Source organism: Isoptericola sp. MSGPD8_1_ISO-PGPR-S23-394 (assembly GCF_058072785.1).
In genome coordinates this window covers 281,576-339,246 of the sequence record NZ_CM176517.1, presented here as the reverse complement: position 1 = coordinate 339,246, position 57,671 = coordinate 281,576, and the positions used below count along the sequence as shown (strand labels likewise).

The window sequence follows — 57,671 nt, the reverse complement described above, 5'->3', positions numbered from 1 at the left end:
GTGGAGCGACGTCGACGCCGACCGCACCCCGCACCTGTGGCGGCTCGCCGGCGGCGGCTCGGTCGCGTCCGTCGCGGTGCGGACGCTCACCCCGACCTGCCCCCTCGACGCCTGGCTCACGATGTCGGCCGGCCAGCGCGTCGGCTCGGACGCCGACGCCGGCGAGGTCGCCGGTGACGCCGCCGGCGCCGAGTGCACCGACCTGCCCGTCCCGGACGTCCACGAGGCCGAGGGGCCCGGTCCGGGCGCACCCGTCCCGGCGACCGTCCCCGGCGAGACCGACCGGACCACCACCGGGCGGACCGCGCCGACGACGGCCCCGCCGGGCGCGCTCGGCGACCTCGTCGACGACGCCGGGACGTGCGCGACGGCGGTCGGGCCCGGTGCTGCGGTCGCCCTCGCCGCCGGCGACGGCTCCGTCGCCCGCTACCTCCCCGACCTCGGCCGGCTCGACGCCGAGGAGGTGGCGCGCTGCCCCGCCACGGTCGTCGACCTGGGGACGCTGCCGGACCTCGCCGAGGACCGCCGCGCCGCCGTGGAGACCGTCGACGACCGGGTGGGTGAGCTGGTCGCGATGCTGCCCGACGGCGGCCGCCTCGTGATCACCGGCGTCGCCGACACCCCGCAGGGTCCCTCCGACCTGCAGGTCGTCGTCGACTGGACCGCGCCCGACGGCGGCGGGGCCACCTGGCTCACCTCGACGTCGTCGCGCTGGACGGGCGTGGTCGTCCTGGCGGACCTGAGCGCCACCGTCGCCGACACGGTGACCGGCGGCGCGCTCTCGGGCACGGCACCGGCACCCACGGGCGAGGACGAGGACGGCGACGACGCCGACCCGCTCGCCGAGGCGCTGGCCCCGTTCACCGGGTCGCCGCTCGAGCGGGGCGCCGACCGCCGCGTCCCCGTGGACACCACGGTGGAGAACCGGCAGTACCTCGGTGTCCTCACCGACACGGTGCCCCGGCTCGCCCCGGTGCTCCTCGGGCTGGTGACCGTGACGGGTCTGGTCGTCGTCGCCGCGCTGCTCGCCGGGCGCCGTCGGGCCTCCCGGGACGCGCCCGCCCGCACCGACCTCAGCACGTCGCCGCGGCCGTGGCGACGGGTGGCGCTCGCCGCCCTGATGGTCGCCACGAGCCTGCCCGTCGCGGCCTCGCTGGCGACCCTGACCCGCTGGTGGGCGTGGCCCTCGCCCGTGCTGGCGCTGCTGCTGGCCCTGACGGTCGCCGCCCTGGGCGCCGGTCTGGCGGCCTGGGCGGCACGCCGGCTCCTGCCCCCGTCGCCCTGGCGGGTCCCGACCTGCCTCGCCGCAGTCACGTGGCTGGTCCTCACGGTGGACGGGATCACGGGCACCACGCTGCAGCAGGGCTCGTTGCTGGGTTCGACCCCTGCCGTCGGCGCCCGCTTCTACGGGTTCTCCAACGCCGTCTTCGCCGTGTACGCCGTGGCCGGCCTGCTGCTGGCCGCGGGCCTCGCGGCCGTCGTCCGCACCCGTGGGGGCTCGCCGACCCGTGCCGCCGCGACGGCGGGTGCGGTCGGGGTGGTCACCCTCCTCGTGGACGGGCTGCCCGCCTTCGGCGCCGACCTCGGCGGGATCCTGGCCCTCGTGCCCGGCTTCGCGGTGCTGGTGCTCGGCATCGCGGGCGTCCGGACGACCTGGCGCCGGGCCGTCCTGGTGGGCGCCGCGACCGTGGCCGTGGTGGTGGTCGTCGCGGTGGCCGACTGGATGGTCGGCAGCAGCACCAGCCACCTGGGCGACTTCGTGCAGTCGGTGCTGGACGGCCGGGCCGTCGGCGTGGTCGCCGGCAAGGCCGCCGGCGCCTGGGCCACGATCGCCCACCCGGCCGGAGCGGCGGCGCTCGTGCTGTGCGCCGCGACGGGCTGGGCCGTCCTCCGCCCGCGCCAGGCACGCCTCGACGGCGTGGCCGCGGCCTACCGGCGGGACCCGCTGCTCCACCGGCTCGTCGTCGCGCTCGTCGTCACCGCCGTCGTCGGCACGCTGGTCAACGACTCGGGGATCCTCGTCGCGTTCCTCGTGCTGGTGCTCGCGACGCCGGCGCTGCTCGCCGGGCACCTCGAGCACACGGACGGCCCCGGTCGACCCGTCGGGACCGCCCGGCCGGCCGAGGGCGCCGTCGCCGCACCGGGCATCCACCGCCTGCCGACGGTGCTCGTGACCGTGAGCGGCGCGATGCTCGTGCTCCTGCTGCTCACGTCCGCCGCGCTCGGCTCCGCCGGGCTGCGGGCCGCCGCCGAGGAGGCCGACGCGGGCGGTCAGGTGGCGCCCGGCGTCGAGGACGTCGCCACCCCGGACCGGCCGGTCGTCCTCGTCGGGACGACGGGCGTCCGCTGGGACGACGTCGCCGAGGGACGCGCACCCGTCCTGAGCGCGCTGCTCGCCGACGGCGCCGGCGCCGGCGGGACCGCGCAGCCGACGGGCGCGTCGAGCCGGTGCGTCGTCGGCGGGTGGCTCGCGCTCTCGGCGGGCACCCTGCCGGAGGTGTCCACCGAGCGTGCGGACGACGACACCTGGCGCTGCCCCGCGCCCCGACCCGTGCCGGCGGACGACGGCGCCGTGGTCGAGGGGTGGGACGAGCTCGTCGCGCTCCAGCGCGGCTCGACGTACCAGGCCGCGCTCGGGACGCTCGCGGACCAGCTCGCCGCGGGCGGGTGCGCCACCGCCGTCGGCCCCGGCGCCGCCCTCGCGCTGGCCGACCCCGAGGGCGACGTCGCGCGGTACCGCGAGCTCGGCGCGGCGACGACACCGGGCACGGACGCCTTCGGCTGCCCCGCGACGGTCGTGGACGCCGGGGATGCGACAGCATCGCCCGTGGACCCGGACGCCACGGCCGAGGAACGCGTCGCCCAGGAGGCGGAGCACGCGGCCGCGGTGCGCGCCGTCGACGCCACCGTGGGCGAGGTCCTGGCCGCCGCGCCGCCGGACGCCACCGTCCTGGTCGCGGACCTCGCGGGGACCCCCGGGAGCCGGCCGGTGCTCGGCGTCGCGCTCGTCCGGCCGGGCGCCGACGCGCCGCCGGAGCCGCGGTTCCTCACCAGCGCCGCGACCCGGACCGACGGCGTCGTCCGGGTGCTCGACGTCCCGTCCACCATCCTCGGAGCGGCGGGCCTGACGCCCACGGCCCCGGTGGACGACACCCCGCTGGCGTGGGGGTCGCCGCGGCCGCAGAAGGCCGCCGAGGCCGCGGAGGGCCTGGCCGACCTCACGACGCTCGACCACTCGCGGCGCGCCGTCTACACGGCGTTCGTCGACCTCCCGCTGTACGCGGGCCTGGCGCTCGCCGTGGCCTGCCTGCTCCTCGGCCCACGGCTCGCACGCGCGACCGGGCCCCGCGCACCGGCACGACGGCGAGCAGCCTGGGGCTGGGCCCGGGGCGCCGCCCTGGTCCTCGCGGCGCTCCCGGCCGGTGCCTACCTCGGCTCGTCGACCGGCTGGTGGCGCTTCGAGCAGCCCACGCTCGCGCTCGTCGCGTCCGCCCTGGGCACGACGGCGGTCGTCGCGGCCGTCGGCGCACTCGCACCGCGGCGGCCGGTCTGGCTCGGGCCGGGGATCGTCGCCGGGATCACCTTCGCCGTGCTCACGCTCGACGCGCTGATCGGCACTCCTCTGAACCGGGCGAGCCCGTTGGGCTCAGCCCCGACGTTCGGCGCGCGCTTCTACGGCTTCAGCAACCCGACCTTCTCCGTCTACGCCGTCGCCGCGCTGGTGACCGCCGGAGCCCTCGCCCAGCTGCTCGTCGAGCGAGGCCGGCGGGCCGCGGCGACGGTGGTGGTGGCAGCGACCGGTGTCGTCACGATGGCGGTCGTCGTGTGGCCCACCCTCGGCGCCGACCTCGGCGGCGCCCTCGTGGTCGTCCCCGCCTTCGCCGTGCTCGGGCTCGCCACCTCCGGGGCACGGCTGACCTGGCAGCGGTTCGTCGTCGTCAGCGCGGCCGGGGTCGGCGCCGTCGCGGTCGTCGGCGTGCTCGACCGGCTGCGGCCGCCCGAGGACCGCTCGCACCTCGGCCGGTTCGTCGGGCAGGTCGTCGACGGCGAGGCCTGGGAGACGCTGGCCCGGAAGGCCGGCTACGCCGCCCGGTCCGTCCTCGACGGCGCACCGGTCTGGCTCACGCTGGCCGTACTGGTGGCCGGGGGCCTCCTGCTGTTCGCTCCCGGGCGGTTCACCCCGCGCTGGTTCGCCCGCACGGAGGCCGCGTGGCCGCTCCTGCGCCCGACGGTCCTGGCGATCTGGGTCACCTGCATGGCCGGTTCCGTCGTGAACGACTTCGGGGCCCGGATCGCGATGATCGCCCTGGTGCCGGCCGTCCCGCTGCTCACGGTGGCCGCGCTGCACGCGCTGTGGTCCGGCGGGACGGCGGACCCCGTGGCGACCCGCCCCCAGGACCGCCTCGTAGGCTGACCCGGTGCGCCCGACCCTCCGTCCCGTCGCCGTCATGGTCGGCCTGCTCTGCGCCCTCGCGCTGAGCCTGGCGCCGACGGCGCACGCCGACGACCTCGACCGACCCACCGGCAGTCCCGTGGTGCTGGCAGGGGTCGCAGGGCTGCAGTGGACCGACGTCGACGCCGTCCGGACGCCGAACCTCTGGCGGCTCGTGGGCGGCGGGTCCGTCGCGTCGGTCTCCGTGCGCACGCTCACGCCGACCTGCCCCGTCGACGCCTGGCTCTCGCTGTCCGCGGGCCACCGGGTCGTCGCCGAGCGGGACGACGGCACCGAGCACGACAGCAGCGGGGACGACGGCAGCGAGGACGACGAGGAGCTGGCGTCGCCCTGCCCCCCGATGCCCGTCCTGCCGGCCGCCGGCACACCACACCCCGTGCACGTGCCCGGCTGGGACGGTCTCGTCGCCGAGAAGGACGTCCCGGCCGCCGGGCCGGAGCTCGGCGCCCTGGGCGGCCTGGCGGAGACGGTCGGGCGGTGCACGACGGCGGTCGGCCCGGGAGCGGCCCTGGCCCTCGCCGACCCGGCCGGTGACGTCGAGCGCTACCTGACCGACCCCACGGACCTCACGAGCGCCTCCGACCTGTCCGCCTGCCCGGTGACCGTCGTCGACCTGGGCGTGCTGCCCGACGCGGCCACGGAACGCACCGAGGCCGTCGCGACCGTGGACGCCGCCGTGGGACGGCTCGCCGCCCTGCTGCCCGACGGCGGACGGCTCGTCGTCGCCGGCCTGGCCGACACGCCGCTGGGCCCGGAGGACCTGCAGGTCGTCGTGGACTGGACGGCGCCGGGCGCGGACGCGACCTGGCTCACGTCCACGTCGTCACGGTGGCCTGGCGTCGTCGTCTCCGGCGACCTGTCCGCCACGCTCGCGGACGCCCTGCTGATCGGCGCCGACCTCGAGGACGAGCAGGTCGCCGAGGCCGCGTCCCTGTTCACCGGGTCCCCGCTGCAGCACGGCGAGGACCGACGGCTGGCCGTCCCGCGCACGGTCGAGAACCGGCAGTACCTCTCCGTGCTCACCGAGACGCTGCCCCGCATGACGCCAGTCCTCGTCGGCACGATGGCGCTGGCCGTCGTGGGTGCCGTCACCGGCCTGCTCGTGTCCCGCCGCAGTCCTGCCCGGCTGGCGCCGGCGGTGCTCGTGGTCGCCTCCTGCCTGCCCGTCGCGGCGACCCTGGCCACTCTCTCCCGCTGGTGGGTGTCCCCGGTGCCGGTGACCGTCCTGTCCGTGGCGGTGACGCTCGGCGCGACGGCGGTGGCGCTCACGGCCTGGTGCGCGCGGCTGCTGCTCCCGCCGTCGCCGTGGCGACTGCCGACCGTGCTCGCGGCGCTGACGTGGCTCGTGCTGACCGTCGACGGCCTCACCGGCACCACCCTGCAGCAGGGATCGCTGCTCGGGCCGGCCCCATCGCTGGGCGCCCGGTTCTACGGGTTCTCCAACTCCGTGTTCGCGGTCTACGCCGTGGTGGGGCTCGTGCTGGCCGCAGGCGTCGCCGCGGTGCTGCGCCGGCGCGGCAGCTCCCGGCGGACGCAGGTGCTCGCCGTGGCGGCCGTGGCCACCGTCACGGTGCTCGTCGACGGGCTGCCGCCCTTCGGCGCCGACCTCGGCGGCATCCTCGCGCTGGTCCCGGCCTTCGCGGTGCTGCTGCTGGGGGTCGCCGGCATCCGGGTCACGTGGCGGCGCGCGCTGCTGGTCGCCGGCGCCACCCTGCTGGGCGCCGCCACCGTCGCCGTCCTGGACTGGGCGTTCCCGCCGGCCACCCACCTCGGCGGGTTCGTGCAGTCCTTGCTCGACGGCGACGCGGCCGCCGTCGTCGCGGCCAAGGCGAGCGGGGCGTGGGCCACCGTCGCGAACCTCGCCGGTGCCTTCGCCGCCGTGGTCTGCGGCGTGGCGGCCTGGGCGGTCCTCGACCCGTGCCGGTTCCGCCTCACCGGTGTCGCCGCCGCCTACGACCGCGACCCGCTGCTGCGCCGCACGGTCGGCGCGGTGGTCACGGTCGCCGTCGTCGGCACCCTGCTCAACGACTCCGGCGTCGTCGTCGCGATGTACGTGCTGCTCCTCGCGGTCCCGCTTCTGCTGGTCGGCGGCCTCGAGGCCGCCCTCTCCCCGGCGTCCGGCACCGGGGAGCCGTCCGCCCCCCGCTCCGGCGTCCCCCGCCTCCTGGCCGGGGTGGGCGCCGGACTGCTGGTCACCCTGCAGCTCGGCGGCGCCGCCCTGCCCGCCAGCGGCCTGTCGCACGCCGGCGACGTGTCCGACGGCGGGTCGCCCGTCCTGTCCGACGGCGAGCCCGTCGTCATCATCGGCACCGACGGGCTGCGCTGGCAGGACGTCTCCCCCACCGCCACCCCCACGCTGTGGCGCGCCCTCCGCGACGGCGCGGGCGCCGGCGGCGTCACCGCGTCCGTGACCGGCGCCTCGGCCGACTGCGTGGCCGCGGGCTGGCTCGGGATGTCGGCCGGGCGCAGCCCGGTGACCGGCGCGACCGTCGACGGCGCGTGGCGCTGCGCCGACTGGGACGTGACGCCGGCCGACGACGGCGGCACAGGCGCCGCGGTGGACGGCTGGGACGAGCTCACCGACCTGCAGACGGGCTCCGCGTTCGCGCCCCGCCTCGGCGTGCTCGGCGGTGCGCTCGCGGACGGCGGCGTGTGCAGCACCGCCGTCGGCCCCGCTGCGGCCTTGACCCTGGCGGGACCCGACGGCACCGTCGAGCGCTACCGGAGCGTGGCCGACGCCCTCGCCGACCCGGTCGACGCGTTCGGCTGCCCGGTGACCGTCGTCGACGCCGGTGCGGCGCCCTACCACCCCACGGGTGAGGGCAGCGTCTCCCGCCCGGTGCCGGACGAGGCCACCAGCCCCGGACCGACGCGTGACGCCGCGCTGCAAGAGGTCGACGCGACGGTCCGGGACGTGCTCGACGTCGTGCCCGACGACGCCACCGTGCTGGTGCTCGACGTCGGCAACCCGGCGCCGACCCGCCCGGCACTCGGCGTGGGGCTGGCGCGCACGGACACCGAGTCCGCGCCGTCGTACCTGACGTCGTCGGCGACCCGCTGGCTCGGCGTCGTGCGGCTGCTGGACGTGCCCGTGACCCTCGTGGAGGACTTCGGTCTGCCCCGGCCCGCGGAGCTCTCCGGTGCGGTGGTCGCGCTCGGCGCGGACCGGCCGAGCGGCAGCGGCGCCACCGTGCGCGACCTGGCCGCCGTCACCGACCGGGACCATGCGCTGCGGCAGGTGACCGACGCCACCACCGGCAGACCGACCCTCGTGGCGCTGGGCGCGTTCGCCCTGGTGGTGCTGGTGCTGCCCTGGCTCCGGCGGCGCGGGCACGTCCGCACCGCGCTGGTCTCCGCCCGCGTCCTGGAGACCGTCCTGCTGCTGTGCGCGGCGGTGCCCGCCGCGAGCTTCCTCATGACCAGCTGGACGTGGTGGCGCCTGCCCGACCCGGACGTCGGCCTGTGGGTGGCGCTCGGGGCCGGCACGGTGACGGTCGCCCTCGTGGGGTCGCTGGCGCCCCGGCGGCCCGCCTGGGCCGGGACGGTGGTGGTCGCGTCCGTGACGTTCGTCGTGCTCACCTTCGACGCGCTGCTCGGCACCCCGCTGCACCGCGGGAGCCCGCTCGGTGCCGCGCCGACGTTGGGAGGACGCTTCTACGGCTTCGGCAACCCCACGTACTCCGTCTACGCCGTCGTCGCCGTGCTCTGCGCCGCCGGCGTCGCCATGCTGGTGACGCGCCGCTGGAACCGCGTCGCAGGGGCGGTCGCGGCCGGCATGGTCGGTGTGGTCACCACCGTCGTCACCGTGTGGCCCACGTTCGGCGTCGACGTCGGCGGCGGGCTCGTGCTGGTGCCGGTGTTCGCCGTCGTCGTGCTCGGTGCCCTGGGGGCCCGGTCGACGTGGCCGCGGCTGCTGCTGGCCGGCGGCGCAGGGGTGCTGCTCGTGGCCGTCATCGGCGTCGTCGACTGGTTGCGCCCTCTCGACCAGCGGTCCCACCTGGGGGCGTTCGTGCAGGCCGTGCTCGACGGCGGGGCGTTCGAGACGGTGTGGCGCAAGGCCGGGTACGCGTGGAGCTCGCTGGGCGCGGGCTTCCCCGCCTGGCTGTCGCTCGGGGTGCTCGTCGCTCTCGCGCTCGTGCTGTGGGGCGGGCGCCGGCTGCGCGCCCGCTGGCTGGAGCAGTCCGAGGCGGCGTGGCCGCTGCTGCGGCCCGTCCTCGTGGCGCTGCTGATCGCCGGTGTGGGCGGGGCGCTCGTCAACGACTACGGGATCCGCGTCGTGACCCTCATGCTGTTCCCCGCCGTCCCGATGCTCGGGCTGCTCGCGCTGCGGGCGGCACCCGGCCTGCAGGCCGAGGGGCCGCCCGCGCGGGCCACCAGGCCCGCCGGGGCGGCCTCACGCTGAGGCACCGGGCTTGCTGAGGCACCGGGCTCAGAGAGCCCGAGCCGGGCTCCGCGAGACCGAGCTCAGCGCCGCGAGCGCGGCCCCGACCGCCCCACCGCGTCGACGACACGACGCATCTGCCGGGTACCGACGGCCGCCATGACGTCCCGGTACTGCCCGGCCCGGTGGAGCTGGCCGGCGAGGTCGTTCGACGACGCCCGGTGCCGCAGGTCGCACGGGACCTCGACCGCGACGTACCCCGCGCGCAGCAGGTCGACCGTCATGCCGGTCTCGACCCCCCAGCCGTGCGCGAGCGGGGTGGCGGCCTCGAACGCCTCGCGGGTGAGGCACCGCATGCCCGACAGCGGCTGGGTGGGGCTCCAGCCGGTGAGCCGCTGGATGGACCGGCGGGCGGCCCCGACGACGATGCCGCGTCCGCCGGCTCCCTTCTGGGCCGGGAGCAGCGCGATGGCGAGGTCGGCGACTCCTTCGCGCACCGGGCCGACCAGGGGCGCGGTGTTCACGGCGGTGTCGCCGAGGTCCCCGTCGACGAACAGCAGCAGGCGCGCCAGGCCGTCGACGTCCCGCATGGCGGCGACGGCGGCCCCGGTCTCCATGGCCGCGGCCTTGCCGCGGTTGTGGGAGTGCCGCACGACCACGGCCCCGGCGTCCCGCGCGACGTGCTGGGTCTCGTCCTCGGACCCGTCGTCGACCACCAGCACGAGGTCGACGTGCGGGATGGCGCGCGCGGACCTCACGGTCGCGGCGATCCGCTCGGCCTCGTCCTTCGCCGGGATGACGACCGCGACCCGCTGCACGCTGCGCCCGCCGCGGGCGGTGGGCGGGCGTGGGGTCTTGGCCACCGGCATGCTCGGACGGCGTGGTCCCGGGCTCGCCGGTACGTCTCCGGGCGCCACCTCACGGCTGGTCCGTGTTCCCCCGTGCTCCGCGTTCACAGCTCCCTGCCTGTGCGGCCGTCACAGCCACGGTCGTCGATGTGATCCTCGGCGTGACTCGCCGGGATCGGAAGTGCAAAGAACTTCCCTCAGAATCCTACTCCCCCGGTACGTGGGATGTTGTGCATCTGGGGGACTGGTCCGGGTCCAGGGGGTGAAGTTTCTGTGCGGGTCAGCGCAGGGTCACCTGGCGCGAGACAATTCCGGCCCGCGCGCGGCGCTCGTTCGCGTCCAGCGGCGCATCGACGGCGAGCGCCGCCTCGAACCGCTCGGACAGCTCCTGGACCGGTCCGGTCAGCTCGTCCGCCTCGGTGCCGCGCGGCAGCTCCCACACGGGCACCACGAGACCGCACGCCCGGAACATGCCGAGGAACTTGCCCCCCGCCAGACCGGAGTCCCGCTTCGCGTGCAGCCGGGCGATCGCGTCGACCACGCGGTCCTCGTCCTCGGTGCGTGCCCACCGCACGAACTCGCGGCTCATCCGGCACCAGTAGGCGGCGTCCACGCCCTCGATCTTGACGGTGGGGATCGTCTGCTCGGCGGCCTCCTCGAGGCCCTCCTTGATCTCGGCGGTCATCTCTGCCGAGGAGTCGATCCAGTAGTCGTAGCCCTCGTGGACCGTCACGTCGAACGGCACGGAGGTGTCCAGCACGTCCTGCAGGCGCGGCGTGTCGGACGTGACGTCGAGCTGCTCGGGCAGGATGCCGGTGCCCGGCTCCGCCTCGATCGCGGCGAGCAGCGCGGCCGCCAGGGATCTGCTGATGTCGTCCGAGCTGAGCACGCCCTGGACGGCCAGGAGGACGGTGCCGTCCTCCCGGTGCAGCGCGGACCAGCCGCCCGGCAGCACGGTGGCGACGACGACGTCACGGCCGCCGTGCGCGTCGACGGTGCGGGCCGGTGCGGTCGCCGAGGGCACGATCTCCCGCATCGAGACCCAGTCGGCCTCCCCCGGGAGACCCTCGAACGGACGCAGCACGAACTCAGCAGTCTTGGCCATGCGCCCGATCCTATCGGCCGCCGCGGTCAGGAGGTCATGGCGCCGAGGAGCTCCGCCCCCGGACCGTCCATGAGCCCGATCACGTTGCCGGCGGGGTCGGCGAACCAGGCGCCGTCACCACCCTCCATGAAGCCGCGGACGATCCCTCGGTCGTCGTGGTCGAAGGACTCGTAACGGAGCATCTCCACGCCCTGACGACCGAGCTCGTCCACGACCTCGTCGACGTCGTCGACCGCGAGGTGGAGCACCGTGAAGCTCGCGGGGACGTGGTCCTCCTTCGGGTACACCATGAACGTGGTCCCGCTGTCGAGGTGCAGGACGAGGAACCCGCGGTCACCGGTGACCCGCATCCCGAGCACGTCCTCGTAGAACCGCCGTGCGGCGTCCACGTCGTCGACCGCGAAACTGCCGAAACCTCGCCGCGTGCTGACCATGAGGCACTCCTTCGCGCCACGGCGGTCCCGGGGGCCGAGGGCCCGTACCGTGAGGGCACCGCCTCTTCCAGGATCCACCCCTCTCGCCCGCCGGGACGGGTGAAATCCTCGTGGCATACCGTCGGGGGCATGCCGTGGCTCGCCGCGACGCTGCCCGTCGCCGACCTCGCCCGCACCGCTGTCGAGGCGCTGCGCGTCGCCGCGCGCCGTGCCGGGGTGCACGGGCCGCTGGTCGAGGCCCCGCTCGACCCGGCACGGGTGGCGGCGGCGTTCACCTCCGACCGCCTGCTGCGGATCGGCGGCGAACCCTGGGCCGGCTTCGCACCCCACTCCGGGTTCTTCGCCACGGCGGACGGCTGGGTCCGTACGCACGCCAACTACCCGCACCACCGCGCCCGCCTGCTGCGGCTCCTCGACCTGCCCGACGGCGCCTCGCGCGACGACCTCGCGACCCGCCTCGCGCGGTCGTCCACCCAGGACGTCGAGGACGCGGCGGCCGACGCCGGCGCGGTCGCCGTCCGGGTGCGCACCGAGGACGAGTGGCGGGCGAGCGCGCCCGGCCGCGCCTCCGCCGTCGGCCCTCTCGTCGCGACGACCGTGCGGGCGGACGGCCGGACCGCCCGCCCCACGGGTGGGCCCCTGCAGGGCGCGCGGGTGCTGGACCTCACCCGGGTGATCGCCGGGCCCGTCGGGACGCGCACGCTCGCGCTGCTCGGCGCCGACGTCCTGCGCGTCGACCCGCCGGAGCCCGTCGAGATCGAGGCCCAGCACCTCGACACCGGGCAGGGGAAGCGGTCGACGGTCCTCGACCTGCGCCACCACGACGACCACGCCCGCGCGCAGGAGCTCCTCGACGCCGCGGACGTGCTGGTCACCGGCTACCGGCCGGGCGCGATCGAGGCACACGGTCTGCGGCTGCCGCCCGGCGTGGTGCACGCCCGCGTCTCGGCCTGGGGACCAGCCGGTCCGTGGGCGGGACGCCGCGGGTTCGACTCGATCGTGCAGGCGGCCAGCGGCATCGCCCTGCTGGAGTCCGCCGACGGCGCGACCCCGGGCGCGCTGCCCGCGCAGGCCCTCGACCACGCCACCGGGTACCTGCTCGCCGCGGGCGTGGTCGACGCCCTCGCCGAGCGGTCCCGGGACGGCGAGGGCCGGGACGTGGCGGTCGCCCTCGCCCGCACGGCCGCCTGGCTCCTGGACGCGCCCGGCCGGCAGCCGGACCACCCGCCGGCCGCGGTGCCGCCGTCGGACGCCACCGTCACCCACGGCCGCGTGCGGTCCGCGCGCCCTGCGCTGCCGGTCGCCGACTACCCGGCGCTGGCGCGGCCCTGGGGCGGCGACCCGCCGCACTGGTGAGTCAGAGGTGGTCGAGGCGCTGCAGGATGGCGCCCTCGCGCAGCGCCCACGGGCAGACCTCGACCTCGTCGACGCCCAGGGCGGCCATCGCCTCCTGCGCGACGACGGCACCCGCCACGATCTGCAGCGCCCGGCCCGGGCCGATGCCCGGCAGCACGGTGCGGTCCGCCGAGGACAGCTTCGCCAGGCGGGGCTCCCAGTCGGCCAGGTGATCGCGGCGCATCCGCCAGCGCTCCCCGGTGCCCATGACCTGACGCGGCATCCCGGCGAGCCGGGCCAGCGACCGGAACGTCTTGGAGGTGGCCACCGCGTGGTCGGGCGCGGGCGCCCCGGCGACGGGGCCGACGGCGTCGCGCAGCACCGACCGCGCGTGCTTGCGCAGCTTCTCCACGTCGTCGGGCTTCGGCGGGTCCGCGTCGAGCAGGAAGCGCCGGGTCATGCGCCCGGCGCCGAGGGGGAGGGACAGGGCGGCGTCGGGGGTCTCGTCCACCCCGGTGGCGATCTCGAGGGAGCCGCCCCCGATGTCCAGCAGCAGGAGGCGGCCGGCGCCCCAGCCGTACCAGCGCCGCGCCGCCAGGAACGTCAGCCGCGCCTCCTCGTCGCCCGCGAGCACCTCGATGGGCACGCCCGCACGCTTCTCCAGGTCGGCCAGCACCTCGGTCCCGTTGGCTGCCTCGCGCAGGGCGGACGTGGCCAGCGCCATCGTCTGCTCGATGCCGTGCTCGCGCCCGGCCGCCGCCGCGGCCTCGACGGCCCGGCGCAGCTCCTTGACGCCGGCCTTCGAGATCGAGCCGTCGGGCTCGAGGTAGCGCATCAGCCGCACCGTGGTCTTGTGGCTGGCCTGCGGCACCGGCCGCGCACCCGCCCGGGCGTCCATGACGAGCAGGTGGACGGTGTTGGAGCCGATGTCGATCACGCCGAGTCGCATGGCGTCACCCTAGGCCGAACGGTGCCGAACAGGAGCTGGGGCCCGCTATGGCTCTCCATAGCGGGCCCCAGCTCCTGTTCGGCACCGCGGGGTCAGGCGAGCGCCTTCGACTTCAGCGCCTCGAACTCCTCCGGCGTGATCGTGCCGTCGTCGAACAGCTTCTTCGCCGAGGCGATGTGGTCCGCCGGCGATCCCGCGACCGTCTTGATGTAGTCGTCGGTGGCTGCCTTGGCGTCCTGTGCCGCCGCGATGTTCCGCTCGGCCATGCCCCGGCCTCGTGCGATGAGGTACACGAGGGCTGTGATCATCGGCAGGAAGATCAGCAGGAGGACCCACAGGGCCTTCCACCACCCGTTCAGGTGCCGGTCCCTGAAGAGGTCCGAGAGGATCTGGAACAGGACGATGAGGTACGCCATGAACAGGAAGATCCAGAGGAGGAACCAGACATAACTCCAGAAATCATCCATCGTGCCCAACCTTTCGCGCCGGTGAGGAATGCTCCAGGCCGCATGAGCGGTGCCTGGATGCCCACGCTATCCACGAAAGCGCAGCTCGGCCCGATATAGACCGACAAAGAGTCAGTCGGTCACCGGAACAGCACGAAGGGCACGCTCCGCACCCGCGACGACGGCCGCCTCCGCCGCCCGCGCCTCGGCCAGCGCCGTCGACCGGACCGCGACGATGCGGTCGTGGAGCGCGGCGTGCACCCGGCGCCGGACCGCCCGGGCGATCTCGTCACGGTCCGCGTCGGTGGGCACCTGCCCGTGCGGCGCCAGCTCGGCCGACAGCCGCGCCAGGGCGTCACCGACCTCGACGGCGACCTCCCGCTCCGCCTCGTCCAGCAGCGCGACGACGGCGGCGTCCGCCGCCCGTCCCATCCGGGTCTCCTCGAAGAGCGCCGCGGCGTCCCGCACCATCGCCCGCGCCTGGTCGACCACGACCCGCTCCGTCGCCGGGGCGTGCGTGGTGAGCGAGGCCAGGTCGTAGAGCAGCACGCCCTCGACGTCCGCCACCGACGGCTCCACGTCGCGGTGCAGCGCCAGGTCCAGGATGACGAGGGCGTCGGGCTCGGGCTCGTCGCCCGCCCGCGCAGCGGCCCGGTCACGGGCCCGGGCCACGGAGGCCGCGTCGAGCACGTACGCGAGCGAGGCCTCCGCACCCGGCACGGCCTCCGCCGTCGTCGTCCCCCGGCGCCGCGCGCCCGAGCAGGACACCACCAGGTCGGTGTCACCGAGCGCCTCGACGAGCGACTCCGTGTCCACGCCGACCGCGCCCGTCCCGTGCGACGCCGCGAAGGCCTCGGCCCGCCCCGACCGGGAGTACACCCGGATGTCCTCGCAGCCGCGGGCCCGCAGCGCGGCGACCGCTGCGCCCGCGTAGGCACCGGTGCCGATGATGACGGCGCGCGACACGGGGAAGGGGCGCATCGAGCGGCCGGCGAGGTCGAGGCCGACCGCCACCAGCGAGCGCCCCGCGCCGCCCAGCGCTGTCGAGCGACCGACCCGCTTGGACGTGCGCGACGCCGTCTGGAAGAGCAGCTCGAGAGTCTTGGAGGTGGTGCCGTCCGCCCGCGACTCGGCCAGCGCCCGCTTCACCTGCCCGGCGATCTCCCGCTCTCCCACGACCATCGAGTCCAGGCCGGTCGCGACGGCGAACAGGTGCTCGGCGACCTCGGTGCCGGACCGCACCGTGAAGGAGGCCGCGGCCGCCTCCGGCGTCACGCCGGAGGACTCCGCGACCAGCTCGGCGACGTGCCGGGTCGCGTGCCGCACCGTGTCCCCGTCCAGGGGTGCGTCGACGTCCAGGTAGAGCTCGAACCGGTTGCAGGTCGAGATCACCACGGTGCCCTGCACCGGCAGGCAGGAGCCCACGACGGTGCGGCCCACGGACATCGAGCCGGTGGACAGGCGCTCGAGGGCGTCGAGGTCCAGCTCGTGGTGGGACGCGGTGAGGGAGAGGAGAACCACAGTGGCCCCACTTTATGATCTGTGCCCACTCGGGGCAGAATCGTGGACCGTGACATCCACCACGGCGAACGTCAGCAACCTGCCCGCCTCCCACCCCCTGGCCGACGGGCGCACGGCGACGTCCCCGCTGGTCACCGCGCTGCGGGGCAGCCGTCCCGCCCGCACCCCCGTCTGGTTCATGCGGCAGGCGGGCCGCTCGCTGCCCGAGTACCGCGAGCTGCGACAGGGTGTCGGGATGCTGGAGTCCTGCCTGCGCCCGGAGCTCGCCGCCGAGATCACGCTGCAGCCCGTGCGACGGCACGACGTCGACGCGGCCATCTACTTCAGCGACATCGTCGTGCCCCTCAAGCTGGCCGGGGTGGGCGTCGAGATCGCCTCCGGCGTCGGGCCGGTCATGGACCGCCCGTACCGCACCGCCGAGGACGTCGACGAGCTCGTCGCCCGCGGCCTCGACGACGACGCGCTGGCCCCGATCGCGGAGGCCGTGGAGCGGACCGTGGGCGAGCTGGGCACGACGCCGCTCATCGGGTTCGGCGGCGCACCGTTCACCCTGGCCGCCTACCTCGTCGAGGGTCGCCCGAGCCGCGACCACCTCGCCGCACGCACCCTCATGCACGCCGACCCGGAGACGTGGCGCCGCCTCACCGAGTGGACCGCGGACCTCACCGGACGCTTCCTGCGCACCCAGGTGCTCGCCGGGGCGAGTGCCGTCCAGCTCTTCGACTCCTGGGCGGGGTCGCTGTCGCTCGCCGACTACCTGCAGCACGTGGCGCCGTCGTCCACCCGCGCCCTGGGGCACGTCGCGGACCTGCCGGTGCCGGGCATCCACTTCGGCACGGGCACCGGCCACCTGCTGCCCGCGATGCGCGACGTGCTGCGCGACGCCGGCCTGACGCACCCCACGGTGGGGGTCGACTACCGCACGCCGCTCGACGAGGCGACGGCGCTGCTCGGCGCTGACGTCCCCGTGCAGGGCAACATCGACCCGGCGCTGCTCGGGGCCCCCTGGCCGGCCCTGGAGGCGCACGTGCGCGACGTCGTCGAGCGTGGCCGCGCGGCGCCCGGCCACGTGGTCAACCTGGGCCACGGCGTGCCGCCCAGCACCGATCCGACCGTGCTCACGCGGGTCGTCGAGCTCGTCCACTCGCTGTGAGCCAGCAGGTCGACGCCGTCGTGGTCGGCGGCGGGATCGGCGGGCTGGTCGCTGCCCGCACGCTCATCGAGCGCGGCCTGCGCACCGTGGTCCTCGAGGCCTCCACGCGGCTCGGCGGTCCCGTGCGCGGCGGCGCGTTCGAGTCCCTGCCGCGCGTGCCGATCGACCTGGGCGCCGAGTCCTTCGCGGCCCGCGGCACCGCCGTCGGCGAGCTGGCCGGAGAGCTGGGTCTCGACGTCGTCGAACCCGCTGCCCTGTCTGCCTGGGGGTACGCCGCCGAGCAGGCCTTCCCGCTGCCGAGGTCCGGTGTGCTCGGCATCCCCTCCGTGCCCTGGGCGCCCGACGTGCGCCGGGCGATCGGCTGGGCCGGCGTGGCCCGCGCGTCGCTCGACCGCGTGCTGCCCCGGTTCGTCGGCGCCTCCGCGGAGGACCTCGGCTCGCTGGCGCGTGCCCGGCTCGGGGTCCGCGCGACCGAGCGCCTCGTCGCACCCGTCGCCACGGGCGTGCACTCGGCCCCGCTCGACCGGCTCGCCGTCGCGGCCGTCGCCCCCGGCCTGCGAGACCGGCTCGCCGTGGAGGGGTCGCTCACCCGCGCCGTGGGCGCCCTGCGCGCGGCGGCACCGGCCGGTTCCGCCGTCCGCGGGATCGACGGCGGGATGCACGCCGTCGTCGAGGCCCTGGCCGGGCAGATCGCCGCGAGCGCCGAGTTCTGGACCGACACCCCGGTCACCGACGCGACCGGCCCCATCCACACCACGCTGCGGCTCGGCCAGGAGGTCGTGGGCGTCGAGCGGACCGACGACGGCGGCTGGCTCGTGCGCTCGCGGGCCACCGCCGCGGGGGTCGCCGGGGGGCGCGGGTCGCTGCACACGGTGTCCGCTCCGCGCCTGGTGGTGACCACCCCCGCCGTCGGGCCGCTGCTGGAGACGTGGACCGGCGTCGTCCCCGCACCGGAGCCCGGGGCCGACGTGTGGCTGGTGACGCTGCTGCTGGACGCCCCGGAGCTGGACCAGGCGCCGCGCGGGTCGGGACTGCTCGTGGGGCCGGGTGCGACCGCCGGCACCGGGGACGTCCGGGCCAAGGCGCTCACGCACTCGACCGCCAAGTGGCCGTGGCTGGCCGCCCGGGTGCGGGCCGCCGCCGGGGAGGGCATGCACGTGGTGCGGCTGTCGTACGGCCGGCTCGGGGAGGAGACCCGCCCGCCGGACGTCGCCGAGGCGGCCCGGGACGCCTCCGCCCTGCTGGGTGTGCCCGTCGGGGACCGCGTGCGCGACCACCTGCGGCAGCGGTGGGACGGCGCCCTGCCCCCGCCGACCCCCGCGTACCGGACGGACGTCACGGCGCTCAGCGCCGCCGTCGGGCAGATCCCGGGCCTCGCCGTCACCGGGGGCTGGGTCGCCGGCACCGGGCTGGCCTCGATCGTCGCGCACGCCCAGGCGGCGGTCGAGGGCCTGTAGCCGACCGCGTCGACGAGGACGACCTGACCGGTGCGACGACGCGCGGGCCGTCAGACGGGCTCGCTGCGGGCGTCGAAGCGGCGCCGGTACTCCGAGGGCGAGGTGGCGAAGGCGGCGGCGAAGCTCTGTCGCAGCGTGACGGCGTGACGGAAGCCGCAGGCCGCCGCGACCTGCTCCACGGGCAGGTCGGTGGTCTCGAGCAGGCGGCGCGCCTCGTCGAGCCGGCGGGAACGCACCCAGGCGGCCGGCGTGGATCCGGTCGTGGCCTGGAACGCCCGGATGAAGGTGCGGCGGCTCATGTGTGCCACGCCGGCCAGGCGGTCGACGGTCAAGGGCTCGTCCAGGTGCCGCAGCGCCCACTCCAGCACGCCGGAGACCGGGTCGCCGGCAGGGCTCGGTGGCAGGGGACGGTCGATGAACTGCGCCTGGCCGCCCTCGCGGTGCGGTGCCACGACGAGGTGCCGGGCGACCTGGTTGGCGACGGTCGCGCCGAGCCGGCTGCGGACCAGGTGCAGGCACGCGTCGATCCCCGAGGCGGTGCCCGCCGAGGTGAGCACGTCGCCGTGGTCGATGTACAGGACCGTGGGGTCGACGGTGACGTCGGGGCACCGCGCGTCGAGCGCGTCGACGGCCTGCCAGTGCGTCACGGCCGAGCGGCCGGACAGCAGCCCGGTGTCCACCACGGCCACGGCCCCCAGGCACAGACCGACGACGGTCGCGCCACGGGCGTGCGCACGGAGCAGGGACCGGCGCAGCGTCGGACCGACGGGCCGGGCGTCCTCGTGCCACGAGGGCACCACCACGACGTCGGCGTCCTCGGCAGCGCCGGGTCCGTCGACGCCCGACAGGCGGTAGCCCTCGGCGGTGCGGACCGCACCGGCACGGTCGGAGAACAGCGTCGTGCCCCAGTCACCGAGACCCTGGCGTGCGACCTCTCCGAACACGAGCTGGGGGACGGCGAGATGGAACATCGAGACGCCGTCGAAGGCGTGGACGGCGATGCGGACCGGCTCGGCAGGAGTTGGCACGGATCCATCGTAGATGCGCACGAGTGCCAGTGGCCCCGGTGGCCGTCAGCAGTGAGGATCAAGGTGGCGTCCGCACCGCGACGCCTCCGCCCCCCTGAGGAGTACTGACCCATGACCACCCCACGCCGCGCCCTCGTCCTCGTCGACGTCCAGCAGGAGTACTTCGGCGGGCCGCTGGAGATCCAGCACCCGCCGCACAGCGAGTCCCTGCCGCAGATCGCCCGTGCGATCGACGGCGCTGCCGCCGCCGGCATCCCCGTCGTCGCGGTGCAGCACGTCACGGCCGAGGGTGCGCCCGTCTTCGACCCCACGTCGGAGGGCTTCCGCCTGCACCCCGAGGTCGAGAGCCGGCGCACCACGGCCTGGAAGTCGGTCGTCAAGCAGTACGGCACCGTGTTCGCCGGCACCGATCTGCCCGCCTGGCTGCGCGAGCACGACGTCGACACCATCACCCTGGTCGGCTACATGACCAACAACTGCGTGATCTCCTCGGCCGCCGACGCCGAGACGCACGGACTGTCCGCCGAGGTGCTGTCCGACGCCACCGGCGCCATCGACATCGACAACGACGCAGGCTTCGCCGACGCCCGGTCCGTGCACACCACGCTCATGACGATCCTCCACTCGAACTGGGCGGCCGTCGCCGACACGTCTGCCTGGCTCGACGCCGTCACGGCCGGCCTGCCGCTGCCCCAGAGCGACCTCGGCACCTCCGCCGTGGCAGGCGCCGAGCGCGCCCGGCGCTGACCGCTCCTGGTCGATTCGACCGCCCCGGACGCAGAGGGGCGCGGTGCGGCTCCGTGACCGTCACGCCAGGGACGGTGCACGAGGGCGTCGTGGCAAGGACGTGAGAGACCTCTCATGGCCGCACGGCCGCACGGGTTGTCTTCGGCGGGTGCGTTCGCGAGAGACTGGGAGGGTGAGCACCCCCGGAACCGCACCGTTGCGCCTCGGCACCCGCGGCAGCGCCCTGGCGACCACCCAGTCCGGGCTGGTCGCGCGCCGACTGGAGGAGCTCCTGGACCGGCCGGTCGAGCTCGTCAGGATCAAGACGGAGGGTGACGTCAAGACGGGCTCCCTCGCATCGCTCGGCGGCACCGGTGTGTTCGTCACGGCCCTGCGCGACGCGCTCGGCACCGGCCGGTGCGACATCGCGGTGCACTCCCTCAAGGACCTGCCCACGACGCCCGCGCCCGGCCTGACGTTCGTCACCCCGGAGCGCGAGGACCCCCGCGACGCCCTGTGCGCCCGCGACGGACGCACCCTCGACACGCTGCCCCGCAACGGGCGGGTCGGCACCGGGTCGCCGCGCCGCGCCGCCCAGCTGCAGGCCGCCCGCCCCGACCTGGAGATCGTCGACATCCGCGGCAACGTCGAGACGCGGCTCGCCCGCGCGCTCGGCCCGGACCCCGACCTGGACGCCGTCGTGCTCGCGTTCGCGGGTCTCACCCGCCTGCACCGCACCGAGGTGGTCAGCGAGGTGCTCGACCCGCTGGTCGTCGCCCCGGCGCCCGGGCAGGGCGCGCTCGCCGTCGAGGCGCGCAGCAGCGACCTCGTGCCGGACGACGGCGCCGGGCTCAGCACCGCGCTCGCCGATGCCTTCGCCGCGCTCGACCACCGGCCCACGCGCCTCGCCACCACCGCCGAGCGCGCCGTCCTCGCCCGGCTCGAGGCCGGCTGCGCCGCCCCCATCGGGGCCTACGCACGGCTGGAGGAAGGAGCGCTGGCACTCTCCGCCGTCGTCGCCTCCCTGGACGGCACGGAGCAGCTCAAGCACACCGCACGCGTCGAGATCTCCCCCACCGTCGCGCTCGCCGCCGCCGACGACGCCGCCCGTGCCCTGGGGGTCCGGGTCGCCGAGCGGCTGCTCGCCGACGGTGCTGCTCGCCTCGCCCCCCTCTCCCCCGCCGAGCCCGCACCGCCGGAGCCCACCCGGGTGCCCACCGGGACGGACGACCCGGAGGGCGCGTGATCGACCTGACGGGGCGGACCGTCCTCCTGCCGCGCTCCCCCGAGCGCGCCGCCGGGCTCGCGGCCCTGCTGCGTGCCGCCGGTGCGGAGGTGGTGGTCGCTCCCGTCATCGAGCGAGCACCGGCCGAGGATCCCGCGGCCCTCGCGACCGCCGTCGCCGACGTCGTCGCGGGGCGGTACTCCTGGGTGGTCATCACGAGCGTGAACGCCGTCGGCGCCCTCGTCGGCACCGTCGGCACCGGGGACGGGTCCCTCACCGCCGCCCCCGTCCGGTGGGCCGCCGTCGGACCGGCGACCGTCCGGGCGCTGGAGGACGTGGGCCTCACCGCGGACCTCGTCCCCGACGAGGCCTCGGCCGACGGGCTCGTCGCGGCGTTCACGGCACCCTCCGGGCGGCCGGCCCGGGTCCTGCTCCCGCTCGGCGACCGCGCCCGGCCGACGCTGCACGACGGCCTCGCCGCCCTCGGCTGGCAGCCCGACGTCGTCACCGCGTACCGCACCGTGCGCTCCGACCTGCCGGACGACGTCGCCCGCCGCCGCTACGACGTCGTCGTCGTGACCTCCGGGTCCGTCGCCCGGGAGATCGCGGCGCAGCACGGCACCGTGACCCCGGTCGTCGCGATCGGACGGCCGTCCGCCGAGGCCGCCCACGCGGCCGGGCTCACGGTCGCCGCCTTGGCCGACCACCCCACCGACGCCGCGCTCGCGGCCGCCGTCACCACTGCTTGCGAAGGAGCGCCATGAGCACCTCCGGCATCGTCTACCGGCCGCGCCGGCTGCGGACCACACCACGGATGCGACGGCTCGTCGCCGAGCACCGCCTGCACGCGGCCGACCTCGTGCTGCCGCTGTTCGTCAAGGAGGGCATCGACGAACCCGTCCCGATCTCGTCCATGCCCGGGCAGGTGCAGCACACCGAGGCCACCCTGCACGACGCCGTCGCGGCGGCGGCGCGCGCCGGCGTCGGCGGCGTCATGCTCTTCGGCATCCCGGCCGTGCGCGACGCCCTCGGCACCCAGGCCGCGGACGCGGACGGCATCCTGCAGCGGGGCACCCGGATCGCCCGGGAGGCCGTCGCCACGGTCGAGGCCGAGGACCCGGCGGCCCGACGACCCGGTCCCGTCGTCATGGTCGACACGTGCCTGGACGAGTTCACCGACCACGGGCACTGCGGCGTCCTCGACACCGACGGGACGGTGGACAACGACGCCACGCTCGAGCGGTACGCGGCGATGGCCGTCGCCCAGGCGAAGGCCGGCGCGGACGTCGTCTCGCCGTCGGGCATGATGGACGGGCAGGTCGCCGTGATCCGCGACGCGCTCGACGACGCGGGCTTCGAGTCCGTGAGCATCCTCGCGTACAGCGCGAAGTACGCCAGCGCGTTCTACGGCCCGTTCCGCGAGGCCGTCGACTCGGCGCTGCAGGGCGACCGGCGCACTTACCAGATGGACGCCGCCAACGCCCGCGAGGGGCTGCGCGAGGCGGACCTGGACATCGCCGAGGGTGCGGACATGGTCATGGTCAAGCCCGCCGGCTCCTTCCTCGACGTGCTGCGCGGCGTCGCCGACCGCTCCGACGTGCCCGTGGCGGCCTACCAGGTCTCCGGGGAGTACGCGATGATCGAGGCGGCGGCCGCGAACGGCTGGATCGACCGGGAGACCGCGGTGCTGGAGTCGGTGCTCGGCATCAAGCGCGCGGGGGCCGACGTCATCCTCACCTACTGGGCGCTCGAGATCGCTGAGTGGCTGGACTGACTCGAGCCCCGGTCCACCACGCACGCCGCAGCAACCCCACGGAAGGACGACGATGACGGACACGGCAGGCTTCGGCCACATCGAGACGGCGCTGGTGACCAGCACGTCCCCGGCCGACAACCACGAGGCGTTCCTGCGCGCGCAGGGCGCCATCCCGGGCGGGGTCAACTCCCCGGTGCGGGCCTACGGGTCGGTCGGTGGCGACCCGCGCTTCCTCGCGTCGGCACGTGGCCCGTACGTCACCGACGTGGCGGGGCGCGAGTACGTCGACCTCGTGGGGTCCTGGGGTCCGGCCCTGCTGGGCCACGCGCACCCCGAGGTCATCGCCGCCGTGCAGGAGGCCGCCGCCCGGGGGCTGTCGTTCGGCGCGCCCACGGTGGGCGAGATCGAGCTCGCCGAGGAGGTTCGACGGCGGGTCCCCGCCGCGGAACGCGTCCGCCTGGTGTCCACCGGCACGGAGGCGACGATGACGGCGATCCGGCTCGCGCGCGGCGTGACCGGCCGGCCGCTGGTCGTCAAGTTCGCCGGGTGCTACCACGGGCACGTCGACGCGCTGCTCGCCGAGGCGGGCTCCGGCGTCGCGACGCTGTCGATGCCGGGCACCGCCGGCGTCACCGAGGCCTCCGCCGCCGAGACGCTCGTGCTCCCGTACAACGACCTGGGCGCCGTCGAGGCGGCCTTCGCCGAGCACGGCGACCGGATCGCCGCGGTCATCACCGAGGCCGCGCCCGCCAACATGGGGGTGGTGCCGCCGTCGGACGGCTTCAACGCCGGGCTGCGCCGGATCACCGCCGAGCACGGTGCGCTGCTGGTCCTCGACGAGGTGCTCACCGGGTTCCGCGTCAGCGAGGCCGGGTACTGGGGCTTCGAGAACGCCGGGCGGGCCGCCGAGGACGTCTGGACGCCGGACCTGTTCACGTTCGGCAAGGTCGTCGGCGGCGGGATGCCGGTGGCCGCGCTCGGGGGGCCGGCCGTGATCATGGACCAGCTCGCGCCGAGCGGTCCGGTGTACCAGGCGGGCACGCTGTCGGGGAACCCGGTGGCGGTGGCTGCCGGTCTGACGACGCTGCGACTCGCCGACGACGCCGTGTACGCGCGGGTGTCCGAGGTGGCCTCCGCCGTCTCCGGCGCGCTGCACGAGGCGCTGGACGCCGAGGGCGTGCCGCACCGGGTCCAGAGCGTCGGGTCGCTCTTCTCCGTGTTCTTCGGCGAGAGCGCCGCACGCGACGGCGTCGCCTCGTACGCGGACGCCCAGGCGCAGGATGTGTTCCGGCACGGGCCGTTCTTCCACGCCATGCTCGACGCCGGGGTCAACCTGCCGCCGTCGGTGTTCGAGGCCTGGTTCTGCTCGGCGGCGCACGACGACACCGCCGTGAACCGGATCCTCGACGCCCTACCGGCCGGCGCGCGGGCGGCAGCCGCAGCGAGCTCCTGAGCGTCCCGCGGTCCCAGCGACGAGGCGGACCGTCGGGCCGCGGCGTTCCGCGGCTCACCCGCCGAGGTCGGTGACGCAGGCCGGACTTCGCGCTTCAATGGGTCGGGCACTGGCACCGGTCGCATCGTCGATCGAGACAGGCCGGCAGGTGCCGACGACGACACCGGAGGTACGCATGAACAAGGCCGAGCTCGTCCACGCCGTCGCCGAGCGCGCGGGCAGCAGCCCCGCCGAGGCCAGGCGGCACGTCGACGCCGTGCTCGAGTCGATCGTCGACGGTGTCGCGGGAGGCGAGCGCGTCTCGCTCGTCGGGTTCGGCACGTTCGACAGCACGTCGCGCGCCGCCCGGACCGCCCGGAACCCGCGCACGGGCGCCACCGTCGACGTGCCGGCCGCCGTCGTGCCCCGGTTCCGGATCGGGGCGGGTTTCAAGGCCAAGGTCGCCGACGCCGAGGGTCCGACGGCTGCACGCACGCCGGGCACGGCGCGCCGGCCCGTCCCGGCGGCCACCGCCGAGGCGCAGAGCGCGCAGTCCACGAAGGTCGCCAAGGCCGCGAAGGCCACGGCCGACGGCACGTCCGGCGGGAAAAAGAAGAAGACGTCGAAGAAGGACTCCACGAAGGGCTCGAAGGGGAGCTCGAAGAGCGGGTCCACGAAGGACAAGAAGAAGTCGAAGAAGGGTAAGAAGGCCCGGAAGAAGTGAGGCCGGTCCGGGCTCGCGGCCCGGACCGGCTCTTCTCGTTCAGCGGTCTGCGCGCGCCTCGGTCAGCAGCCGGACGGCCTTCGGCCCGACGCCGTGCAGGGCCAGCAGCTCGTCGAGCGCGGCGGGCAGCTCGTCGAGCGTGCGGTATCCGGCATGCCGCAGAGCGCCTGTCGCCGGGCGTCCGATGCGCACACCGTCGAACACCGGGCCCGCGTCGTCGTCGGGCATCTCGTCCTCCGTCCTGCCCCAGCGTGGCCGGGTCGGCTCGTCCACTCCCAGGCTAGCTCCCGCCTCTTGACAATGTACCCCCCGGGGGTATGGTGGTGGCATGACCGAGACCGCAGAGCACGAGCACGTCGCGTCGCCCGGGCCGCACGACGGCCCGCACGGCTACGCCAGCGACAAGGCGGCGTACCTCAAGCGCATGCGTCGCATCGAGGGACAGGTGCGCGGGATCGCGCGCATGATCGACGAGGACGTCTACTGCATCGACATCCTCACGCAGGTGTCCGCCGTGACGAAGGCGCTGCAGTCGGTCAGCCTCGCGCTGGTCGAGGACCACCTCGGGCACTGCGTCGTCGATGCCGCCCGCGAGTCCGACGATGCCGGGGCCGCCAAGGTCAAGGAGGCGTCCGCCGCGATCGGCCGCCTCGTCCGCAGCTGACCACCACCACCGAACGAAGGAGCACCCCATGAGCACCGTCACCACGCTGGGCGTCACCGGCATGACTTGCGGCAACTGCGTCGCCCACGTCACCAGCGAGCTCGAGTCCGTGGACGGTGTCGAGCACGTGAGCATCGTGCTCGCGGCCGGCGGCGAGTCCGAGGCGACCGTCTTCTCCGACGAGCCCCTCGACGAGCAGGCCCTGCGCGACGCGGTCGACGAGGCCGGCTACGCCGTCGCGTCGCTCACGGTGCAGCCGAACGCGCTGCGGGAGCAGCACGCCGAGCAGGCCCCGGCCCGCCAGCAGGCCCACGACGACGCCGCGCGCCGCTTCGGCGCCGACGAGTAAAGCCCCTCCCCCGCGGACCGCCTGCCGACCCACGGGACCGACGCACCGCCGTCGGACCGTGCAGGCACTCCGCGCCGCGCCGGCCCCGACCGGCGCCCCGACCCCCGACGGCCGCCACCACGGCCCGTCGCCGGTGACCTCCGCCGTACCGCACCATCCTGGAGTCACCCATGAACACCACCCACAGCTCCTCCACCGCCCCGGCCGCGCCGCAGGCCGAGGTCGACCTCGCCATCCAGGGCATGACGTGCGCCTCGTGCGTCGCCCGGGTCGAGAAGAAGCTCACGCGGCTGCCCGGCGTCGAAGCCACCGTGAACCTGCCGCTCGAGAGCGCGCACGTGCGCCGTCCCGACGGTGTCACCGACGCCGACCTCGTGCAGGCCGTCGCCGCCGCCGGGTACACCGCGTCCGTCACCCGGTCGCGCGCCGCGGCACCCGTCGACCAGACCCCGTCCGCCCACGACGCCCACACGGGCACCGGCGAGCACACCGGCGGCCACGTCCACACCGAGTACAGCGGCGACGACCTGCGCCGACGGCTCCGCGTCGCGGCGGCCCTCACCGTGCCCGTCGTGCTGCTCTCGATGGTCCCGGCCTGGCAGTTCGCCGGCTGGCAGTGGGTCGTCGCCGCCCTGGCGCTGCCCGTGGTCACGTGGGGCGCCTGGCCGTTCCACACCGCGGCGGCACGTGCCGCCCGGCACGGGGCATCCACCATGGACACCCTCGTCTCGATCGGCGTGATCGCGGCGACCCTGTGGTCGCTGTGGGCCCTGCTGCTCGGCGGCGCCGGCGAGATCGGCATGACGATGCGCTTCTCGCTGCTGCCCTCTGGGGAGCACGGGGCCACCCCCGAGCTCTACTTCGAGGTCGCCGCCGTCGTGACGACGTTCCTGCTGGCCGGCCGCTACGCCGAGCACCGTTCCAAGCGGCGCGCGGGCGACGCGCTGCGCTCGCTGCTCGAGCTCGGCGCCAAGGAGGCCGAGCGGGTCCCCGCGGGGCCCGGCGGTGCCCCCACCCGCCGCGACGACGGCGCCCTGGTCACCGAGCGGGTGGCCGTCGCCGCGCTGCGCCCCGGCGACCTGTTCGCGGTGCGGCCGGGCGAGAAGATCGCCACCGACGGCGAGGTGGTCGAGGGCTCGTCCGCCGTCGACACCTCGCTGCTGACCGGCGAGCCGGTCCCCGTGGACGTCGCCCCCGGCGACCCTGTCACCGGCGCCACCGTCAACAGCTCCGGGCACCTGCTGGTCCGTGCCACCCGCGTCGGCGAGGAGACCACGCTCGCGCAGATCGGACGACTGGTGTCGCAGGCCCAGACGGGCAAGGCGCCGGTCCAGCGGCTCGCGGACCGCATCTCGGCGGTGTTCGTGCCGATCGTCCTGGTGCTCGCGGTCCTGACGCTCGCCGGCTGGCTGCTCGCCGGGGCGGACGTCCAGCTCGCGTTCACGGCGGCCGTGGCGGTGCTGATCATCGCCTGCCCGTGCGCGCTGGGGCTCGCGACCCCGACGGCGCTGCTGGTCGGCACCGGGCGCGGTGCCCAGCTCGGCGTGCTCATCAAGGGACCGGAGGTCCTGGAGTCCACCCGTCGCGTCGACACCGTGGTGCTCGACAAGACCGGCACGGTGACCCAGGGCGCGATGGCCCTGGAGAGCGTGGAGCCGACCGCGGGCGTGTCCGCGGACGAGGCGCTCCGGTACGCCGCCGTCGTCGAGGACCGCAGCGAGCACCCGATCGCCCAGGCGATCGCCTCCTCCGAGCTGTCAGAACCTCGTGGCGGTGTACAGCGTGCTGGTTCTGACAGCTCCACGGGGACCGGCGCCGACGGCGTCAGCATCGGCGCGCTGCAGGTGTTCGACTTCCGCTCCACGCCCGGCGGCGGTGTGGAGGCCGTCGTCCGGTCGGCCCACTCGGGGCTCGGCGCCGGCAGCACCGGGCTCGGTGCGCGGCGGGTCACGGTCGGGCGCCTGACCTGGCTCGACGACGCGGGCGTGCGCGTGCCGGACGACGTGCGCGACGCCGTCGGACGCGCCGAGGACGACGGGGCGACCGCCGTCGTCGTGGCCTGGGACGGGACGGCGCGCGCGGCGCTCGTGCTGCGCGACCCGGTCAAGCCGACCTCCGCCGAGGCCGTCGCCGAGCTGCGCGAGCTCGGGCTGCGCCCGGTGCTGCTCACGGGAGACTCCGAGGGAGCGGCCCGGGCCGCGGCCGCCGCGGTGGGCATCGACGAGGTGATCTCCCGCGTCCTGCCCGCCGACAAGGCGGACGTCGTGGCTCGGCTCCAGGCCGAGGGCCGGACGGTGGCGATGGTCGGCGACGGCGTGAACGACGCCGCGGCGCTGGCCACCGCGGACCTCGGGCTCGCGATGGGGACCGGCACGGACGTGGCCATCGAGGCGAGCGACATCACGCTGGTGCGGGGCGACCTGCGGGCGGCGGCGACCGCCGTCCGGCTGTCCCGGCGAACCCTGCGGGTCATCAAGCAGAACCTGTTCTGGGCGTTCGCGTACAACGTGGCGGCGATCCCGCTGGCGGCCGCCGGGCTGCTGAACCCGATGATCGCCGGGGCGGCGATGGCGGCCTCGTCGGTCATCGTGGTGACGAACTCGCTGCGGCTGCGCCGCGCCGGCTGACCCTCGCCCCGCTCTGCGCTGTGGGTATGAGATACCCACAGCGCAGAGCGAGCGGCCAGGAGGTCAGCGGAAGCGACGACCCTCGTCGCGGCGGTAGGCCCAGGCCGCCAGCACCGCGAAGACGACGGTCCACCCGAGGAGCACCGGCCACGCCCACGGGTTGGCTTCCATGCCCGTGAGCGCCTGCACCAGCAGGTCACGTCCGGCGCGCGTGGGCGTGAGTTGGGACAGGGTGTCCAGCCACGCCGGGAACATCATCGGCGGAAGGAACAGCCCGCCGGCGAACGCCAGCGGGAACAGGATCACCTGGACGACCGGCAGGGCCGCCTTGGCCGTCAGCGAGTAGCCGATCCCCATGCCCAGCAGCACGAACGGCACCGACGTCAGCAGGATCGTGCCGATCCCGGCCGCCAGCTCCGGCGCGGTGACCGCGGCGTCCGTGAACAGCCACGCCACCACGATCAGCGGGGCCAGGCCGAACAGCGTGAAGATCCCGCCGTTGCCCACGCGTGCCACCATGCGCGGTCCCGGCCCGGCCGGCAACGACCGCACGAACGGGTCGAACGGCAGCGCGCGGTCCTCCGCCACCCCGAGCCCGTACGTGAACAGGCTCGCGGAGCACACGCCGAACAGGGCGAGCCCCGCCACGGCCATCGTGGCGAATGCCGGGTTGCCCGCGACCTCCGGCTGCGGCACCACGAAGAACGCCATCGCCAGGGCGGGGAACAGCGCGTTGCCGATGACGGCCATCGGGATCCGCACCGTCTCGAGGAACTGGAACCTCAGGTGCAGCCACGCCAGGCGGACAGCGCTCACGGTCCGCGGCGCGGTCCCCGCCGACGTCGCCCCGGGTGAGGTGGTGTGCAGGGTGGTCATCGGGCCGCTCCTTCCATCGGTGCCGGCACGTCGGTGTCGACCATCTCCGCGAATGCCTCCTCGAGGCTGGCCCCCCGGATCTCCAGGTCGCGGAAGTCGACGTCGGCACGCACCAGGTCACGGACCAGGGCGTCGGCGTCCGGGGTGAACAGCGACTGCCGCGTCCCGTCGTCGGAGGCCGACGCCGGCCCGGCCGCTCCCTCGGTACGGACGACGCCGGGCCACGCGGACAGGTCGGCGGCGCAGGTGAGCACCACGCGCCGCAGCGCGACGCGGTCGAGGATCGCGTCGAGCGAGTCGTCGGCACGCACCACACCGTGGTCGATGACCACGACGCGTTCGGCGAGCGCCTGGACCTCCTCGAGGTAGTGGCTCGTCAGCAGCACGGTGCCGCCATCTGCGTGGTAGCGACGGATCGCGTCCCACAGCGCCTGGCGGGCCGAGACGTCCAGCCCGGTGGTCGGCTCGTCGAGCAGCACCACGCGCGGCCTGCCGACCAGCGACAGCGCGACGGCGAGCCGGCGCTTCTGCCCGCCGGAGAGCGCGCCGGTCTGCTTGCGGGCCATCTCGGTGAGCCCGAACTGCTCCAGCAGCTCCGCCGTCGGGACCGGGTGCGGGAAGTGCCCGCCGACGAAGTCGACGACCTCCCCCACCCGCAGGGTCGCGGGCAGGCCGGTCTCCTGCGGGGTGATGCCGAGGCCGATCCGGCTGGCCGCGTCGCGGGGGTCGCCGCCCAGCAGGCGCACGGTGCCGCGGTCGGGCTTGCGCTGGCCGCTGACCAGCGACAGCAGGGTGGACTTGCCGGCGCCGTTGGGGCCGAGGAGCCCCACGAGCTCGCCGGGGCCGACGTCGAGGGAGACGTCGTCGAGCGCGACCACGTCCCCGAATCTCCGGGTGACGCCGTCGACGGTGATGACGGTCATGCTCCTGGTCCCTTCAGCAGTGCGGTGAGGGTGGTCGTGTAGTCCTCGAAGGCGCGCTGGCCGTCCGTGGTCAGCGCGAGGTAGGTGACGGGCTTGCGCCCGGCGTGCGACTTGGAGACGCGGACGTAGCCGGCGTCCTCGAGCTTGCGCAGGTGGGTCGACAGGTTGCCCGCAGTCATGCCGAGCAGCTTCTGCAGCCGAGGGAAGACGATCTCGTCGCCCGCCGGCAGCGCGGCCAGCGTCGAGACGACCCGCAGCCGCGCCGGAGCGTGGATGACGGTGTCGAGCTCAGTCATCGCTGGTCCCCGGTCCGACGACGGAGGGGACGTCGGCCGCTCGGCCGCGGCGCCGTCGACGGGCGACGAGGACGGCCTCGACAGCGCACATGACCAGGAAACCGCCTCCACCGGCGCACGCCATGACGAGGTAGGTGGCGGGCATCCCGGCGACGGTGGCGATACCGCCGGTGAGCAGGATCCACAGGCCGAGCACGTAGAGGCGGTTGTCACCGAAGAACGTGCCGCCGGCAAGGTACATGAGGCCGACCACGACGCACGCGAGGGCGTTGGCCACCAGGCCGATCACCTCGTCGGACGCCCCGGCGCGGGCGATGCCGCTGATGACGAACGGGTAGGCGAGGAACCCGAGGCACCAGGACCAGCCGTACATCATGCCCACGCGGGCGCTGGGTCCGCGGGTGCCGGCACCGCGGGCGACGCTGTGCACGATCGTGATCGCGACAGCGGCGGCGAGCAGGGCGAAGAACGCGGTGAAGGCGAGACCGCTCGGCGAGCCGCCGCCCGGCGGGACGCTCCACCACAGCAGGAGGTAGCCGACGACCCACGCGACGCCCCACACGAGGTACAGCAGGCGCCCGTCGGGTTCGGTCGCCGACCGGGCATGCTGCTGGGACTCCTCGATGAGACGCAGCGACTCGGCAGGGTCGAGCGCCGGACCTCCGGCCGCGGGTGCGGCGCCGTCGTCGTGCTCGTGCGTCGCCATCAGGATGCCTCTCTCGGTGACTCGTACGGAACTGGGGTTTGTGTTGCAAACTTGTTTGTAGACTCCCACAGGCACGTCACAGGCACAACCCCCTGCGACCGGCGGGCAGCTCGCCTAGCGTGCGAGGACATCGACGGCCGTCCGACGCGAGGGGGAACCGGCATGGAGCTGCCGCTGCTGTACGCGACGATCGGTGTGGCGAGCGTCGTCCTGGCCCTGCTGAGCCGCCGGTTGCGGTCGCTGCCCGTGACCGAACCGCTCGTCGGGCTCGTGCTCGGGATCGTGTTGGCCCGGGCCGGGATCCTGGGCGGCTCCGGCGCCCTCGGCTGGACCGAGGCGCAGCGCGACACCCTCCTGCTCGAGTCGTCCCGCCTCCTGCTCGCCGCCTCCGTCATGGCCGCGGCGCTGCGCTTTCCCACCGGAACGCTCCGTGACCTGGTGCGGCCGGTCGACTGGATGCTGCTCGTCGTCATGCCCCTCGCCGCGGTGATCTCCGGCGCGCTGTCGCTGACCCTCGGGCTGCCCCTCGCGCTCGCCGCCGTGGTCGGCGCCTGCCTGAGCCCCACGGACCCCGTGCTCGCGGCCTCCGTGGTGACCGGCGACGTCGCCGAGACGTCCCTGCCCCAGCGCCTGCGTGCGCTGCTCACGGCGGAGAGCGGCGCCAACGACGGCCTCGCCCTCCCGCTCGTCGCGATCGCCGCCTCACTCGCCCTGACGGCACGGCACCCGGGCGAGGAGGCCCTCCATCTCGTGTGGCAGGTCCTCGGTGCCGCCGCCATCGGCGTCGTCGCGGGCGTCGCCACCGCCGCAGGACGACGGCGCGCCTCGCGCGAGCACGACCTCGCGGCCGGCCCGAGGCTCGTGCTCACCCTGCTCCTCGCGCTCGCCACCCTGGGACTCGCCCGGCTCGCCGGCACCGACGGCGTGCTCGCGGTCTTCGTGGCCGGCGTCGCCTACGGCGCGAGCACGGACCGCTCGACGCGCGAGGAGCAGGACATGGTCGACGAGGCCGTGAACCGGTATGCGGTCGTCCCGTTCTTCGCCCTCGTGGGGGCGGCGCTGCCGTGGGCGGACTGGGCCGCGCTCGGGCCGCCCCTCGCCCTCGTCACCGTCGGGGTCCTGCTCCTGCGCCGACTGCCGACGGTGCTGCTGTTGGCGCCGGCGCTCGGACTCGACCGCCGGGAGGCCGCGTTCGCGGGGTGGTTCGGGCCCATGGGCGTCTCGGCGGTGTTCTCCGTCTTCCACGCCCGTGACCAGGGCGTGGACGACCCCCGGCTGGTCGCCGTCGGGATGCTCCTGGTCGCGTGCAGCACGGTCGTGCACGGCACGACGGCGGCGCCGTTCGTGCGCGTCTTCGCCCGACAGGCTGGTTCTCGGTCGCCGTAATGTGATATCACTTTGATATCGACGATGCAGCGGCCACCCGGCCGCGAGGAGGAAACCGTGCCCGAGACCGCCACACCCCCGCAGGAGGCCGTCGCCGGCGAGCCCACCGGCCGACCCGTCGGCCACGCCGGCACCCGCGTCGACGTCACGGAACGCGAGGCGTGGTCGCTCGGGACCGGAGGTGCCGTGCTGGGCGTGCTCCTCGCCGTCGCCCTGGTCGGCCTCGGCATCGTGACGATCGTCGCCGCCGGCCCCGCCGGGGTGGTCCCCGGCGTGCTGCTCACCGCGGTCGGCGTCCTGCTCCTGACCGGCGTCTCCGTCGTCAGCCCGGGCGAGACCCTCGTCGTCCAGCTCTTCGGCCGCTACCTCGGCACGGTGCGGCGCACCGGGCTCGTCCTCGCTGTGCCGGTCACCACCCGGTCCAAGGTGTCGGTGCGCGTGCGCAACTTCGAGACCAGCGAGCTCAAGGTCAACGACGCCGACGGCAACCCGATCAACATCGCGACCATCGTGGTCTGGCAGGTCGCCGACACCGCCCGGGCGAGCTTCGCCGTCGAGGACTACGACGACTTCGTGGTGGTGCAGTCCGAGTCCGCGCTGCGGCACGTCGCCATGTCCCACCCGTACGACGGCGGCGACGGCGTCGAGTCGCTGCGCGGCGCCACCGAGCTGGTCTCCGACGAGATCGCCGCCGAGGTCGCCGAGCGGGTGGCCGTGGCCGGCATCGAGGTCGTCGAGGCCCGCATCTCGCACCTGGCCTACGCCCCCGAGATCGCCCAAGCCATGCTCCAGCGCCAGCAGGCCGGCGCGATCATCGCGGCCCGCGAGCGGATCGTCGACGGCGCGGTCTCCATGGTCGAGACGGCGCTGCACCGTCTCGAGGCCGAGGACGTCGTCACCCTCGACGACGAGCGCCGCGCCACCATGGTCTCCAACCTGCTCGTCGTCCTGTGCGGCGAGAGCCGCGCCACCCCGGTCGTCAACGCGGGGTCCCTGTACCAGTGACGACCTCCGCGGACGCTCCCTCGGGCGGGGACGACCCGCCCGAGGGCTCCGGCGCGCCCGGGGCGGTGCCGCCGTCAGCACGACGACCGTCCCGCAAGCAGGTGCTCCTGCGGCTCGACCCGGCGGTCCACGCGGCGCTCGCCCGGTGGGCGGCGGACGACCTGCGCAGCGTCAACGCCCAGATCGACCTGCTGCTGCGGCGCGCGCTCCACGACGCCGGCCGGCTGCCACGCGACGTGCGACCCCCGCGGCGACCCGGCCGTCCGCCGTCGGACCCGCAGTCCTGACCCCCGGCTCCGCCCCATCGCTGTGGGTATGAAATCTCCAGGTCTCCGTCCGCGAGAACGGGAGATTCCATACCCACAGCGAGGTGCGCGCCTACGCTGGGCGGCGTGCCCGACTCCACCGCCCCGGCCGCGACCACCCGATGGGCCCCGCCCGACCCGGCCGCCCCGGCGCGTACCCGGCACGCACGCCGCCGGACGGGTGCCGAGATCTGGATCGTCCTCGGCCTGAGCCTGGGCCAGAGCGCCGTCTACGCCGTCGTCAACATCGTCGCCCGGCTGACGGCCGAGACCGCGCTCGCCGACCAGAGCGCCACGCTCAACGCGTCCCGCTCGCCACGCCCGTACCTCGACCTGGTCTACCAGCTCCTCGGCATCGCGTTCGCGCTCCTCCCCGTGGCGCTGGCGGTGTACCTCCTCAGCGCACGGGGCCCCGGCACCCTGCGCCGCATCGGGCTCGACGCCGCCCGGCCCGGCCGCGACACCGCCTGGGGGTTCGCCCTGGCCGCCGCCATCGGCATCCCGGGCCTGGCGTTCTACGCGCTCGGGCGCGCTCTCGGCATCACGGTCAGCGTCGAGGCCAGCGCGCTGAACGCCGCCTGGTGGACCGTCCCCGTGCTGGTCCTCGCCGCGCTGCAGAACGGCCTCCTCGAGGAGGTGATCGCCGTCGCCTACCTCACCGAGCGCACCACGGACCTCGGCTGGACGCGCCTGCAGATCATCGTCGCGAGCTCGCTCCTGCGCGGTTCGTACCACCTCTACCAGGGGATCGGGCCGTTCCTCGGCAACGTGGTGATGGGCATCGTCTTCTCGTGGTTCTACACGTCCCGCTGGGGCCGGCACCGGGTGCTGCCGCTGGTGGTCGCGCACACCCTGCTCGACGTCGTCGCGTTCGTCGGATACGCGCTGGTTCCCGCCGAGTGGCGCGCGGCGCTCGGGATCACCTGACCCCTCGCACCGCGCGCCGTCCGGTCACAGGCCGCGCAGCGCCTCGCGCCGCTCGGCCTGGGCCACCGGGTCCGGCACCGGCAGCGACGCAAGCAGCCGCCGCGTGTAGGCCTCGCGGGGAGCACCGAGCACCTCGGCGCCCGTCCCCTCCTCCACGAGGCTTCCCCGGTAGAGCACCGCGATCCGGTCCGCGACCAGGTCCACGACGGCGAGGTCGTGCGAGACGAAGAGGCACGCGAACCCCAGCTCCGCCTGCAGGTCGGCGAACAGCTCGAGCACCTTCGCCTGGACCGAGACGTCGAGCGCCGACGTCGGCTCGTCCGCGACGAGCAGCTCCGGGTCCAGCGCCAGCGCCCGGGCCAACGACGCCCGCTGGCGCTGCCCGCCCGACAGCTCGTGCGGGTAGCGGTCGCCGTACGAGCGCGGCAGCTGCACCGCCTCGAGGAGCTCGTCGACGCGGCCGCGCGCCTCCTCGGGCGAGGAAGCCCGCCCGTGCACCACCAACGGCTCGGCCACGCAGTCGGCGACGGTCAGCAGCGGGTTGAACGACGTGCCCGGGTCCTGGAACACGAAGCCGAGCCGCGGCCGCATCGCCCGCAGTCCACGCGCCCGGGTGCCGTTCATCTGCGTCCCGAGCACCTCCAGCGACCCGCCCGACACCGGCGTCAGCCCGGCGATCGCGCGGGCGATCGTCGTCTTGCCGGAGCCGGACTCCCCCACCAGACCGAGCACCTCGCCCGGCCGGATGTCGAACGACACGTCGTCGACGGCGGTGAAGCCGGGATGGCGGAACCGGCCCGGGTACGTGATGGTCAGCCCGGCGGCCCGGACCACCGGTTCGCCCCCCGCCCAGCCGTCGGGCCGCTGCGCCAGCCGGGCGGCCGCACGGGCCGTCCCCTCCCCCACGCGCGGGACGGACTTGAGCAGCGCCCGGGTGTACTCCGCCTGGGGGTTCTCGAACAGGTCCGTCACCGCGGCCTGCTCGACCACCTTGCCCTGGTACATGACCGCCACCCGGTCCGCCAGGTCGGCCACCACACCCATGTTGTGCGTGATGAGCACGATCGCCGTGCCGGTCTCGTCGCGCAGCCGTCGCAGCAGCTCGAGGATCTCGGCCTGCACCGTGACGTCGAGCGCGGTGGTCGGCTCGTCCGCCACGATGATCCCCGGGTCCAGCACGAGGGCCATCGCGATGACGATGCGCTGCTTCTGCCCGCCGGAGAACTGGTGCGGGTAGTGGTCGACCCGGCGCTCCGGGTCCGGGATGCCGACGCGAGCCAGCACCTCGACCGCCCGACGGCGTGCCTCCTTGCGGGAGACCTTGCCGTGGGCGCGCAGGCCCTCGATGATCTGCCACCCGACGGTGTAGACCGGGTTGAGCGCCGAGGACGGCTCCTGGAAGACCATCGCGACGTCGGTGCCCCGCACCTCGCGCAGCCGCTTGCCCGAGACGGCCACGACGTCGGTGCGACGCCCCCCGTGGCCGGTCAGGACGACGGCACCCCGCGTCGTCGCCGTCTCGGGCAGCAGCCCGAGGATCGTCTTCGCGGTGACGGTCTTGCCGGAACCCGACTCGCCGACGATCGCCAGGACCTCGCCGGACGCGACGTCGAGGCTCACGCCGTCGACGGCCCGCACCGGGCCGGCGTCGGTGGCGAAGGAGACCGCCAGGTCGTCGATCCGGGCGACGGGCTCCGCCCGGCCGTCGTGGGTCTCGCTCGTGGTGGTCACTTCTCGTCCTCCTTCTCCACGGAGGTCTCGGCGACCTCGCCCGCGACCTCCGACGACGCGGTCCGCGAGCGCAGCCGCGGGTCGGCGAGGTCGTTGAGCGACTCGCCGACGAGCGTCATGCCCATGGCCGCCGAGACGATCGCCAGGCCGGGGAACAGTGCCGTCCACCAGATGCCGGAGGTGACGTCCGCGACCGACCGTTGCAGGTCGTAGCCCCACTCGGCCGCCGCCGTCGGCTCGATCCCGAACCCGAGGAACCCGAGCCCGGCGAGCGTGAGGATCGCCTCCGAGGCGTTGAGGGTGACGATGAGCGGCAGGGTGCGGGTCGAGTTGCGCAGCACGTGGCGCGTCATGATGCGCCACGGGCCGGTGCCCAGCACGCGGGCGGAGTCGACGAACGCCTCCGCCTTGATCCGCACCACCTCGGCGCGCACCACCCGGAAGTACTGGGGGATGAACACCACCGTGATGGACAGCGCGGCGGCGAAGATGCCGCCCCACATGCTCGACTGGCCGCCGGAGATGACGATGGCGAGCAGGATCGCGAGCAGCAGCGAGGGGAAGGCGTAGACGGCGTCCGCGACGAGCACGAGGACGCGGTCCAGCCACCCGCCGAAGTACCCGGACACGAGCCCGAGCAGCACGCCCACGACGATCGAGGACAGCACGGCGACGATCACGACGAGCAGCGCGGTCTGGGCGCCCCAGATCACGCGGGAGAACACGTCGTACCCGCCGACCGTGGTGCCGAACCAGTGCTCGGCCGACGGCGGCTGCTGCGCGCCGAAGGCCTCGTCACCGGACCGTAGCTGCGACCAGCCGTAGGGCGCGATCCACCGCGACAGCACCGCGGTGAGGACGAACACGGCCGTGAGGACCAGGCCCGCGACGAGCATGAACCGCTGCAGCCCGACGCTCTGCCGGAGCTGGTGCACCACGGGCAGCCTCTTGAACCAGGCACCACGCCCGCGCAGGTGCTCGGGTGTCGCGTCGGACGCGCCGACGCCGGCGACTTCTGGAGCGGTCATCAGTACCTCACCCTCGGGTCGACCAGGGCCGCGATGATGTCGACCAGGAAGTTCGTCACGGCGACCACCACGGCCATGAGCACGACGATGCCCTGCACGGCCACGAAGTCGCGGGCCTGCAGGTACTCGGCGAGCTGGAAGCCCAGCCCGCGCCACTCGAACGTGGTCTCGGTGAGCACCGCCCCGACGAGCAGCATCGCGATCTGCATGCCGGCCACCGTGATGATCGGGATCAGGGCCGGTCGCCAGGCGTGCGTGCGGACCAGGCGGCTCTCGCCGACCCCGCGCGAGCGGGCGGCGTCGATGTACTCGCGGCCCAGCGTGCCGATCATGTTGGTGCGGACCAGCCGGAGGAACACCCCGGCGGTGAGCAGGCCGAGGGCGAGCGCCGGCAGCGCGGCGTGCGAGAGCACGTCGAGCAGGACGGCGGGGTTCCCGGTCTGGAAGGCGTCGATCAGCATGAAGCCCGAGTCGGCGTCAGCCATGCGCATCTCGATCTCGCCCGCCGTCGACACCCGGCCGGCCACGGGGAACCACCCGAGCCACACGGAGAAGACGAGCTTGAGCAGCAGGCCGGCGAAGAACACCGGCGTGGCGTAGGCGAGGATCGCGAGGACCCGGAGCACGGCGTCGGGGTAGCGGTCGCGGAAGTAGCCGCTGAGCATCCCGAACGGGACCCCCAGCACCACCGCGACGAGCACCGCGTACGCGGACAGCTCCAGCGTGGCGGCGCCGTAGGTGGTGAGGATCTCGGTCACCGGACGGTTGTCGCTGATGGTGGTGCCGAGGTCGCCGGTGAAGACGCCCGTCAGGTACTCCCAGTACTGCACGAGGATCGGCCGGTCGTAGCCGGCGGCCGCGATGCGCTCGGCGAGCTGGTCGGGCGTGAGACGACCGCCGAGGGCGGCCGTGATCGGGTCACCGGTGCTGCGCATGAGCACGAACACGGTGGTGACCAGGATGAAGACGGTGGGGATGATCAGCAGGAAGCGCACCAGGACGTAGCGTCCCAGTGCGCTCCCTGCCGCCGGTGAGGCAGCCACGTGCGGTGAACCTGTCCCGTCAGCCCTTGGCCAGTGCCGCGTAGCGGAACTTGAAGGACGCGTCGAGCGTGTCCTCGGCACCGGTGACGTCGGCGCCGACGACGGCCACCTGTGCGCCCTGGAGATACGGCACCGTGGACAGGTCCTGCGCCACGGTGTCCTGGATCTCCTCGATGACGGCCGTGCGCTCGTCCGGGTCGGTGGTCACACCCTGCTCGCGGATGAGGTCGTCGACCGTGGGGTTCGAGTAGTGGTTGCCCAGGAACCCGCCCTCGAGGAAGAAGGGCGTGAGGTAGTTGTCCGCGTCGGAGTAGTCCGGGAACCAGCCGAGCTGGTAGGCCGGGTAGACGTCGGCGGTGCGGTCCTCGCTGTACTGGACCCACTCGGTGGTCTGCAGGTCGACCGTGAACAGACCGGTCGCCTCGAGCTGGTCCTTGATGAGGGCGTACTCGTCGCCCGAGGAGGGACCGTAGTGGTCGTTGGAGTACTGCAGGCTCAGGGCCACCGGCGTCTCCACGCCCGCGTCGGCGAGCACCTGCTCCGCGGCGGCGGCGTCCGGGCCACCGGCCCCGTCGCCGTAGAGCTCCTTGAGCGACTCGGTCGCGCCGGTCAGGCCCGCCGGGACGTAGGAGTACAGCGGCGTGTAGGTGCCCTTGTAGACCTGCTCGGAGATCGCCTCGCGGTCGATGAGGTGGGCGACCGCCTGACGCACGGCGAGCGCGCTGTCCTCGTCGGCCTCCGGCTGGGCGGCGCCGTACGGCTGGGTGTCGAAGTTGAACACGATGTAGCGGATCTCCCCGCCGGGGCCCTCGACGACCTTGACGTTCTCGTCGCCCTGGAGGTCCTCGACGTCGGTCGACGACAGCGAGCGGAACGCCACGTCGACGGCGCCCTGCTGCACCTCGAGCTTGAGGTTCGAGGCGTCGGCGTAGTACGCCACGTTGATCGCCGGGGTCTCGGCCGGGCCGAGCAGCCCCTGGTACCCGTCGTAGGCCTCGTAGGTGACGAGCTCGTTGAGCGTGTAGCTCGTGATCGCGTACTGGCCGGCGAACGCGTTGCCGTCGACGATCTCCTGGTCGGGCGTGAGCTCGTCGGCGGAGAAGACGTCCTCGTCCACGACCGGGCCGGCCGGGGACGACAGGATCTGCGGGAACGTCTGGTCGTTCTCGCTCTTGAGGGTGAACACCACCGTGGTGTCGTCCACGGCCTCCGTGCTCTCCAGGTTGTACAGCAGCGACGACGGCCCGTTCTCCGCGGCGATCGCGAGCTGCCGGTCGAAGCTGAACTTGACGTCCGAGGCGGTCAGGTCGTTGCCGTTGGCCCACTTCAGGCCGGGCTTGAGCGTGACGGTGTACTCCGTCGGCGAGGTGAACTCCGCCGACTCGGCGATGTCCGGCTCGACCTCGGGGCTGCCGTAGGGCGTGTTCATCAGGAAGGGGTAGACCTGGTTCATGACGGCGAACGAGCCGTTGTCGTACGAGCCGGCCGGGTCGATCGTCGTGATCTTGTCGGTCGTGCCGATGGTCAGTGCCTCGGCGCCGCCGCCGTCGCCGTCGGCGGTGTCGGCGTCGCCCGACCCGCCGCCGCCGCACGCCGCGAGCAGCAGGGTGGCGGTCGCCACCCCCGCAGCCACGGACAGGCCGCGACGGTTCCCTCGAATGGTCCTCATGTGTGGTCTCCTCCTCGGTGCGGCCGCGGGTCGTCGCGGGCACGGTGCGGAGATGTCTAGCAGCCGCTCGTGTCGGACAGATCACGTCGATGTGTCATGTCCGGCACTCCCGCCACGACGCGGTAGTTGTTGCGGGCACACTACCCCTCGGGCAGCCGTGGTCTCGACCGGCCCGGAGCGGCTCGGCCACCTAGACTCGCGAGCATGTCCCGAGCGCGTGAGGAGGCCCCCGCGAGCCGCCCTGCACCACGCCCGGTCGTGCACGAGGTCGGTTCGTTCACCGCCGAGGACCCCGCCCCGCCGACCGGTGCGCTGCGCGCCCTGTTCGTCGCGCAGGACGCGCCCGACCGGGACACCGGGCTGGTCCGCGTCGTCGACAACCCCGAACAACGGGTCCGCAACCCCTCCGACCTGCTCGGGCTGGTCCTCAGCGCCCTCGGGGTCGCCCTCGTCCTGGTGCTCTCCGTCGTCGCGCACGGCACCACGGAGGGCGTCACGCAGGACGTCCGCGCCTTCAACACTCTTCTGGGTGAGCTGCTCGTCTTCCCCGTCGCGCTCCTCGAGGCCCTGGTCACGCTCATCGTGCCGGTCGCGGTCCTCCTCGAGCTCGGGATGCGCCGGCTGGGGCGGCAGGTCGTCGAGTCGATCATGGCGGCCACCCTCGGTCTGGTGCTCGGCGTGCTCGCCCTGCTGACCCTCTCCTGGCTCGGCAGCGACGAGCTCGTCCGCACCCTGTCGGTGTTCCGCGACGGGTCCTGGACGATCACGATCCCCGGCTACGTGTCCGCCATCGCCGGCCTGCTCACCACCGCGGGGCCACGCACCCGCCGTCGGACGGTGCGGTGGTCCTGGAACCTGCTCTACGTCGCCCTCGTCGTCGCTCTCATCACCGGCCAGGCCGCGCTGCCCGGGGTGCTGGTGGCGCTGCTGCTGGGCCGGATCGCCGGGCAGACCGTCCAGTACGCCTCCGGCGTGCGCTCCGAGCGCGCCTACGGCGGGGACCTCGTCACCGCCGTCCGGCACGCCGGGTTCCGCCCCACCGCGCTCGTGCGGGTGCGGGGCGTGTCCGCGCGGGTGGAGCACACCGACGACGGTGACGACCACGGCGACGACCACGGCGACGGCCGCAGCCACGACGGCTACCGCTCGGCGCTGCCCGACGACACCGTCACGCACGTCGACGCCGCCGGTGAGGTCACCGGCCGCACCACGCTGCGCGCGATGCTGCGCCACCGTGGCCGGCCCGGCACGCGGGGCAGCCGGGGCGAGCCCGTCGGTGCCGAGCTGCCGTCCTCGGGCGCGCTCGCCGACCCCGCCACCGTTGCCCTCACCCGCGCCGGCGACACCCGCGTGTACGCGATGTTCACCCCTGACGCCGACCGGCGCGACGTCGTCGTGCTCGACGGCGACCGGCACGTGGTGGGCATGCTGACGCGGGCCTGGCGGGCGCTGCGCCTCCGGGGCCTGGAGGGCCGCGCGCAGGTGTCGCTCAAGGCCGTCGCCGAACGGACGGCCCTGCTCACCTACGCGGCGACGGCCGCGGGCGTGCGCACCCCGCGCCTGCTGGGTGTCGGCGAGGCCGCCGACTCGATCGTGCTGGTCACGGAGCACGCCGAGGGCGCGGTCTCGTGGCGGGACCTGGCCGACGAGGACCTCGACGGCCCTGCCGGCGACGAGATCCTCGCCGCCGCCTGGGACCAGCTCCGCCGCGCCCACGCGGCCGGGCTGACGCACCACGCGCTCACCCCCGACGTGCTGCTGGTCGGCCACGACGACGACGGCAGGCCGCAGGTCTGGCTCACCGGCTGGGAGCAGGGCGAGATCGCCTCCACGGCGCTGGGACGGCGCCTCGACCTCACCCAGCTGCTCGCCCTGCTCGCGCTGCGGGTCGGCGCCTCGCGCGCCGTCGCCTCCGCGGTCCGGGCCCTGCCCGACGCCGACGTGACCGCCGTCGGTCCGCTCCTGCAGTCCGTCGCCCTGCCCCCGTCGACCCGCGTCGCGGTCCGCCAGCACAAGGGGCTGCTCGACGCGCTGCGGCAGGCGCTGGTCGAACGGCTGCCCGAGGTGAGCGTCCAGCCGCAGAACATCACCCGGTTCGGCGCGCGCACCGTCATCATGCTCACGCTGTTCCTCGTCGTGATCACCGCGCTGGTGACCACCATGAACCTCGACGAGATCACGGCGGCCGTCGGCCAGGCGAACCCGTGGTGGATCGTGGTCGCGTTCTGCCTCGGCGCGGTGACGTGGTTCGGGGCGGCGCTGACGTTCGTGGCGTTCTCCCCCAAGAGGCTGCCGCTGTGGCGGGCGACCCTGACGCAGATGGCGGGCTCGTTCGTCTCGCTGGCGGCGCCGGCCGGGATCGGGCCGGCGGCGCTGAACCTGCGCATGCTCACGCGGCGCGGGGTCACGATGCCCATGGCCGTCGCCACCGTGGCGCTCGTCCAGGCGTCGCAGTTCGTCGTGACGATCGTCCTGCTGGTGGTGCTGTCGATCTTCACCGGGTCCGGCGGCCTCATCGAGCTGCCGTCGATCACCGTGCTGCTCGCGATCGCCGGCGTCGCCGTCGCCGTGCTGGCGACCCTCCTCGTCCCGGCCGTGCGCCGGTGGGTGTGGGAGAAGACCCGCCCGACGCTGGAGCAGGTGTGGCCCCGGCTGTCGCAGATGCTGGGCCAGCCGGACCGGCTCGCCCTGGGGATCGGCGGCAACGTCATCATGTCGCTCGGGTACGTGCTGGCGTTCGACGCGTCGCTGGCGGCGTTCGGCCAGTCGCTCCGCCTCATCGACGTCGCGGTGATCTACCTGGTCGGCAACGCCCTGGGCGCCCTCGTCCCCACACCGGGCGGCCTCGGCGGCGTCGAGGCAGCGCTCACCGCGGGGCTCACGGCGGCGGGCATCCCGGCGTCGATCGCGCTGTCCACGACCATCCTGTTCCGCCTGGTCACGTACTGGGGGCGCGTGCCGTTCGGGTGGGCGGCCATGCGGTTCCTGGAACGCAAGGGCGATCTGTGAGGGCTCCGTCGGAACGCGCGAAGGCCCGCCGTCCAGCAGCGGACGACGGGCCCCCGAGATGCCGACCGAGGTCAGCGGGACGTCACTTGGCGACGGCCTTCTTCAGCAGCGAACCGGCGCTGATCTTCACGCCGTAGCCCGCCGGGATCTGGATCTCCTCACCGGTGCGCGGGTTGCGACCGGTACGGGCGGCACGCTCGACGCGCTCCACCGACAGCAGGCCCGTGAGCTTCACGGCCTCGCCCTGGCCGAGCGACTCGATGAGCACCTCCTGCAGGGCGTTGAGCGCAGCCTCGGCGTCCGACTTGGTCAGGTCGGCCTTGGCGGCGATGGCCGAGGCGAGCTCGGACTTGTTCAGCGACATGTGAATCCCTTCTCCGGATCACGACGTACGAGACCCGCACGTCGTCACGTTCTCGGTCGGTCCGGCGCGAACCGGTGGACCGGGAACACACTAAGGAACATCCGCAGGTTCCTGCGACTTTTGCGCCCTTCGGCGTGGCTCGCGGACCCTGGCGGACGATTCGTTCAGGCCTGCGGACCGTCCCGTGGTTCCTGCCCGGTGGTCTCGTGCAGGCGACGGCGCGACCGCAGCACCGTCATGGCGGCGACGCCGATCAGCGCCACCAGAGCGGCACCGTAGACCAGCGGCATGGCCCCGGTCGAACCGTCGGCACCCTCGTCGCCGACGGGCTCCGTCGCGGACGGCGACGGTTCCGGGGCCCCGAGCCCCTGGGCCTCACCCGACTCCTCGAGCTCCGCCTCCGCCGAGGCGGCCTCGCCGGGTTCGTCGGCGGGTCCGGACTCCTCCGGCGACGGGGCGGTCTGCGGGGCCACCTCGTAGGCGAGCTCTCCCTCGATCGGGTGCCCGTCGGAGGAGACGACACGCCACTGCACGCGGTACTCGCCGCCGACGCCGGGGGTGTCGAACGTCGCGGTGACCTGCTCACCCTCGATCGCCACGTCCGCGTCGACCTCGCCGTCGGGCGTCGTGACCCGCACCTGCGTGCCGTCCGCGATGATCTCGGCGCTGTACGTCAGCGTGACCTCCCCGACCGGCGCGTCGAGCTCGTCGCCGTCAGCCGGGTCGGAGGAGACGAGCTGGTCGTGCGCACCGGCCGAGGAGGCACCGAGGATGCTCACCGCGGTGCCGCCGACCGCCGTCAGCAGCATGGCCAGGGCCACGATCGCCGCGACGACGCGGCCACGGTTCTTGCGCACGGGGGTCCAGTCCGGGCCGGAGGCGGACGGCCGCCGGCCGGAGGGTCGGGAGTCGGGGCGGGAGCCCTCGGGTGTCTGCGCCACGGAGCGACCATATCCGTGCCGCGCCGCCCCCGACGACCACTCGGGGCGCGACGTCGGGCACACTCGGGGTGTGGACTTCCGCAACGCCTATGCCCACGGGTTCGCCCGCGTCGCCGCGTGCACCGTGCCCGTGTCCGTCGCCGACCCCGCCGCGAACGCCGCCGCGATCCTCACCGAGGCACGCGCCTGCCACGACGACGGCGTCGCCGTGGCGGTCTTCCCCGAGCTCTCCGTGTCGGGGTACGCGCTGGACGACCTCCACCTGGCCGACACCCTCCTGGAGGCCGTCGGCGACGCGCTCGCGCAGATCGTCGAGGCCAGCACCGTCCTGCGCCCGCTGCTCGTGGTGGGCGCCCCGGTCGAGGTGGACGGGCGCGTGCTGAACTGCGCCGTCGTCGTCCAGGGCGGCCGCGTGCTCGGCGTCGCCCCGAAGTCGTACCTGCCGACCTACCGCGAGTTCTACGAGTCGCGGTGGTTCGCCCCCGGCGCCGACCGGCGCGGCGGCACCGTCCGGCTGCCGTTCGCCGACGACGACGTCCCGTTCGGCCCGGACCTGCTCTTCCGCGCCGCGGACGTCGCCGGCCTCACCGTGCACGTCGAGGTGTGCGAGGACATGTGGGTGCCGGTGCCGCCGTCCGCCGAGGCCGCCCTGGCCGGCGCCACCGTCCTGCTCAACCTGTCGGCCAGCCCGATCACCATCGCGCGGGCCGAGGACCGGCGCCTCATGGTCCGCTCGGCGTCGTCGCGCTGCCTCGCCGCCTACGTCTACGCGGCCGCGGCGCAGGGCGAGTCCACCACCGACCTGTCCTGGGACGGGCAGACGATGGTCTACGAGGCCGGCGACCTGCTGGCCGAGACCGAACGGTTCCCCGACGGGCCCCGCCGCGCCGTCGCGGACGTCGACCTCGACCGGCTGCGCCAGGACCGGTTGCGGCAGGGCACGTTCGACGACAACCGACGCGCCCTGGACGACGGGGCCCGCGGCTTCCGGACCGTCGAGTGGGAGGTGCGCCCGCCGTCGGGCGACCTCGGCCTGCGCCGTGCGGTGGACCGGTTCCCGTTCGTTCCCGACGACGCCGCGCGCCTCGCGCTCGACTGCTACGAGGCGTACAACATCCAGGTCACGGGCCTGGAGAAGCGGCTGTCGGCGATCGGGCAGCCGAAGGTCGTCATCGGCGTCAGCGGAGGGCTGGACTCGACGCAGGCGCTCGTCGTCGCCGCCAAGGCCATGGACCGGCTCGGACGGCCCCGCACGGACGTCCACGCGATCACCATGCCGGGCTTCGCCACCTCGGCGGAGACGAAGGACCGTGCCACCCGTCTGGCGACCGCCCTGGGCGTGCGGTTCGAGGAGCTGGACATCCGACCCGCGGCCACGCAGATGCTGCGCGACCTCGACCACCCCGCCGGCGACGGCGAACCCGTGTACGACGTGACGTTCGAGAACGTCCAGGCGGGGCTGCGGACCGACTACCTGTTCCGGCTCGCGAACCACCGCGGCGGGATCGTGCTGGGCACGGGCGACCTCTCCGAGCTGGCGCTGGGCTGGTGCACCTACGGCGTCGGCGACCAGATGTCGCACTACGCCGTCAACACCGGTGTGCCCAAGACCCTGATCCAGCACCTCATCCGCTGGGTGGCCGACTCCGGAGACTTCCCCGCCGAGGTGGGCGACGTGCTGCGCGAGATCGTCGTGCAGGAGATCAGCCCCGAGCTCGTGCCCGTCGCGGCCGGCGAGGCACCGCAGTCCACCGAGGCCGCCGTCGGGCCGTACGCCCTGCAGGACTTCACCCTGTACTGGACGCTGCGGCACGGGCTGCGGCCGAGCAAGATCGCGTTCCTCACCTGGCACGCCTGGCGGGACGCGTCGGTCGGCGCCTGGCCGCCGAACTACCCGCACGACGAGCGGTCCACGTACGACCTCGCGACGATCCGGCGCTGGATGCTCGTGTTCTTCAGGCGGTTCTTCGGCTCGCAGTTCAAGCGGTCTGCGCTGCCCAACGGGCCCAAGGTGTCACCCGGCGGCACCATGTCGCCGCGCGGCGACTGGCGGATGCCGTCCGACGCGTCGCCCGCGGCCTGGCTGCGCGAGATCGAGGAGAACGTCCCGGAGGCGTGAACAGGGCGGCAGCGCTCAGGCTGTGCCGGTGGTCCGGGCTGTGCCGATGGTCCGCCGGCGGGCACGGCGGTACCCGACGACCGCCGCGAGCGCCAGGAGCGCCGTCGCGGTCAGCGACACCCCGGCCGAGACGACGGCGATCGTCCGCGTCACCTCGTCGCCGGTGACGCTCTCCACGTCGCGCACGGCCATGGCCGTCTCGACGTCGGCAGGATCGTGCAGGACGTCGAACGTCCCGGCATAGGGCCCGCTGCCCACCGGACGCCATGCGCCGGACAGCTCCGCGCCGGCCGACGCCGGTGCCAGGTCGGAGGCCGCGACGGTCGCTCCGTCGATCCGGAGCCGACGGTCGCCCCCGGGCAGGGCGACCCACGCCTCGACCGCACGCTCCCGGCCGCCCGACCCCTCGGCGTCGTCGGCGGTGGTGGCCTCCCCGTGGGTGGCGAGACGCTCGGCGGTCAGGACGGCGGATCCCACGTCCCCGGCGACGAACGCGCCGCCGACGGCCAGGACGAGACCCACGCACACCGGCAGCAGCACCCGCCACGGAAGAGCGCCGTCGTCGACCGACATGCCACCTCCCGCCGTCCGGTCCGAGGAGGCATCATGGCATGCCATGACCTCCACCACGCGGCCCGGCACCCCGGGCACCACCCGCAGCTCCGTCGCCGTCACGAACGGCTACGTCGTTCCCGTCGTCGGCGACCCGATCGACGGCGGCACCGTGCTCGTCGAGGACGGCGTCATCACCGCCGTCGGCACCGACGTGACCGTGCCCGACGGCGTCCGCACCGTCGACGCCGGCGGCCGCTGGGTGCTGCCGGGCTTCGTCGAGTCGCACGGGCACGTCGGCATCCACGAGGAGGCCGAGGGCTGGGCCGGCGACGACACCAACGAGAAGACGGCCCCGGACGGCGCCCACCTGCGGGCGCTGGACGCGATCAACATCGAGGACGAGGGGTTCCGTGACGCGCTCGCGGGCGGCGTCACCTCTGTGGTGGTCAAGCCGGGGTCGGCCAACCCGATCGGCGGGCAGACCGTGGCGATCAAGACCTGGGGCGGTCGCACCGTCGACGAGCAGCTCCTCTCCGAGTCCGTCTCGGTGAAGTCCGCGCTCGGGGAGAACCCCAAGCGCGTCTACGGCGACCAGCAGAAGCTGCCCGCCACGCGCCAGGGTGTCGCGGCCGTCATCCGGCAGGCGTTCCTCGACGCGCAGCACTACGCGGCCGCGCGCGCCGCGGCCGCGACGAAGGGCGAGCCGTTCGCCTGGGACCTCGGCAAGGAGACCCTGGCGCGCGTGCTCGACGGCGAGCTCGTCTGGGACCAGCACGTGCACCGTGCGGACGACATCGCGACCGCGTTGCGTCTCGCGGACGAGTTCGGCTACCGGCTCGTGATCAACCACGGCACGGACGGTGCGGCGGTCGCCGACGTGCTGGCGGAGCGGGACGTCCCGGTGATCTTCGGCCCGATGTTCACCACCCGCACCAAGGTCGAGCTGCGGAACCGGGCGATCTCGAGCCTGGCACGCCTCGCCGAGGCCGGCGTCCGGGTCGCCATCACCACCGACCACCCCGTGGTGCCGGTCAACTTCCTGGTGCACCAGGCCTCCCTGGCCGTCAAGGAAGGCCTCGACCGCAGGGTGGCGCTGGAGGCGCTGACGGTGAACCCGGCGGCGTTCCTCGGGCTGGACGACCGCGTCGGCGCGCTGCGGGCGGGGCTGGACGGCGACGTCGTCGTCTGGTCCGGCGACCCGCTGGACGTGACGTCGCGGGCCGAGCAGGTCTTCGTCACGGGCACGGAGGTCTACACGTGGGACGCCGCGGCCGACGGCGGACGGGGGGCCGCGCGCGTGACCGAGCGTGCCGCACGGTTCGCCGGCGCGTGAGGCTCGGCACAGTCGGCCGTCCCCGCTTGCCTGCTCGGGGCAACCCGTAGTCGAATCGTTCCGGCCCCTCTGCTCTCGCCGCTACCGCGGCGATCTCCGCGGCGCCGCCGCGCGCGGCCCGCGCCGGCCCGGACATCCCCCGGGCCGGTCATCGAGACCTCCCCGACCCGGGAGATCTCGGCGGAGACGGAGGGGTCCGCGCAGTGAGCGACCGGTGAGCGGGTCGGCGGTCCGGACCGCCGACCCGCTCGCCGCGTGCCGGTCGGACCTGCTCACCGCCCCGCGAGGAACTCGCCCATCAACGGGCCCGCCGTCGTCGACCCGTACTCGCCGTCCTCGACGAACACCGCCACCGCGAGGTCGTCCGCGACCGCGAGCATCCACGCGTGCTGCCGCGAGCCGTCCCCGTACTGGGCCGTGCCCGTCTTGGCCCCCACGACGTCCGGGATGTCACCCAGCTCCGACGCGCTGCCCTCGCTCACCACGCCACCCATCAGCCCGAGCAGGTCCTCGGCCTCGGTGGCGGTCAGCCCGTCGCCCGCCGGACCGTCGGCGGCAGCGCTCGCGCTCGCGGACGGCGACGCGTCCGTCCCGGCCGACGGCGACGCGCCCTCCTCGGGCTCGCCGTCGGCGTTGCGGACGAACCGCGGCTCCACCCGCTCCCCGGCGGCGACGCTCGCCGCGACCGTCGCCATGCCCAGCGGGGAGGCGAGCACCTCGCCCTGACCGATCGCCGACTCCGCGTGCCCCGTCCGCGAGGCTTCGTCGGGCACCGAGCCCGAGAACCCCGCGTCCGTCGCGGGACCGAGGCCCAGGTCCGCGGCGGCGGTGACCAGGTCAGCCTGGTCGACCTGCTCGGCCGCCCCGATGAAGGCCGTGTTGCACGAGTGCGCGAACGCCGTCGCGAAGAAGACCTCACCGGTGGCCGACGCCGGGTACCCGGGGACGTTGGAGTAGGTCCGGCCGTCCACCGTGATCTCCTCCGGGCAGTCGACGGTGTCCTCGGGGAACGTGTCGGCACGCAGCAGCGCCAGGGCGGTGGCCACCTTGAACGTGGACCCGGGCGCGTACTGGCCCAGCGTCGCCGTCGACCAGCCCTCGCCGCCCGGACCGCTCGCCGCGGCGAGCACGTCACCGGTGGACGGCCGGATCGCGACCAGCGCGCTCGGCGGCTCCACGGACCCGAGCACGTCCTCGGCGAGCACCTGCAGGGCGGGGTCGAACGTCGTCTCCAGGTCGGCGCCGTCGGTGGGCTCGACCCGGAACAGCTCGCGCGGCTCCTCGCCGGCCTCCGCGTCGCCCTCGGACGGCACCACCCGCACCACCAGCCCGTCCTCGCCGCGGAGGTGCTCGTCGTACTGCTGCTGCAGCCCGGACAGCCCGACCACGTCGCCGGCCTCGACAGCACCCTCCGACTCCTCGATGACCTCCGCCGTGGCCTCCCCGGCCCGCCCGAGGACGGGCGCCGCGAACGACGACGTCGGCGCGAGCTCCATCGTGTCGGCGACCACGTTGACGCCGTCGATGCTGCGCGCGTCGTCGACCGAGAAGGCGATGCCCGGGTCCTCCTGGCGGACGGTGATCGCCTCGACGAAGGCCTTGTCGCCCGCGGCCGCGACGCGCGCGACATAGTCGTCGGGCTCGGTCCAGATCATCCCGCCGAGCTGGCGCGCCCGAGGCTCCCACTCCTCCGGCTCGATGAACGTCTTGTCGATGCCGACGCGCCACACGTCGCGCTCGGTCACCAGCGGCGCGCCGTCGATGTCGACGACGTCCCCGCGGCCGGGTCGCAGCGTCTCGATCTCGAGCCGCTCCCCCGCCGCGAGCTCCGGCACGGCGAGGTCCGTGTCCCACTGCGTCTCCCAGGCCCCGGCCTCCTCGGAGTCCTCGGGCGGTGGCGCCCAGACCAGCTCGGTCGTCGTCGTGTACTCCCAGGTCTGCTCCGCGGTGAGCGGCCAGGACCACGCGAGCGTGACGTCGGCGCGGGGCGGTGCGTCGTCGGGCTCCGGTGCGACCTCGGTGACCTCGGCGACGGTCACGGCGGGTTCGGCGCCCGCCGGCCCGGCGGCCTCGACGAGCGGCGCGGTCACCTCCACCAGGTGCGCCTGCGGGTCCGCGGAGGTGTCGGTCGCGAGCGGCACGGCCGTCAGGTCGCCGGCGGACAGCGCCGCGGCGAGGGTGTCGGCCGCCTCGGACGGCGGCGGCCGGTCGGACCCCGTGCAGGCCGCGAGGGCCAGCAGGGCGGCAGGGGCGAGCAGGGCGGTCACGGTGATCGATGTCCGACGGCGCACGGTCGCGAGCGTAGCGTGCGCCGTCGGCGCACCGCAGGAGGCGGTGGTCCGGGCCGGCACCGGACCGCCGCGGCATGGTCGGCAGTCGCGCGGTCTGGCAGGCTGCAGGCGTGCCTCCCACCTCCCGCCGCGTCACGTCCACGGTCCTGGCCGCGATGGTCGCCGCCCTGGGGGCGACGACGGCGGTCGCGGCCGAGCCCGCGCCCGGCGGTCCGCTCGTCCCGGCCCGGCACCTCCCCCTGCCGGAGGCGACCACGATCACCGGCTGGTCCACGGCGGCGAGCCGACCGGCCGCCGAGCGGTGGACGGACCTGGTGGCCGTCGCCCCGGCCCGCGGTCGCGAGGTGAGCCTCCAGCAGGAGGTGGACGGCACGTGGGTGACCCGCGAGACGTTCACGCTGGACCGGACCGCGGTGGACGTGGCCGAGGTGGGCCTCACCCGGCACCGGACGCACGCACCGGTCACCCGGTGGCGGCTCGCCGTCGCCGGGAGCGAGACCGCCGGGCCGGCCGTCAGCGCGACCAAGGTCGTGAAGACCACGTGGGAGCCGGGCGCCCACCCGGAGGACACCACCGTGCTGGTGAACAAGCGGAACCCCGTCACCCCGGCGGCGTGGGAGCCCGACCGGCTGGTGCGGCCGGCCCTGGACACCGTGGGGTCGCGCGTGCGGCTCCGCCCGGTGGCGGCCGACGCCCTGGCCGGGCTCGCGGAGGACGCGCGGGAGGCCACCGGGAAGAGGCTGGTCCTCGTCTCGGGGTACCGCTCCGCGACCTACCAGGAACGGCTCCACACCCGGTACGTGCGTCAGCACGGCGCGGCGGCTGCCGACCGCTTCTCGGCGCGTGCCGCCCACTCCGAGCACCAGACGGGTCTCGCGGCGGACGTGACCCAGGCGGGGGTGCCGTTCACGCGCTTCGGGGACACGCCGTCGTCGGACTGGGTGGCGGCGCACGCCTGGCGCCACGGGTTCGTGGTGCGCTACACCGAGGGGACCGAGGACGTCACCGGCTACTCGCCCGAACCGTGGCACCTGCGGTACGTCGGGGCGGACCTGGCGGCGTACGTGCACCACACCGGGCTCACGCTCGAGGAGGCGCTCGGCGCCGAGGCCGCACCCGACTACCTCGGCTGACGCGGCGCTACCTCGGCGCGAACCGCGCTACCTCGGGGTGAGGGCCGGGGCGAGGCGGTCCACCGCCGCGGTGAGCGTCTCCGCCGAGGCCGCCAGGTTGAGCCGCAGCCGGCCGGCGCCCCCGGTGCCGAAGTGCCGCCCGTCGCCGAGCGCCACCCGTGCCGTGCGCAGCACGTGGTGGTGCGGGTCGCTGCCCGCGGGCACCGCGTCACGCACGTCGAGCCACATCAGGTACGTGCCCTCGGCGGGCTGGACCCGCACGGCGGGCGCCTGCTCGGCGAGCAGCCGCGTGACAAGCTCCCGGTTCCGCACGATCCCGGCACGCAGGGCGTCCAGCCACGTGTCGCCCTCGGTGTACGCCGCGGCATGCGCGAGCACCGCGAGATGGTTCACGGCGTGCCCCGCGATCTCGGGGATGCGGCGCAGGTCGTCGGCCGCCGCCGGCCCGCCCACCGCCGTCGCGGCCCGCAGCCCGGCGAGGTTGAACGCCTTCGACGCCGAGTGCACCGCGATCGCGCTCTCGCTGCCCGCCACCGTGAGCAACGGGGTGAAGGGCGTGCCGCCGTCGGGCGAGAGGTCGGCGAACGTGAACGGCGCGTGGATCTCGTCGACCACCACGCGGACGCCGTAGCGGCCCGCCAGCGCCAGCACGGCCTCGAGCTCGTCGCGCGTGTGCACCGTGCCGGTCGGGTTGTGCGGGCTGCACAGCAGCAGCACGGCCCGGCGGCCGGAGCCGGGCCCGCCGGGCCGCCCGTGGCCGCCGGACCCGGTCGCCTGCCGGAACGCCGCCTCCAGCGTGCCGAGGTCCAGGCGGCCGGCGGCGTCCAGCGGGGCCTCCACCACCTGGCGGCCCTCGTGGCGGCTGTACGCGTAGAACGGTTCGTAGACGGGCGGCGTGACGACGACGGCGTCGCCGGGTGCCGTCAGGACCCTGAGCACCGAGGTGATCGCGACCATGACGTCCGGCAGCGTGCGGCTGGTGGTCACGTCGGGCCTCCAGCCCCACCGTCGCTCGGCGAACGGCGCCAGCGCGGCCGCGTACCCCGTGCCGCGGTCGTACCCGGTGTCCCCGAGCTCGAGCGCGTGGGTGATCGCCTCGACGAGGAAGGGCGCCTGCGGCACGTCCATCTCGGCGACGAACAGCGGCAGCACGTCGTCGGGGTACGCCCGCCACTTCACGGAGGTCCGACGGCGCAGGTCGTCCAGGGAGAGCTGGTCCAGGGGGTTCTCGGTCACCCTCCCGTGTCTACCAGAACCTCCCCGCGGAGCACCCGCCCACCGGGGGCTCCCCGGCTCGGCGGATCAGACCGTCGTGAGCCGGACGACCTCCGCCCACTGCTCGGCACGCAGGTCCCCGGCGCGGTCCTCAAGCCCGGCCCACGACCGGGCATCCTGGATGGTGGCCTCGAGCAGCTCGCGGAGCCGGGTGTCGCGGTCCGGCACGTACGCCTCGCTGATGCCCTGCACGGCCGTCGACACCACGGACGGCGCGGCGTCGCGCACGAACCGCTTCGGCTTGACGTGCGTGCCCGCGCAGAAGCGGCGTGCCCACTCGGCCGTCTGGGGCGTGGCCGCGAGCGCGGCCTCGCTCTCCGGGCCCAGCGTGCCGTCCGGGCGACCGTCGAGCACGTCGAGCATGCGCTCGGCCCCGAAGACCGCGACCGCGAGCGTCTGCTGGCGGTCGGCCGGGGAGACCGGCAGCGCGGTCCGGGCCGCCCGCAACGCGATGTGCACGTCCCACCGGGGGTCGTCGCTGGTCAGGCCGATGACCGACGGGATCATCGTCGACAGGCGCGGCCGTGCGGAGTCGGACGTCAGGTCGTTGACCGCCCGCGCCAGCATCGCCAGGAGCGGATGCGTGCACTGCGGATGGTCGCTCCAGCGCTCCCCGGCGAGGAACGACGCGAGCTCCATGAAGCACGCACCCTTCTTCGGGTTGCGGTGCTTTCCCCGCCCCAGCATGGGCAGGGCGTCGAACGTTCCAGCGGTTCCCACCACGAGTCCACCCCCGTATCGGTTCCTGCTCCCAGTGTGCGCGCGGTGTGACCCAGGTCGCAACGGCTGGCGGGTACGGCACCTCCGACCGGACGACGCGGCCGTCGGCCCGGGTGACCCGTGATCGCCCGGATCGGGGCCATACTGGGTCAGTGCCCGAGACGCAGGTCCTGGGTCCGCTGCTCCGTGGCGCCCCGGACGAGTCCATCGCCGACGAGGTGTTCGACCGCATCGTGCGGCTCGTCCACCGCAACCTGGGCGTGCCCACAGCCTGCTTCGTCGTCCTCGGCGACGGGCTCCAGTTCCTCCCCGGTGCCGTGGGGATGCCGGAGACGATCCAGCGGGAGCGGCTGACACGGCTCGCCGAGCCCGCGACCGCCCTGGTCGTGGCGGAGCGCTCCGCCCTCGTGGTGGACGACACCGACAACGACCCTCGTTTCCACAGCCGGTTCGTCGCCCCGGAGCTCGGCGCCCGAGCCGTCGCCGGCTACCCGGTGGAGGACGGGCGGGGCACCGTGGTCGGCGCCCTGTGGGCCGTCGACACGGCACCCCGGCGCTGGACCGACGACGAGCTTGCGACCCTCGGCGACCTCGCCGCCGCCTGCACCGGCGAGCTGCGGCTGCGCGCCGAGCGGGAGCGTGCCCGCCGCGCCGAGCAGGTCGCGTTCCGCGCCCACCAGCGGGCCCAGTTCCTGCTCGGGCTCTCCGAGCAGTTCGCCGGCGTCACGACGCTGGAAGAGGTCGAGGAGACCATCGCCCAGGTCGTGGGCACTGGGATGGGGGCACGCTGGTGCTCGCTCGCCCTCGTCGACGCCGACCGCCGCCACCTGCGCTACGTCACCGTCGGCCACCAGGAGCCCGGCTTCCCGGAAGCCATGCGCTCCACCCGGCTCGACTCGCCCCGGCCCGACACCGCCGTCGTCCGCGAGCGCCGCACGCTCTTCTACCGCGACCAGGAGGAGATGAGCGAGGCCTACCCCGCGATGGCGGCGGTCGGGCTGATGTCCGCCGGCGCACGGTCCTTCCTGCCGGTCATGACGGACGACGACGTGATCGGCGTGGTCATCTGCGTGTGGGAGGAGACCCGTGACCACGACGCCGGCACCGCCGCGCTGGAGACCACCCTCAGCCGGTACGTGGCGATGGCGCTCGAGCGGGTGGCCCTGCTCGAGGCCCGACGGCGGGTGGCGACGACGCTGCAGGAGTCCCTGCTCTCCGACGCCCCGGACGTCGCGCACCTCGACATCGCCACCACGTACGCCCCGGCCGCGCGCACCGACCAGGTGGGCGGCGACTGGTACGACGCGGTCGTCCGCGACGACCGCACCGCCGTGCTGACCATCGGCGACGTCACCGGTCACGACGTCAACGCCGCCGCCCAGATGGGTCAGCTCCGCTCCATGCTGCGGGCGCTCGCGTGGAGCCACGACGAGTCGCCGGCGGCCATGCTGTCCCGCCTCGACCGCGCCAACGCCACGCTGGGCCCGCAGGCGCTGGCGACCGCCGTCGTCGTCCGCCTCGACCACGACGAGCATCCCCAGGGCGACACCGGACCCGACGGCACCGCCGAGCGCGGGTACACGCTGACGTGGTCCGACGCCGGGCACCCGCACCCGCTCGTGCTGCGCCGCGACGGGACGGTCGAGCAGCTCGACGCCCGCACCGACATGCTGCTCGGCATCGACCCCGACGCCGAGCGCCACGACCACGTCACCCGCCTGCTGCCCGGCGACACCCTGCTGCTGTACACGGACGGGCTGGTGGAGCGGCGTGGCGTCATGGTCACGGACCGCGTGCGCGACCTCGTCCAGGCGCTCGCCGACGCCCACGGGGAGGCGACGGCGGCGCTGCCGCGCGCCCTGGTGCGGCGGCTCGTGGGACGCAGCCAGCGGGACGACGTCGCCGTGCTGGCGGCGCGGGCGCGCGTGCCGGCGCCGTCGGGCCCGCCCGGGGAGGACGGACCCGCCACGGCCGAGCGCAAGGTGGCCGAGGACCTCGGTGACCTGGGACCGGCACGCCGGTGGGTCGACGACGTGCTGGAGTCCTGCGACGTGGACGCCGAGCAGCGACGCACGGCGATGCTCCTGGCGAGCGAGATCCTCACCAACGCGCTGGAGCACGGGGCCGGGCCGATCGTCGCGACCGTCGAGGTGGACGCCCGGCGCCTGCGCGTCGGCGTGCGGGACGGCTGCACGCGACCTCCCGTGCTGCGCGCCCCGCAGCCGCAGGACCTGTCCGGCCGCGGCGTGCAGTTCCTGGAGAAGCTGGCGTCCCGGTGGGGGGTGCAGCAACACCAGGTGGGCGACGTCGTCGGACGCCACGCCGCCGTGGGGTCCGGCAAGACCGTGTGGTTCGAGATCGACCGGACGGCACGTCCGCTGACCGGCACGGTGCCGGTGGTGCGGCGTTCGTCGCCGGCCACCAGCTCGGTGCCGCTCGTCGAGCGGGTGCTGCCGTGGACGCGCGACGAGGCCCGCCGCCGGCGGACCTGAACCGTGCCGCGCGGGTGTCGGAGCCTCGTCCTACCGTGGGAGGCATGACGCAGACCGTCACGGACCTCGGGGGTTCGCCCGACGTGGGCGCCCGGCTCGAGGTGTACCGCCGGGAGCTGACCGGCTACTGCTACCGGATGCTCGGCGGCGCCGGGGACGCCGACGACGCCGTGCAGGAGACGATGCTCCGCGCGTGGCGCGCGTTCGACCGGTTCGAGGGGCGTTCCTCGCTGCGGTCCTGGCTGTACCGGATCGCGACCAACGTGTGCTTCGACGCCCTGGCGGTGTCCAAGCGGCGCGAGCGCCCGATGGGGATCGGCGGACCCCAGCCGGCCGAGATCGAGTACTTCGGCGACACCCTGGCCGAGGATCGCTGGGTGGAGCCCGTGCCCGACGACGCCGTCCTGCCGCGCGAGGGTGACCCGGCCGAGATGGCGATCGGCCGCGAGTCGGTCCGGCTCGCGTTCGTCGCCGCGCTGCAGCACCTGCCGCCGCGGCAACGGGCGGTGCTGCTGCTGCGCGAGGTCCTGCGCTGGTCGGCGGCCGAGACGGCCACGCTGCTGGGAACCACGGTCGCCTCGGTCAACAGCGCGCTGCAGCGCGCCCGCGCCACCCTCGGGGACCGTGCGCTGGACCGTGACGAGAGCCGGTGGGGGACCGTCGACGACGCTCTGCTGGAGCGGTACCTGGACGCGTTCGAGCGGTACGACATGGAGGCGCTCGTCAGCCTGCTGCGCGAGGACGCCGTGCTCAACATGCCGCCGTACACGCTGTGGGTCTCGGGTCCCCGGGAGATCGCGCGCTGGATGCTCGGGCCGGGCCACGAGTGCCGGGGCTCGCGGTGCCTGCGCGTGCGCGCCAACGGCTCGATGGCGTTCGGGCAGTACCGGGCCGCGCCGGACGGCGGGTGGACCCCGTGGGGCCTGGTGGT

Annotated in this window: 46 protein-coding genes (2 of these 46 running past the window's edge); 24 read left to right on the top strand and 22 right to left on the bottom strand. The window is 74.8% G+C overall.

The annotated features are described in order from the left end of the window. Together AC3RJ8_RS01535 and AC3RJ8_RS01530 are read left to right on the top strand one after the other, a co-directional pair. Positions 1-4,414 carry the 3' portion of a hypothetical protein gene (locus AC3RJ8_RS01535; RefSeq protein ID WP_489714216.1) on the top strand. 146 nt of this gene lie to the left of the window's left edge, so only the last 4,414 of its 4,560 coding nucleotides appear in the window; the start codon falls outside the window, past its left edge; it ends in the stop codon at positions 4,412-4,414. Between the two features lie 4 nt (positions 4,415-4,418). After that, positions 4,419-8,855 (top strand): hypothetical protein, encoded by a 4,437-nt coding sequence (locus AC3RJ8_RS01530; RefSeq protein ID WP_489714215.1) that lies wholly within the window; start codon positions 4,419-4,421, stop codon positions 8,853-8,855. A 62-nt stretch (positions 8,856-8,917) separates the two neighbouring features. Here the strand turns inward: AC3RJ8_RS01530 and AC3RJ8_RS01525 are convergent, their stop codons facing one another. The 3 genes from AC3RJ8_RS01525 to AC3RJ8_RS01515 form a co-directional block, all read right to left on the bottom strand. Continuing rightward, positions 8,918-9,703 (bottom strand): glycosyltransferase family 2 protein, encoded by a 786-nt coding sequence (locus tag AC3RJ8_RS01525; RefSeq protein ID WP_489714214.1) that lies wholly within the window; start codon positions 9,701-9,703, stop codon positions 8,918-8,920. Between the two features lie 259 nt (positions 9,704-9,962). After that, positions 9,963-10,787 (bottom strand): DUF5926 family protein, encoded by an 825-nt coding sequence (locus AC3RJ8_RS01520; RefSeq protein ID WP_489714213.1) that lies wholly within the window; start codon positions 10,785-10,787, stop codon positions 9,963-9,965. Positions 10,788-10,813: 26 nt separating this feature from the next. Then, positions 10,814-11,221 (bottom strand): VOC family protein, encoded by a 408-nt coding sequence (locus AC3RJ8_RS01515; RefSeq protein ID WP_489714212.1) that lies wholly within the window; start codon positions 11,219-11,221, stop codon positions 10,814-10,816. Positions 11,222-11,350: 129 nt separating this feature from the next. On the opposite strand from AC3RJ8_RS01515, the gene AC3RJ8_RS01510 reads away from it, so the two are divergent. Beyond that, entirely contained in the window at positions 11,351-12,577 is a 1,227-nt protein-coding gene (locus AC3RJ8_RS01510) for a CoA transferase (RefSeq protein ID WP_489714211.1), read from the top strand. A 1-nt stretch (position 12,578) separates the two neighbouring features. On the opposite strand, the gene AC3RJ8_RS01505 is transcribed toward AC3RJ8_RS01510, so the two are convergent. The 3 genes from AC3RJ8_RS01505 to AC3RJ8_RS01495 all read right to left on the bottom strand — a co-directional run bounded on the left by AC3RJ8_RS01505 (position 12,579) and on the right by AC3RJ8_RS01495 (position 15,472). After that, positions 12,579-13,505, bottom strand: coding sequence for a Ppx/GppA phosphatase family protein (locus AC3RJ8_RS01505; protein ID WP_489714210.1), 927 nt, complete (start codon positions 13,503-13,505; stop codon positions 12,579-12,581). A gap of 92 nt (positions 13,506-13,597) precedes the next feature. Beyond that, positions 13,598-13,972, bottom strand: a complete 375-nt coding sequence (locus AC3RJ8_RS01500) for an SHOCT domain-containing protein (RefSeq protein WP_489714209.1) — start codon at positions 13,970-13,972, stop codon at positions 13,598-13,600. A gap of 111 nt (positions 13,973-14,083) precedes the next feature. Then, a complete protein-coding gene (locus AC3RJ8_RS01495; protein WP_489714208.1) occupies positions 14,084-15,472 on the bottom strand; it encodes a glutamyl-tRNA reductase in 1,389 nt (462 codons plus the stop codon). A gap of 49 nt (positions 15,473-15,521) precedes the next feature. Between AC3RJ8_RS01495 and hemE the strand changes: the two genes are divergently transcribed. After that, entirely contained in the window at positions 15,522-16,625 is a 1,104-nt protein-coding gene (gene hemE, locus AC3RJ8_RS01490) for a uroporphyrinogen decarboxylase (RefSeq protein WP_489714207.1), read from the top strand. Further along, complete coding sequence (locus AC3RJ8_RS01485; RefSeq protein ID WP_489714206.1) at positions 16,622-18,082, top strand: protoporphyrinogen/coproporphyrinogen oxidase; 1,461 nt, start codon at positions 16,622-16,624, stop codon at positions 18,080-18,082. Before hemE ends, AC3RJ8_RS01485 begins: the two co-directional genes overlap by 4 nt. Positions 18,083-18,132: 50 nt before the next feature. Here AC3RJ8_RS01485 and AC3RJ8_RS01480 read toward each other — a convergent pair whose 3' ends face one another. Continuing rightward, positions 18,133-19,110 (bottom strand): GlxA family transcriptional regulator, encoded by a 978-nt coding sequence (locus AC3RJ8_RS01480; protein WP_489714205.1) that lies wholly within the window; start codon positions 19,108-19,110, stop codon positions 18,133-18,135. A gap of 111 nt (positions 19,111-19,221) precedes the next feature. Here AC3RJ8_RS01480 and AC3RJ8_RS01475 point away from each other — a divergent pair, with 111 nt between their 5' ends. The 6 genes from AC3RJ8_RS01475 to AC3RJ8_RS01450 all read left to right on the top strand — a co-directional run bounded on the left by AC3RJ8_RS01475 (position 19,222) and on the right by AC3RJ8_RS01450 (position 24,973). Continuing rightward, positions 19,222-19,857 carry an isochorismatase family protein gene (locus AC3RJ8_RS01475; RefSeq protein WP_489714204.1) on the top strand — a complete coding sequence of 212 codons (636 nt, stop codon included), beginning with the start codon at positions 19,222-19,224 and terminating at the stop codon, positions 19,855-19,857. Between the two features lie 172 nt (positions 19,858-20,029). Continuing rightward, positions 20,030-21,082, top strand: coding sequence for a hydroxymethylbilane synthase (hemC, locus tag AC3RJ8_RS01470; protein WP_489714203.1), 1,053 nt, complete (start codon positions 20,030-20,032; stop codon positions 21,080-21,082). Beyond that, positions 21,079-21,825 carry a uroporphyrinogen-III synthase gene (locus tag AC3RJ8_RS01465; RefSeq protein WP_489714202.1) on the top strand — a complete coding sequence of 249 codons (747 nt, stop codon included), beginning with the start codon at positions 21,079-21,081 and terminating at the stop codon, positions 21,823-21,825. The genes hemC and AC3RJ8_RS01465 overlap by 4 nt, the downstream gene beginning before the upstream one ends. After that, entirely contained in the window at positions 21,822-22,835 is a 1,014-nt protein-coding gene (gene hemB / locus AC3RJ8_RS01460; RefSeq protein WP_489714201.1) for a porphobilinogen synthase, read from the top strand. The genes AC3RJ8_RS01465 and hemB overlap by 4 nt, the downstream gene beginning before the upstream one ends. A 52-nt stretch (positions 22,836-22,887) precedes the next feature. Continuing rightward, entirely contained in the window at positions 22,888-24,270 is a 1,383-nt protein-coding gene (gene hemL / locus AC3RJ8_RS01455) for a glutamate-1-semialdehyde 2,1-aminomutase (protein ID WP_489714200.1), read from the top strand. A gap of 175 nt (positions 24,271-24,445) precedes the next feature. After that, on the top strand, positions 24,446-24,973 hold the full coding sequence (locus AC3RJ8_RS01450) for an HU family DNA-binding protein (RefSeq protein WP_489714199.1): 528 nt from the start codon (positions 24,446-24,448) through the stop codon (positions 24,971-24,973). A 39-nt stretch (positions 24,974-25,012) separates the two neighbouring features. Here the strand turns inward: AC3RJ8_RS01450 and AC3RJ8_RS01445 are convergent, their stop codons facing one another. Then, positions 25,013-25,201 (bottom strand): helix-hairpin-helix domain-containing protein, encoded by a 189-nt coding sequence (locus AC3RJ8_RS01445; RefSeq protein ID WP_489714198.1) that lies wholly within the window; start codon positions 25,199-25,201, stop codon positions 25,013-25,015. Positions 25,202-25,301: 100 nt separating this feature from the next. Here AC3RJ8_RS01445 and AC3RJ8_RS01440 point away from each other — a divergent pair, with 100 nt between their 5' ends. The 3 genes from AC3RJ8_RS01440 to AC3RJ8_RS01430 all read left to right on the top strand — a co-directional run bounded on the left by AC3RJ8_RS01440 (position 25,302) and on the right by AC3RJ8_RS01430 (position 28,613). Beyond that, entirely contained in the window at positions 25,302-25,637 is a 336-nt protein-coding gene (locus AC3RJ8_RS01440) for a metal-sensitive transcriptional regulator (protein WP_407320214.1), read from the top strand. Positions 25,638-25,665: 28 nt separating this feature from the next. Next, on the top strand, positions 25,666-25,986 hold the full coding sequence (locus tag AC3RJ8_RS01435; protein WP_407320213.1) for a heavy-metal-associated domain-containing protein: 321 nt from the start codon (positions 25,666-25,668) through the stop codon (positions 25,984-25,986). A gap of 170 nt (positions 25,987-26,156) precedes the next feature. After that, positions 26,157-28,613, top strand: a complete 2,457-nt coding sequence (locus AC3RJ8_RS01430) for a heavy metal translocating P-type ATPase (RefSeq protein ID WP_489714197.1) — start codon at positions 26,157-26,159, stop codon at positions 28,611-28,613. A gap of 63 nt (positions 28,614-28,676) precedes the next feature. On the opposite strand, the gene AC3RJ8_RS01425 is transcribed toward AC3RJ8_RS01430, so the two are convergent. Genes AC3RJ8_RS01425 through AC3RJ8_RS01410 form a run of 4 tightly spaced genes read right to left on the bottom strand, consistent with a single transcriptional unit; the run spans position 28,677 to position 31,414 of the window. Next, the gene (locus AC3RJ8_RS01425; RefSeq protein WP_489714196.1) at positions 28,677-29,489 is read right to left on the bottom strand and encodes an ABC transporter permease; all 813 of its coding nucleotides are present in this window, start codon (positions 29,487-29,489) and stop codon (positions 28,677-28,679) included. Continuing rightward, positions 29,486-30,412 carry an ABC transporter ATP-binding protein gene (locus AC3RJ8_RS01420; RefSeq protein WP_489714195.1) on the bottom strand — a complete coding sequence of 309 codons (927 nt, stop codon included), beginning with the start codon at positions 30,410-30,412 and terminating at the stop codon, positions 29,486-29,488. Before AC3RJ8_RS01420 ends, AC3RJ8_RS01425 begins: the two co-directional genes overlap by 4 nt. Next, the gene (locus AC3RJ8_RS01415; protein WP_489714194.1) at positions 30,409-30,708 is read right to left on the bottom strand and encodes a transcriptional regulator; all 300 of its coding nucleotides are present in this window, start codon (positions 30,706-30,708) and stop codon (positions 30,409-30,411) included. Before AC3RJ8_RS01415 ends, AC3RJ8_RS01420 begins: the two co-directional genes overlap by 4 nt. Continuing rightward, on the bottom strand, positions 30,701-31,414 hold the full coding sequence (locus tag AC3RJ8_RS01410; RefSeq protein WP_489714193.1) for a hypothetical protein: 714 nt from the start codon (positions 31,412-31,414) through the stop codon (positions 30,701-30,703). The genes AC3RJ8_RS01415 and AC3RJ8_RS01410 overlap by 8 nt, the downstream gene beginning before the upstream one ends. A 162-nt stretch (positions 31,415-31,576) precedes the next feature. Between AC3RJ8_RS01410 and AC3RJ8_RS01405 the strand changes: the two genes are divergently transcribed. The 4 genes from AC3RJ8_RS01405 to AC3RJ8_RS01390 all read left to right on the top strand — a co-directional run bounded on the left by AC3RJ8_RS01405 (position 31,577) and on the right by AC3RJ8_RS01390 (position 35,037). Beyond that, positions 31,577-32,800, top strand: a complete 1,224-nt coding sequence (locus tag AC3RJ8_RS01405) for a cation:proton antiporter domain-containing protein (protein ID WP_489714192.1) — start codon at positions 31,577-31,579, stop codon at positions 32,798-32,800. Positions 32,801-32,857: 57 nt separating this feature from the next. Then, a complete protein-coding gene (locus AC3RJ8_RS01400; protein ID WP_489714191.1) occupies positions 32,858-33,805 on the top strand; it encodes an SPFH domain-containing protein in 948 nt (315 codons plus the stop codon). After that, a complete protein-coding gene (locus tag AC3RJ8_RS01395; protein WP_489714190.1) occupies positions 33,802-34,092 on the top strand; it encodes a type II toxin-antitoxin system antitoxin in 291 nt (96 codons plus the stop codon). Before AC3RJ8_RS01400 ends, AC3RJ8_RS01395 begins: the two co-directional genes overlap by 4 nt. A gap of 105 nt (positions 34,093-34,197) precedes the next feature. After that, complete coding sequence (locus AC3RJ8_RS01390; RefSeq protein ID WP_489714189.1) at positions 34,198-35,037, top strand: CPBP family intramembrane glutamic endopeptidase; 840 nt, start codon at positions 34,198-34,200, stop codon at positions 35,035-35,037. Between the two features lie 24 nt (positions 35,038-35,061). On the opposite strand, the gene AC3RJ8_RS01385 is transcribed toward AC3RJ8_RS01390, so the two are convergent. From AC3RJ8_RS01385 to AC3RJ8_RS01370, 4 genes are read right to left on the bottom strand one after another with little or no spacing between them, the layout of a single operon-like run. Further along, on the bottom strand, positions 35,062-36,768 hold the full coding sequence (locus AC3RJ8_RS01385) for a dipeptide ABC transporter ATP-binding protein (protein WP_489714188.1): 1,707 nt from the start codon (positions 36,766-36,768) through the stop codon (positions 35,062-35,064). Then, on the bottom strand, positions 36,765-37,796 hold the full coding sequence (locus tag AC3RJ8_RS01380; RefSeq protein ID WP_489714187.1) for an ABC transporter permease: 1,032 nt from the start codon (positions 37,794-37,796) through the stop codon (positions 36,765-36,767). Before AC3RJ8_RS01380 ends, AC3RJ8_RS01385 begins: the two co-directional genes overlap by 4 nt. After that, positions 37,796-38,839 carry an ABC transporter permease gene (locus AC3RJ8_RS01375; RefSeq protein ID WP_407320201.1) on the bottom strand — a complete coding sequence of 348 codons (1,044 nt, stop codon included), beginning with the start codon at positions 38,837-38,839 and terminating at the stop codon, positions 37,796-37,798. Before AC3RJ8_RS01375 ends, AC3RJ8_RS01380 begins: the two co-directional genes overlap by 1 nt. A gap of 19 nt (positions 38,840-38,858) precedes the next feature. Continuing rightward, a complete protein-coding gene (locus AC3RJ8_RS01370) occupies positions 38,859-40,508 on the bottom strand; it encodes an ABC transporter substrate-binding protein (RefSeq protein ID WP_489714186.1) in 1,650 nt (549 codons plus the stop codon). A gap of 204 nt (positions 40,509-40,712) precedes the next feature. Here AC3RJ8_RS01370 and AC3RJ8_RS01365 point away from each other — a divergent pair, with 204 nt between their 5' ends. Beyond that, positions 40,713-43,517: a flippase-like domain-containing protein gene (locus AC3RJ8_RS01365; RefSeq protein WP_489714185.1), complete on the top strand. Its 2,805-nt coding sequence runs from the start codon at positions 40,713-40,715 to the stop codon at positions 43,515-43,517. Positions 43,518-43,599: 82 nt separating this feature from the next. Here AC3RJ8_RS01365 and AC3RJ8_RS01360 read toward each other — a convergent pair whose 3' ends face one another. Together AC3RJ8_RS01360 and AC3RJ8_RS01355 are read right to left on the bottom strand one after the other, a co-directional pair. Continuing rightward, a complete protein-coding gene (locus AC3RJ8_RS01360) occupies positions 43,600-43,881 on the bottom strand; it encodes an HU family DNA-binding protein (protein WP_407320196.1) in 282 nt (93 codons plus the stop codon). 164 nt (positions 43,882-44,045) lie between these two features. After that, a complete protein-coding gene (locus AC3RJ8_RS01355) occupies positions 44,046-44,822 on the bottom strand; it encodes a copper resistance CopC family protein (protein ID WP_489714184.1) in 777 nt (258 codons plus the stop codon). Positions 44,823-44,892: 70 nt separating this feature from the next. Here AC3RJ8_RS01355 and AC3RJ8_RS01350 point away from each other — a divergent pair, with 70 nt between their 5' ends. Beyond that, entirely contained in the window at positions 44,893-46,941 is a 2,049-nt protein-coding gene (locus tag AC3RJ8_RS01350; protein ID WP_489714183.1) for an NAD(+) synthase, read from the top strand. A 15-nt stretch (positions 46,942-46,956) separates the two neighbouring features. On the opposite strand, the gene AC3RJ8_RS01345 is transcribed toward AC3RJ8_RS01350, so the two are convergent. Continuing rightward, positions 46,957-47,514 carry a hypothetical protein gene (locus tag AC3RJ8_RS01345; RefSeq protein ID WP_489714182.1) on the bottom strand — a complete coding sequence of 186 codons (558 nt, stop codon included), beginning with the start codon at positions 47,512-47,514 and terminating at the stop codon, positions 46,957-46,959. Between the two features lie 43 nt (positions 47,515-47,557). On the opposite strand from AC3RJ8_RS01345, the gene AC3RJ8_RS01340 reads away from it, so the two are divergent. Beyond that, positions 47,558-48,829, top strand: coding sequence for an amidohydrolase (locus tag AC3RJ8_RS01340; RefSeq protein ID WP_489714181.1), 1,272 nt, complete (start codon positions 47,558-47,560; stop codon positions 48,827-48,829). A gap of 272 nt (positions 48,830-49,101) precedes the next feature. On the opposite strand, the gene AC3RJ8_RS01335 is transcribed toward AC3RJ8_RS01340, so the two are convergent. Next, positions 49,102-51,120 (bottom strand): penicillin-binding transpeptidase domain-containing protein, encoded by a 2,019-nt coding sequence (locus tag AC3RJ8_RS01335; protein WP_489714180.1) that lies wholly within the window; start codon positions 51,118-51,120, stop codon positions 49,102-49,104. Positions 51,121-51,230: 110 nt separating this feature from the next. Between AC3RJ8_RS01335 and AC3RJ8_RS01330 the strand changes: the two genes are divergently transcribed. Beyond that, complete coding sequence (locus AC3RJ8_RS01330; protein WP_489714179.1) at positions 51,231-52,253, top strand: M15 family metallopeptidase; 1,023 nt, start codon at positions 51,231-51,233, stop codon at positions 52,251-52,253. A gap of 27 nt (positions 52,254-52,280) precedes the next feature. Here AC3RJ8_RS01330 and AC3RJ8_RS01325 read toward each other — a convergent pair whose 3' ends face one another. Next, on the bottom strand, positions 52,281-53,489 hold the full coding sequence (locus AC3RJ8_RS01325; RefSeq protein WP_489714178.1) for a MalY/PatB family protein: 1,209 nt from the start codon (positions 53,487-53,489) through the stop codon (positions 52,281-52,283). Between the two features lie 66 nt (positions 53,490-53,555). Then, positions 53,556-54,248 carry a hypothetical protein gene (locus AC3RJ8_RS01320; protein WP_489714177.1) on the bottom strand — a complete coding sequence of 231 codons (693 nt, stop codon included), beginning with the start codon at positions 54,246-54,248 and terminating at the stop codon, positions 53,556-53,558. Positions 54,249-54,400: 152 nt separating this feature from the next. Here AC3RJ8_RS01320 and AC3RJ8_RS01315 point away from each other — a divergent pair, with 152 nt between their 5' ends. Both AC3RJ8_RS01315 and AC3RJ8_RS01310 read left to right on the top strand, forming a co-directional pair. Further along, on the top strand, positions 54,401-56,740 hold the full coding sequence (locus AC3RJ8_RS01315; RefSeq protein WP_489714176.1) for a SpoIIE family protein phosphatase: 2,340 nt from the start codon (positions 54,401-54,403) through the stop codon (positions 56,738-56,740). Positions 56,741-56,784: 44 nt separating this feature from the next. Further along, positions 56,785-57,671, top strand: partial view of a sigma-70 family RNA polymerase sigma factor gene (locus AC3RJ8_RS01310; protein WP_489714175.1) — the 5' portion only. The gene runs 115 nt beyond the window's last position; only the first 887 of its 1,002 coding nucleotides appear in the window; the start codon lies at positions 56,785-56,787; its stop codon lies off the right edge, out of view.

Coding starts and splice junctions, on each gene's coding strand:
- AC3RJ8_RS01525 (WP_489714214.1), bottom strand. CDS start 9,703: ATGCCGGTGGCCAAGACCCCACGCCCGCCCACCGCCCGCGGCGGGCGC.
- AC3RJ8_RS01520 (WP_489714213.1), bottom strand. CDS start 10,787: ATGGCCAAGACTGCTGAGTTCGTGCTGCGTCCGTTCGAGGGTCTCCCG.
- AC3RJ8_RS01515 (WP_489714212.1), bottom strand. CDS start 11,221: ATGGTCAGCACGCGGCGAGGTTTCGGCAGTTTCGCGGTCGACGACGTG.
- AC3RJ8_RS01510 (WP_489714211.1), top strand. CDS start 11,351: ATGCCGTGGCTCGCCGCGACGCTGCCCGTCGCCGACCTCGCCCGCACC.
- AC3RJ8_RS01505 (WP_489714210.1), bottom strand. CDS start 13,505: ATGCGACTCGGCGTGATCGACATCGGCTCCAACACCGTCCACCTGCTC.
- AC3RJ8_RS01500 (WP_489714209.1), bottom strand. CDS start 13,972: ATGGATGATTTCTGGAGTTATGTCTGGTTCCTCCTCTGGATCTTCCTG.
- AC3RJ8_RS01475 (WP_489714204.1), top strand. CDS start 19,222: ATGACCACCCCACGCCGCGCCCTCGTCCTCGTCGACGTCCAGCAGGAG.
- hemB (WP_489714201.1), top strand. CDS start 21,822: ATGAGCACCTCCGGCATCGTCTACCGGCCGCGCCGGCTGCGGACCACA.
- hemL (WP_489714200.1), top strand. CDS start 22,888: ATGACGGACACGGCAGGCTTCGGCCACATCGAGACGGCGCTGGTGACC.
- AC3RJ8_RS01450 (WP_489714199.1), top strand. CDS start 24,446: ATGAACAAGGCCGAGCTCGTCCACGCCGTCGCCGAGCGCGCGGGCAGC.
- AC3RJ8_RS01445 (WP_489714198.1), bottom strand. CDS start 25,201: ATGCCCGACGACGACGCGGGCCCGGTGTTCGACGGTGTGCGCATCGGA.
- AC3RJ8_RS01440 (WP_407320214.1), top strand. CDS start 25,302: ATGACCGAGACCGCAGAGCACGAGCACGTCGCGTCGCCCGGGCCGCAC.
- AC3RJ8_RS01435 (WP_407320213.1), top strand. CDS start 25,666: ATGAGCACCGTCACCACGCTGGGCGTCACCGGCATGACTTGCGGCAAC.
- AC3RJ8_RS01430 (WP_489714197.1), top strand. CDS start 26,157: ATGAACACCACCCACAGCTCCTCCACCGCCCCGGCCGCGCCGCAGGCC.
- AC3RJ8_RS01425 (WP_489714196.1), bottom strand. CDS start 29,489: ATGACCACCCTGCACACCACCTCACCCGGGGCGACGTCGGCGGGGACC.
- AC3RJ8_RS01420 (WP_489714195.1), bottom strand. CDS start 30,412: ATGACCGTCATCACCGTCGACGGCGTCACCCGGAGATTCGGGGACGTG.
- AC3RJ8_RS01415 (WP_489714194.1), bottom strand. CDS start 30,708: ATGACTGAGCTCGACACCGTCATCCACGCTCCGGCGCGGCTGCGGGTC.
- AC3RJ8_RS01410 (WP_489714193.1), bottom strand. CDS start 31,414: ATGGCGACGCACGAGCACGACGACGGCGCCGCACCCGCGGCCGGAGGT.
- AC3RJ8_RS01405 (WP_489714192.1), top strand. CDS start 31,577: ATGGAGCTGCCGCTGCTGTACGCGACGATCGGTGTGGCGAGCGTCGTC.
- AC3RJ8_RS01380 (WP_489714187.1), bottom strand. CDS start 37,796: ATGACCGCTCCAGAAGTCGCCGGCGTCGGCGCGTCCGACGCGACACCC.
- AC3RJ8_RS01370 (WP_489714186.1), bottom strand. CDS start 40,508: ATGAGGACCATTCGAGGGAACCGTCGCGGCCTGTCCGTGGCTGCGGGG.
- AC3RJ8_RS01365 (WP_489714185.1), top strand. CDS start 40,713: ATGTCCCGAGCGCGTGAGGAGGCCCCCGCGAGCCGCCCTGCACCACGC.
- AC3RJ8_RS01360 (WP_407320196.1), bottom strand. CDS start 43,881: ATGTCGCTGAACAAGTCCGAGCTCGCCTCGGCCATCGCCGCCAAGGCC.
- AC3RJ8_RS01345 (WP_489714182.1), bottom strand. CDS start 47,514: ATGTCGGTCGACGACGGCGCTCTTCCGTGGCGGGTGCTGCTGCCGGTG.
- AC3RJ8_RS01340 (WP_489714181.1), top strand. CDS start 47,558: ATGACCTCCACCACGCGGCCCGGCACCCCGGGCACCACCCGCAGCTCC.